We start from the raw sequence: 57671 nt of genomic DNA on the forward strand, positions 1-57671 counted from the left end.
GGCAAGATCAAGTCACGCAATATCAATGGAAATCTTTAAAAACACGCTGTAAATTCTAATGATTGTCTAACAAATTAAAATAGATAAAATATATTTATGATGATAAAAAACATTGGTTTAATTTAAATTTTAATAAAATATAGTGTTTTGTTAGACGAAAATTAATGAAAAAGAGCAAATATACAGATTGTCAGACAATTATCTGGATGTATTTTAGAACTTCATTGTAAATTAAAAAAACCAACAGCGAATGAGGGATTTCCAAATGGGTGAAATTCATACGTTTTGGTTTCTAATCATCGCAATTGTTCTTGCGATTAGTATAGGAAGATTAGGAACTGTGCTGAGGGAACAGATTGAGAAAGCGAATGAAAATAAGCTAACCAAACTCAAAACCAATAAACTCTCCTAAGAGTTTACCTTTTAACAAGTAGCATGTGCAGAACCGTCGCAGTGCTACTTTTTTTTGCCTAAAATTCGTATAAATATAAACTTAGGTCAATTGAATTGTTTTATCTTTGTGGCACATTGTTTCGATAAAATTAGAGCAATTACTCTTTTATTCGAAGAGTTCATCTGATATTGTTGGTTAAAAAGGACATAAACACAATTATATAGAGGACAGGAAAATGTCTAAGGTCCACAAATTTGGTCAATTGATGCTGACCGCTGTTGTCGCTTCATCTGTTCTATCTGGCTGTTCATATGTGGTGAAATCTGGTGCAAATATTGCCATCGGGTTTAGTGAGAAACATATTGTCCCACCGATTCTTACTGGTGGGGACACAGATATGGCATGTAATTCTGGAAATGCATTAACACCAGCCATTATGGCAACAAAGGATATGGGGGCAGATCCGACCCGTATGGCGGTGCTTCTATATTCTGCGGCGGGTATGTGTGCAGAAAACCGTGCCTTAGATGCTGAACTCAGGTATTTACGTGCTTCAAAAGACGGCAAAGTGACAGAAGCTCAAGATGCGCGTGTAGAGCAGAAGCGTTGGGCTGCACTTGCTGCAGAACGTCAATATACAGGTTATCAACTTTTTGCTGAACGTTGGCAGGCGAAATATAAATATACTTTGGGTGATTCGTGCCCAACTATGCGTAAAGACTTAGACCAAACTGTTTATTTAATTGGTATGCTGAGTGGCTTACAAGCGATGACCAATGATATTAACTCTGGAGGTGCTGTGAATGTACCGAAGGATATTGCTGCGATTGTAGAACGTGGTATGGCATGTTTGGATAATAATAAATTTTGGGGTGCTCCAAACGCAACACGTGCAGTTATTTGGACACTATTACCTGGCGCTGGGGATGGCAAGCCTGATCCAACACAGACTTTGCAACAATCGATGCAAATTGCTGAGCAAAAAGGTGTTCGTTTAGCATTTGCGATGAATGCTGTTGCTGCACAAGCGAGTGGTGACGATACTAAATTGCGTAATGCATTAAAAGCATATGCAGCGTCTCGTGCAGAAGATAAGCCTGTTAACCCTGAGTTTAGATTATTGGATAGTATGGCTGGTCATATGATTCAAGGTATCGCAGACCGTTATTGGACAGAAAACACAGGTGTTCGTGCTGCTGATGATGGAATGTCTACATTTTGGGATGAGCAAAATACTTCAGGTGATGACGAATTATTTAATGATTTTCCTGCACCAACAGAAAGTTCTGATGTAGCCGCACCAGCCGAAGAAGCAACTGGAAACAGTGAGTAATACGACTTAAATAAATTTTCACTAAAAGAAGAGCAAGGGCTCTTCTTTTTTTCTGGTGGGTAATGGAAAGACAACAACTCCGTCTAAGCTGCTTCATGATATTGGGATGTGCCATTTTTTTTGGCATTCTTCAATTTTTTCAACAGCAATTTATTTATCAATACGATGTTCTATTTTCACAACCATGGCGCATATGGACAGGGCATTGGGTACATGTGGGGTGGATTCACTTTTTATTAAATATTCTAGTCTTTGCCTGTTTGCCATTTTTATTTCCTCATATTAGGCAGAGGTATTTAATAGTATTACTTATAGTATTACCTGTATTATTAAGTATTACTTTGTATTTTATTTATCCAAATATTTTTGCTTATGCAGGTTTATCAGGGATTTTGCATGGGTTATTTATTTTTTGTGCTATTGTGAGTTTAACAGAGCGAAAAGAACGTAAATTTGCGACACTTATTCTGTTATTGATACTGATAAAAATAGTTTGGGAATACTTCTTTGGTTCATTTCAAACGGCACAATTGATTGGTAGTCCAGTACTCACTCAAGCGCATTTATGGGGAGTAATATGGGGTGCGCTGTTGGCAATATTGTGCATTATTTTTCATATAAAAGTGATTGAAAGAAATCAATCATTAGATTTTAAAGAATAATAGGGTTTTATTTTTATTGAATGTTAGATGTTTTATTAAAATAAAGACTTAGCGTGTTTGGTGGGTTGAAAATATTATATCATTTGATTAATTTTAAAGAATTAAGTTGATATCAGTTTTTATAAATTAATATTGATTTGGGTTGATTCTTTACCAATTAAAGGTATTTTAGTAACTGATACAAAGCTAAGTAATATATCAATTACGATTACAGTGATAGGTGTAGTATTTCATTTCATTTTAAATTTTGTAACATATCACGTGGGTGAAAAAGTTTAGTGAGTCAATATCAAATATCGAGATTAAGCAAAAAGATGATGTAAGTTTCTTATGTATGGCTTGAGTTGGCAAAAAGTCCCATAAATAATCGAAGCAATGTCATATTCTTTTTTGAAAAATTAAGGCAAATTTAAGTTGTAATAATAGGAATGGGTATTGGTAAAGGATTTTACCATTGACCAAAATAAAATATGCGTTATGCAAATCATTGTATGACGGCGATATATAAAAACTGGAATAACAATGCAAGAACCTGTAAATAAAAGATCAGGATTAGGTCTACTCAGTTATCTCTGGAATGAGTGGTTCTCAACCTTTTCCATACTTATCCTGCTTCTTCTGACCCTCATTATTGGGACAGGAGATATGATTCATGGGCAAATGCTCCGTTTTGGTGAAAAACTTTACGGAAATGAACAAATAGGAATGCAGTATTCTTATTTAAGAGCAGAGCCGCAAAAACCTTCTTGTGATCGCAATGTAAATATTGATGCGCTTGTTAAAGACAAAATGCAACAGGAAGCGAATGATCCTGATGTGGCATTTTTTGGAGTGACACCTGAAGCGGATATCAGACAATCATTTGTGGCTGCGCAACAAGAATGCGAAGGGAAATTTACTTTCTACGATAAATCGATGAAATATATGGAAGAACATACCACCATTCGTGCTTATCGTACGATGGAAACAGGGTTCTTCTGGATTTTAAAATGGGGCGTGGAAAACCGAGTTATTCTTCTTGTACTGATGGTGATGATTGCAGCAATTACAGCATCATTAAAAATGCATCATATTGGTCTGAGACCAGTAAGAACAAAGCTCGATCATAAAGTTTATTCGATTGCTATGATCATAGGTAACTCATTCCTGAGTTTCTCTGTATTTAGCCAATATCGTTCAGTATTGAATTCAGGGGTTATTTCTACCTTTGAAACATTAGCTGTATATTGGTTATGGATGTTCTTATTCGTCACCTTAACCCTTATTAGTTTATTCCAGCTGTTCCGCACGCCAGCAAATGCAGAAGAAGGTGGTAAATTTGGCTTAGCCTTATTGAGTATTCCTTTATATGCAAATATGGCGATTATTACAGGGATTGCATTTACCTTCTTTATGGATTATCCAATGGGGCAAGGGATTTACCTTGGCTTTTTGGTTGAATTCTCAGGAATTTTCTTAAACTTAGCACTGTTTATTTGGGCGGGTATGTTGCTCACCCAAACTCGTGTTATGGATTTGTTTTTGGCAATTCTTCGTCCATGGAATCTTGCACCTGAAACATTGACTTGGCTCATTTTGATTGGTGCTGCTATTCCAACAGCTTATACAGGTGCTTCGGGTATCTTCGTTGTTGCGGCTGGTGCGATTATTTATAAGGAAGTGTGGAACTCTGGTGCACGACGTCAGTATGCACTTGCTGTATCTGCAATGTCAGGTTCATTGGGTGTGGTGTTACGTCCATGTATTCTGGTGATTCTGATTTCGATGCTGGATAGTCGTCATGTAACATCTGATGAATTGTTTGATCATGGTATTTATGTTTTCTGGTTAACGGCATTTATTTTCTTAGGTGTTTCATTATTACTAGCTGAAAATAAATTCCGTATCAATTCACCAAAAGTTGCTGTACCGGGCATGCTTCGTGCCTTTGTACCAGTCATTCCATATATTGTGATTACGATCATTGTTATAGGATTCTATAAGTATGGTTTAGATACGCAAATGGATGAGTTTACAGCACCTGTAATTCTTCCAATCATGCTGTTAGCATTTATTTTATTCGATAAAGTTTTAGGTGATAAGCTACCTGCACCTGAAAACCCGAATAGAGCATTAGAGCTTGAGCATGAGCGTAAGTCTGAATACATGCGAGAGCATGGTGAAGATGCTGAGAAAAAACGCAGCTTTGGAAGTGCAATCCGTTTTGCGACTTCTGAGAGTGTTGGACATATTGGTGCCTTAATTATTCTTATGGCCTTGTCTGTTAGTATTGGTGGTCTGATTGAACGTAGTGAAATTGTGACTTTAATACCAACACATCTTGGTAGTATCTTGATCACACTTGGCTTCATGGCGCTATTACTTGCTTTAATTGGTATGACTACAGACCCATTTGGTGCAGTAATTTTGGTTGCTACAACTGTTGCTCCAGTGGCCTTTGCAAATGGCATACATCCTATTCATTTCTGGATGGTGGTATTGGTTGCTTTCGAGTTTGGTTATGTTACGCCACCAGTCGCATTGAACCACTTACTGACGCGAATGTCGGTTGGAGATGCTGAGGTTGCCGCGGCCGATGCAGAAGCAAAAGCCAAATATACAAGCTTCTACTATCGTTATGAACGTTGGATTTTACCGATGGTGGTATTGTTCTCAGCTTTAGTCATCGTGACTTATGTTCCTTATTTCTTCAACCTATTTAATTGGTATCCAGGCAAATAACGTTGTGACAAAAAGCACCTTCGGGTGCTTTTTTTTATGGCGATATTTTTAGGATTTTCAATTTAAACTTATTTTTGTTATTGATCCGTTATATCGGATACAAAGTAATCATTCCTTTTCATCAATGATAAAGTTGGTTATTATTTAAAATAACTAAAAAATGGGTAAGCATTTACTCATACATAAACGATTTTATTGAAAATAAAGTTTTACGGTAGCGTTTGCTTGAGACATTTTAAAAGGATAAATAATGGGAAAATATAAATATTATAAAATCAAGACAATAAAAGATTGGTCAGGTGAGGATTGGGATGTTTATGATGAAAAAGAGACACCGTCAGGTATTATCATTCATCAAGGGTGGCCATATTCTTTAACACCAAAAGATGGTATTGGGGGGAAATTCAGTTTCATTTTGACCTCTGAAATTGCAGAATTTGTTAAAACACATTCGATTACTGAAGTTGAACAGCAGCTTGAATTAAGTAACAGCATGGTTGCTAAATTTAGACGAACTTTGGGCATCCAAAACAGATTTATTTATCGTGATGATCAGTGGATATTGGAACATCAAGATGAGCTTTTATATGGCAGCTTGGAAGAGCTGAAAAATAAATATGGGTTCAAGAGAACACAGGTTTATCAACATAAAAAGTGGTTAGCTGAATTGATTGATGTTCCTGCGAAAAAAAGACTCAGAGCAGGTAAAACAGAGATTTTTCGTGAACAATGGTTTAATGATCATAAATCACAAATGCTAAATATGACTGTGCAAGAAATTGTAGAAGCATTTCAAGTGAGTTTATTTATCGCAAAAAATGCTTATAACCGTATTTGCTTAGAGCGAGGTGAAAACACTTTCTCTGAGCAATTTCAGCAAGATAAACAAAACAAAAAACGATGGCTTTTAGATCATCAACAAGAGCTTCTGCATTCTGGAAAGTCTATAGCTGAATTGGCCGAGCAGTTTAATAAAACCACTGGACAAATTCGTCGGGCAAAATCCAAACTTCGAGAAATTTTAAAAATCCCCAAACTGGTCGAACAAAATGAAACTTGGTTATTGGCGAACCAAGAGGTTTTACTCAATCCTAATTTCAGTAAGGAGGAGTTAGCAGATAAATTGGGTATTGAACCATCGCAAGTCGATCGTAAAAAAGGGAGACTGAAAAAGCTGTTAAATATTCCAAATCATGTTGATCAAGTTCAAGCTTGGCGGTTACGAAACCAAGATATTTTACTTTCATTATATTTAAGCATTCCTGAAATTGCCAAAATATTGGATCGCAAAGAAAAATATATTGTTAAAAATCGTATGATTTTAAGAGATTTTTTAAATATTTCGATAGAAGATCAGAAAAAAGCTTGGGTACTCGAACATCAACATGATTTAGAGCAGTTTAGTGTTGAGGAATTCCAAGAAAAATATCAGCTAGGACGTTACACGGTTCAGGGTTATCGCAAGCTTTTAACTAAACTGAAACAAAATGAAAAGCTTTAAATATTGAGTATTTCTTATATTGTTATTAAGATTTATTAATTAATAATAGGTCATAATAATGATAAATAATATTTTTGGTATTTTGGATAAATTAGGTTATGGCACACGCAAGCGTGCCATAACCGCCCAGTTTTCAAATGAGGAATTGAACGCTCAGGTCGTGTTACAACGCATTGAAGGACATCATGGTATTAACGATGGTTTGTCTGCTGAGTTAATTTGCCTTTCAACCAATCCTTATATCGCTTTAAAAGAATTTATCGGTTGCCAAGTGGCTGTTGATCAAATCACAGATATGGGGCAACTATTTAGAACCACAGGGATAATTACAGGTGCGAGTCAGGGACAATCTGATGGAGCATTTACGCTTTATCGCCTAACTATGCAAGATGCAAGCAGTTTATGGCATAAACGGCGCAATAGCCGTGTGTTTATGAATAAGAGTGTTGTTGAAATTATTGCTGTTATTTTCAAAGAGTGGCGGCAGCGGAGTGCCTTATTTGCGAGTAGTTTAAAGCTGGATTTGAGTGGTTTAACAAAAGATTACGATATACGCCCTTTTTCAATGCAATCGAATGAAAGCGATTTTGCATATTTGACCAGACTAATGCGTGAAGAATCCATTAATTACTTGATTGATGAATCTCAGCATATAGTATCTGCACAGAGTCAAAGCATAGAACCACAAAAACTCCGTTTAATTGACGACAATAACCAATTTAAAGCACTTGAACGCAGGGTCATTCGATACCATCGCTCAAATGCAACAGAACGATATGACACGATCACCAGCTTTATTGCACAACGACAATTGCAATCAACAGCGATTCATTTACAACGTTGGCAGGCAGACTATTTGAGTCAAGAGGATGGCTGTGGTTCAGTACTTAGTTCACACAAGCACAGTAACCAAAGGCACAATGAAAGTTTAAGTCTTGAACAGGCATGGAGTTTATCACCCGCATGGATCAGTGACTTAAAAAGACAAGACCAAGCAACTGTTTCGAATAATCATCAACTAGACAAGCTGAATAAACATCTCAGTCAATACCAATCGCTGCAAGCTAAATATTTTACAGCACATAGCAGCGTCCGAGATAGCCAAGTCGGTTATTGGTTTCAACTGAGCGGGCATCCTGAACTTGATCAAAATCATCGTGACAATGATAAGGAATTTTTGATCTTAAATAAAAATTTCTACAATCAGAATAACTTCCCCAAAGATATACAAGACAAAGTTGAGAGACTACTCAGGTTGAGCCATTGGCAAAAAAATAAGGACAGTAGCGAGGAACGCCAAGCAAATGAATTGATGTTGGTACGTAGAAATATCGCGATTGTTCCTGAATATGATCCGTTGGAACATCGTCCAGTTGCACATGTGCAACGCGCTAAGGTCGTAAGTGATGGAGAAGAAATATGTGTAGATGAATGGGGACGGATCAAAGTTCGGTTCTTATTCACACGGAAAGAAGATCATACGCATGATAGTGGAGCAGGAAGTAATGATACGACGATGGACTCTGCGTGGGTGGATGTACTGACGCCGTGGGCGGGTGATGGTTATGGCGCACGATTTTTACCACGCAAAGACGAAATAGTCGTGATCGACTTTTTTGACGGCAACATAGACCGACCATTCGTGACAGGGCGAATCCATGAAGGAAGACGTTCTCCAACCCAGTTTGATGTTAAAGGCAAATTACCTGCGACCAAAAAACTCAGTGGTATTCGTTCCAAAGAGGTTAATGGCGAGGGTTTCAACCAACTCCGTTTTGATGATACGACAGGGCAGATTAGCACTCAACTTCAAAGTAGCCACGGTGCTACGCAACTCAATTTGGGAAATTTAAGTCATCCTAAAGAACAGGCTGAAAGTGAAGGTCGTGGTGAAGGCTTTGAGTTGAGGACGGATGATTGGGGAGTTGTTCGAGCACCAAAGGGTATTTTAATTAGTACTGAAGCTGATAGTGATGCAGAGAATCATCAACTCTCGCGGTCAGAATTAGAAAGCTCATTATTGATGGCTCAAAATAATAATGAGAATATTCAAGAACTAGCAAAAAGAAACGAAGTTCAAGAACCAGATTTAGATATTCAGAAAAGGATAAATCAAGATATCCCAAAATGGGATGCAAATAATGAAACGCCTTATTTGGTTCTACATTCAAATGATCAATTCATTGTAAATAGTTTAAAAGGAACATTTATACATTCTGCGGATCATATTGAATTTTCAACAAATCGTAATGTTCAAACTTTTACTGGAAATAGTGTTTTAACGAATGCTTTGGGGAGCATTAGTTTATTTGCTCAACAAAAAAATATTGATGTTAAGGCAGGTCAAGGCAATGTAAATGTTCACTCTCACAATGGTGAAATGACTTTAGCATCCCAAAAGTTAATGCATGTTTACGCACTGGATGATTTGGTAAAGATTGAGAGTGGGAAAGGCATACTTATTGTTTCTGGTGATGGCTATATCAAGATTGCGGATGGAAATATAGATATTGTGTGCCCTGGTTTGTTGACCTTAAAAGCTGGACAAATTAAAACCCAAACAGGTAGTCGTTTACATACTGATTTAGGGCAAATGCCACAAGCTCAGGCTTCTTACGACGAACAATTTATTGTAAAAAATCGGGCAGGCGTTATACAGCCTAATGTGAAATACAAAATTGTTACCGATGATGGAAAAACGATTACTGGCGTAACAGACGCAGAAGGCAAAACAGAAAAAATCACTGCTCTTTCTATGCTTAAAGCGGAACTTACAATATTAGGAAAAGTAGAATGATAAAAAAAATGATCAGTACTTTAGTCCTAACGCCGATACTTGGTATTGCAGGGTGTGGACAAACAGTAAGTAGCAAAGAATCAGATGTGGGTAAAGTACTGATTAGCGTAAAGGATATGCAAAATTGGTGTGTTGGGCGTTATACATTTAAGTTGCCGAAAGAAGCCAAAATGATTGATGAAAGCATCAATTATGATACTTTTAAAATTGAATCAAAGATCAAAGCCACGAAAGCAGATTTTGAGCAAGAGATTAAAGCAATAGAAAAAAAATATAGTACAAAAGATGATTTTATAAAAGAACAGACTCCTTTAGAAACATATGGCAGTATTACTTCAAAAATTATTTGGGGACATTCTACTTTTGCAAATGGTAGATTACCAGTTGATGTATATGCATTTGTATACGATCAATCAACTAGGACACTCTTTCGAATTACAGGATCATATTCAAAGAAGAATGAAAATAAAAGCATTAGTGGAATTAAATACCTTGTTAAAAATTTAAAAGGTCGTAATAGTACTGAAATCCCAGTAGAGCAAGGGATTTGTTTAAAGAATGGTTTTATTAAAGATGATGGTAAGGACTATAAATTTACACGACAGCAAGTTGGTTTTAATTTTGCTAAAGCACCTTCAGTGGTGATTACTGCTGAAACAGAAGCCATTTATAAAGTAGAGGATGATTTAATTATCCGAACAGAAAAAAATCTTAAAAAAAGCTCGAACGATGTAAGCACTAAAAACCACACTCAAGATCTTAGAAAAGGTGCGAAAAGTGCCAATCCAAGTTCACCGATCAATGGATTGGAGTTGGTTACCCAAGTCCCAATGCAAGGTAGGACAGGCATTATTGCAACATGGGAGCATGCAGGGACTGTAAACGCAGCGTTAGATCCTTTACTTTCAATGACCGTAGATACAGCAAGAGAAACGGCTTATGTTCAAACGGCCAGTGTGCCTAATCAAAATGGGCTTGAAATCTATGAAGAAATACTTAATTCGATAAGAAAATTAGGAAGTAAAAATGATTAAAAAAATGACAAGCACTTTGGTCCTAACGTCGATACTTGGTATTGCAGGGTGTGGGCAAACAGTAAATAGCAAAGAATCAGATATAGGTAAAACAATGATTAATTTAAAAAATATGCAAGATTGGTGTGTTGGGCGTTATACATTTAAGTTGCCAAAAGAGGCCAAAATGATTGATGAAAGCATCAATTATGATTCATTTAAAATTGAATCAAAGATCAAAGCCACGAAAGCTGATTTTGATCAAGCCACATCTAGCGGAATTGCAGAATATAATGATGGTTTTAAGTTATTTTTAGAAGAAACTCCTGTAAGAAATATAAATAACAAGTTGGTCAAAATCTTTTGGGGGAAATTAAGCAAAAAAAGACCTAATTTAGGTACGACACAAGTTTTTGGTTATATTTTTGATCGTGGGACACTATTTCTTATTAAAGGTGATTACTCAGAAAAGTTTAAGCAAGAAAGTCGAGAAGGAATCGAATATTTGGTAGAAAACTTATATGCACGAAATAATAATACAATCCCAGTAGAACAAGGAATTTGCTTAAAAAATGGTTTTATTAAAGATGATGGTAAAGACTATAAATTTACACGACAGAAAGTTGGTTTTAATTTTGCTAAAGCACCTTCAGTGGTGATTACCGCTGAAACAGAAGCCATTTATAAAGTAGAAGATAATTTAATTACCCGAACAGAAAAAAATCTTAAAAAAAGCCCGAACGATGTAAGCACTAAAAACCACACTCAAGATCTTAGAAAAGGTGCAAAAAGTGCCAATCCAAGCACACCGATCGATGGATTGGAGTTGGTTACCCAAGTCCCAATGCAAGGTGGAACAGGCATTATTGCAACATGGGAGCATGCAGGGACTGTAAACGCAGCATTAGATCCTTTACTCTCTATGACAGTAGATACAGCACGAGAAACAACTTATGTTCAAACAGCCAGTGTACATAATTATACTGGTCTTGAATTATATGAAGCTGTATTAAATTCAATCAGAAAATTTTAGGATTATCATCATGAGCTATGAACATAATCCTTATAATACAGAAGATAATGCTAAGTTTGTTTCACTCACCACACCAAGCAAAACAGAAACCTTGTGTAGAGTAACCCTACCCGCTGACTATGTGATTCCAATTATTTTTATTCCGGGGATTATGGGGTCAAATATTAAAAATACAGAGAATGGTCAACATGTGTGGTATCCACCTAATGGTACCAAAGAAGGGTTAGCAGCAGCCTCAGCTGGTGAACAACGGGATGCGAGAACGCGACAGATAGAATTAAACCCTGAAACGACAAGTGTTGGGCAGGATGGTTATATTGATGAAGGTGATATCAAAGATATAGATCACTTTGATCGCGCAAAAGCAGTACGCCGTGGATGGGGTTCAGTTTGGTGGCAAGGTTATTCTAAGATTTTGATATATTTAGAAAAATATTTAAACCAAGATTTGGTTAAAAAAAATACCTCCCAACAAGATCTGAATGATCCAGATCATTTTTCTGGAACAAAAGAATGGAAAAAAATTGTCGCAACAGGTTCTAAATCGTTTTTGGGTGTAGGTTCAAGTGATCAATCAAAATTGGAAGATATTAAAAATGATTGGAACCCCATTAAAAAGGAGATCGAACTCTTAACCAAAGCGTTACATGGTCAGTTGGCAAATTATAGTTTTCCTGTTTTTGCTATCGGTTATAACTGGTTACAGTCAAATGATCGTTCTGCACAGTATGTTGCACATATGATGGAGAATTATGTAAAAGCACAAATTAAAAAGGAATTTCCAAAGCAGGAGTTTAAAAAATTTATCATCGTAACCCATTCAATGGGCGGCTTAGTGACACGGTCTTTGATACAGGAAGCGTCTGTTAAAAATGATATTTTAGGTGTCGTGCACGGAGTGATGCCTGCCAGTGGCGCACCAACCGTGTATCAGCGTATTTGTCGGGGTTGGGAAGGTGGTGAAGTGGTCAATGGCTGGATTGCCAGTATCGCAGCAAATAAGGGACGACATGTATTTGGATCAACATCTGAACGACTTATGCCTGTTTTAGCCAACTCCCCCGGTGCTTTGCAACTACTACCTTTTGCAAATTTTTTACAGCATAAAGATAGACAAGGTCATCAATCCAAAGCATGGTTAACCCTTAGTGCAAGAAATCGTCATGGTCAAGTCATCACGGCTCGGCTACCCAAAGTAGACCCTTATGGGGATATTTATACACGGACAGATACTTGGTGGAGTATGATTAATCAAGCATTCTTAGATCCTGCTGGTATTTTGAACGCAAAAATGGAAGCAGATGGAAAGAGTAGCATCATGGATTATTATTTCAATAATATTGTTCAGGTTGAGAGTTTCCATACAAAAATAGCAGATAGTTATCACCCCAATACCTATGCCCATTATGGACAGGATGAAAAACACCTTGCTTATAGTGAAATTTTATGGAGTACTGAACAAATTTTACCGATAGAGACGGAAGAAGATTTAATCGAATATCGAGGTTATAGAATAAATGATGAAGAAAATGAGCCTGAAACTGAAGAGATCAAAACTCAAGAACAAAATCAAAACAATACGAGCTCTAATACAGAAGAACCCGTAGCAGGTGTCATAGAATTAGAACCTATAGTGGTCACAGGACAAAGGCATGATGGTTTTGAACACCTTTTTGATCGGGATAGTTTTCGAACGATTGAAGATACAGAGGGCAATAGAGTCACGTTTAATATGCGGATCATGCCTACATCTGCAGGTGACGGGACAGTTTGTGGTGAGTCGGGTGCAGATGTCACAAGACGGGATTTAAAACAAGTTTTTGTGATGCAAGGTCTAGATCATGCTGCAAGTTATGATGACAAACATGTTCATAGAAGTACAATTTATTCAATTGCTAAGATCATGGAAGCGATTTGTTAAGTTGCTATTTAACACATTGAAAATATAGCTCAAATTGGGAGCTATATTTCAATGTGAAAAGGCGTTTAGTTTAGATAGGTTTTCAAAATAAACGCTTTAAACAACCATCTAAACCTTGGACTGAGGTGCTAATTGCTGTTCAAGTAATTTCACTTGTTCTTCTTTTAATTTAATCAACTGGTCTGCGTCGGCATGTTGTGACTTGAGGTTGTGTTGCTGTTCATCTAATTGTTTTTGAATATCTTCCAGTTTCGCAAACTCTTCTTTGGCCAAACTCGCATTTTGAGGAACCTGATCTTTCAAAATAGATGCGTTGACTAACTCCACATTCGTTGCTGTAGATGACGCATTTTCCTGAATAGGCTGTGCGAGTGGTGGCGTAGCGGCTTCAGGTTTTTTCTTTACAGCTACAGGTTGGTTAAATTGATCGTTGACTTGATTGCTTTTTTGATCGTTATTTAGCCAAAACAAGGCCGTAATTAATACAGTTAATGCAATTAAAGCCCCAGCAATGATCCATATTAACTTAGAGTTATCTCTTTCTATACGCATTTTATTCAGTCCAGTTATTTTGAAGAACGAGGCTTGAATTGAATAACCCCAATCTCATCTGGTGTGGCTGGTTCTTCAGGCGCATCTACATGCGTAGGGCGATTTTCAGAGTATCCACACTCGATGCATTCAATCCATTCAGCATCGCCTTGGGTGAGCATAACAATACGATCCATCGCTTCACATTTTGGACACTTTGCGCCAGCTATGAAACGACGTTTAATATTCATATACCCACCACACTTAAATCAATTTTGACCGTTAGTTTAAGCGTTGTTTAGTTATTCGTCCAACCCTGATGACGTAATAATGCATCAATTTTTGGTTCGCGCCCGCGGAAATTGATAAATGCGTCAAGTGCTGTATCTTTTCCGCCAACTGCTAGAATTGCTTTACGAAATTCTTGTCCAGTTTGCGTATTGAAAACACCCTCATTTTCGAAGCGATCAAAGGCATCACTGGCTAAAACTTCCGCCCATTTATAAGAGTAGTAACCCGCTGCATAACCCCCTGCAAAAATATGGCTGAAGCTATTTTGGAAGCGATTGTAGCTTGCTGCTGGCAAGACTGCATATTTATGGCGAATATCATCCAGTGTTGCTTGGATTTGTGCTGTATCTAAAGCTGGAGTGAGCTTATGAATCGTCAAATCAAACAATGCAAATTCAATCTGACGTAAACTTTGCATCCCTGATTGGAAGAAACGAGCATTCAATAAGGCAGAAAGTAAGTCATTCGGCAAAGTTTCTTGAGATTCGATATGCTCACTGATCAACGCTAAACTTTCAGTGTCCCAAGTCCAAAACTCCATAAATTGGCTTGGTAATTCAACAGCATCCCAAGCAACGCCGTGTGTACCTGCAACAGCAATATTATCCACTTCTGTAAGCATGTGATGTAAACCATGACCAAACTCATGGAATAAGGTATTAACTTCATCATGGGTCAGTAAAGCAGGTTGGTTGCCTACAGGTGGTGTGAAATTACCAACCATATAGCAAATCGGTTTTTGCAGCCCATGTTCTGTTTGCATACGTGAGCGGAAAGGGCTCATCCATGCACCACCACGTTTTCCATTGCGTGCATACAGATCAAAGTAGAATCCACCGATGACATTGCCATGATCTTCAAGTTCATAATAATGCGCATCAGCATGCCAAAGCGGCGCTTCACGCTCAACCACATTGATGCCATATAAACGCTGAACAACATTAAATAATCCCTGAATGACTTTTGGCGCAGGGAAGTACGGTTTTAAATCTTCTTGTGAAAGATTGAACTTTTGTACTTTCAGCTTTTCAGAATAATAGCCACTGTCCCATGGTTGCAAAGTATCAATACCATCCAATTGGGCAATCGCTTTGAGTTCCTCAATTTCTTTTAAAGCCGGAACACGAGCATGTTCTGCAAGATCAACTAAGAATTTATCTACAGTAGCAACATCAGGTGCCATTTTCGAAGCCAATGAATATTCTGCATAGTTGTCAAAGCCTAAAAGTTTCGCCATTTCCTGACGTAAACTGAGTATTTCAACCATCACGGATGCATTGTCATATTGCTGATCATCAGCCTGATCAGATGCACGTGTGGTATAAGCTTTGTATAATTCCTCACGTAATTCACGATCTTCGGCATAGGTCATAATGGCTAAGTAAGATGGAATATCGAGTGTGGCAACAGACTGGTCTAACTCACGTTGTTGACCATATTGTTTTAATAGCTCAACACTGCTTTGAGGTAAACCTTTCAGCTGATCTTCGCTTAATGGTTTGCTATAGGCCTGAGTTGAGTCTAATACATGATTTGAGAAATCAGAGGACAGTTGTGATAAGCGTGCTGAAATTTCTGCATAGCGTTTTTTAGCCTCACCTTCTAAAGCGACACCTGATAATTTGAAATCACGTAAGGCTAATTTAATTGCGCTTTGTTGTGCACTGGGTAAGTCGCTAAAAATCACATGGTCATGAATATGTTGATAGCTTTGATATAAAGGGACGTGTTGTCCGAGCTGTGTGTAATATTCACTTAAACTTGGTAATAGTGATTGGTACACTTCACGGGTTTCTGCATTGTTCATCACCGCATTTAAATGCGACAAAATACCCCATGATTCACTCATGTCATTTTCTAAAGTATCAATATTTTCCAAGACTTGTAGCTGTTGTTGAATGCTGTCAGGTACTTGGGGCAATTCATTTAGAAAGCGTTGACCATTTTGGATGGCTTGTTCAATATTTTGTTTAAGTTGTTCTAAGCTAATTTGATCAAACTGCGGTACGGGTAATGTTGCTTGTTCTAATGCCATGTGGTGTAAACCAAATCATTTACTAAGTTATAGATAGATGTAGGGCTTTTGGTAGAGGAAATCAAGGTGTGACAATAAAATTAACATAGAGATGATGTGTTAAACCTATAGGCTTGTTGCATTTTGATGTTGTATTTAAAAATAAGTACCTTTATCGGAGTTGCATACATCTATAATAATTCTAGAGGTTTGGTTTGATTTAAAAACTGCATAAGTCACTAGGCTTCTTGCATAAATCAATTTTTAAACAGTGAATTAATCGTAAAAACCCTCATCCTGACCTTCTCCCAAAGGGAGAAGGGATTCTTTTAGTATCGAACTTATTGACAATAAGTGATTATCTTAATTCTCAAATACTTTCTATTGTATTTGGTCTAATTAAAAAAGAGAGCCGAAGCTCTCTCATTTTGAAACTATTCCAATGACGTTATTTAAAAACTATTCAGTTTTAGACTTTGCATTGGACTTTTTCTTTTTAGCCTTGGCCTTTTTCTTCACTTTATCTTTAATCTTCGTTTCAGACTTTGTTGAAGCATTTGCGCTAGGTTTTTTATTGTAAGAACTAGGTTTTCCTTTGGCTTTTTTCTTACGAAAGGGACGTTCTCCATCTTCACTGACTTTTGCATCGCCAGATTCAGATTTTATTTTAGCAGGCCGTTCAGAAAAAACTTCTTCTTTTGCAGTGGGTTTAGCCACACGAGGTGCACGGCTACGGATGACACGACCTGCATGAGAAAGCTGTTGTAACAATTCAAAGTCAATCTTACGTTCTTCAAGATTCACACCTGCCACTTTGATTTTGACTTCATCGCCTAAACTAAAAGTTTGACCACGATTTTGTCCGACTAAACTTTGGCTGGCTTGATCAAAAACAAAATAGTCATCGCCCAATTGGCTGACATGCACCATACCATCGACATATAAATCTTTGAGTGTGATAAATAAACCAAATTCAGCTGTCGCACTCACTACACCAACAAATTCTTCGCCTAAGTGTTGTTGCATATAGTGACATTTTAGCCAAGATGTTACGGAACGAGAAGCTTCATCAGCACGGCGCTCAGTTGCAGAAAAATGTTCTCCTGCATCGTCTAAAGCAGCACCAGAAAGTGGCGATGGTTTTTGATGTAAATGAGCTTTAATTGCACGATGCAATAACAAATCAGGGTAACGGCGAATTGGTGAAGTGAAGTGTGTATACGCTTCATAAGCCAAGCCATAGTGTCCGACATTTTTTGCGCCGTAAAATGCTTGCATCATTGAACGAAGCAAAACAGCATGAATACTTGGTGCATCAATACGGTCTTTAGTTGCTTCAATAACGGCTTGATAATCCGCTTGAGTTGGCTGTTCTGGGAATTTTAAGCCCAATAATTTCACAAAATCTCGAACTTTTTGAATACGTGAGAACTCAGGCGCTTCATGCACGCGGTACAACATTGGAATATCATGTTTTAAGCAATATTCCGCTGCGGCAACGTTAGCAAGCAACATACATTCTTCAATGAGCTTATGTGCAACATTACGTGAACGAGGTAGGATTTCGTTAATTCCACCTAATTCATCAAACGTCATATAGGTTTCAACGGTTTCAAATTCCATTGCATGACGTTCAGCACGTAAGCCTTTTAAAGTTTCATACAGTTGATACAACGTATTTAATGACTTACGCACATCATGATCTTCAGGAACCGCAGTACTGTCGCCATCGAAATATTGTGCAACTTGGGTATAGGTTAAACGTGCTTTTGAATGCATTACCGATGGATAAAATTCAAATTTAGTCACTTTACCTGCACGACTTAAGTTCAAATCACAGACCATACATAAACGGTCAACATGTGGATTTAAAGAACATAAGCCATTAGAAAGTGCTTCTGGCAGCATGGGTAAAACATAATGTGGGAAATACACTGAGGTGCCACGTTCTTGTGCTTCATCGTCCAATGGTTTGCCCGAACGGACGTAGTGACTCACATCGGCGATCGCGACAACAACACGATAACCGCCACCTGGACGTTTTTCTGCATAAACGGCGTCATCGAAATCGCGTGCATCTTCACCATCAATCGTGACCAGTGGCAAGTCACGTAAATCGATACGGCCTGCATGATCTTTGGCTGTGGGTTCTTTAAAACTTTCTGCTTCTTTTACAACTTCTTCTGGAAACTCATAAGGCAAGCCATATTCTAAAATGGTTTGTGGAATAATGATTTCAGTATCCGCTTTGTCTGCCATCGATTGAATAATATGCCCTGTCGCAAAATTGTCGCGAGTCGGATAGTCGTCAATTTCTACACGTAACGCATCTCCAATTTTAGCTTTGGCATGTTCAATAAGTTCTTTTTCTAAAGTAATCGGTTGATGTGCATTCGGATTAGCAGGCTGAATAAAATATTCACCTTCAAATTCTGCAACTTTACCAATCAGCTGTTTAATACGGCGTTGAGTCACTTCAGTCACATAACCCCAAGCTTTGCCTTTACGATCTACTGAGGTTTGTTGGACTTTGACACGATCACCATGAAAGACTTGGCGTAACTCACGTTCAGGCAATAAAAACTCATCTTTTTTACCATCTAAACTGGCAACACCTAAACCTTTTGAGTTGATATAAACGGTTGCGTCTAATGTAGGTTGATCTGCCATGAGCTGATATTTAAAACCATCTTTCATGAGCTGACCATCACGTACCATCGCACTTAAACGATGGCTGAGCGCATCAATACTTTTTTGATCGGCAATTTCAAACAGACCCACAAGATCTGCATGTGATAATGCTTCTTGTTTTTGCTCAATAATTTCTAAAATGAGCGTACGACTGGGAATAGGGTTGTCGTAACGTTCGGCTTCAGCTTTAGCTTCAGGATCGACCCAATTTTTCATCATGTATTTGGTTTCTAGTCAGAAGATAGGATTAGCATAAGTCATACAGTGCCAGACTGCACGTAATTGATTGCAATAATGCAGTTTAAATTTGAGTTTATGAGGATTTCTCTAAATTTTCATTTAATTAGCAGCGTTTTGAGCATAAAAAAGCAACAAAATGATGAAAATTGTTTAAAAAGTATTTAATTGAGCAAAAATCTATAACTTTTTTAGGTTGATGGCTTGCTGAAACGAGTTTTACTTTGTATTATGGCGGCTCGTTACGGTGAGATGGGTGAGTGGCTGAAACCACATCCCTGCTAAGGATGCATACGGGTAACTGTATCGAGGGTTCGAATCCCTCTCTCACCGCCAACGAATACTTATGATGCGCTCATAGCTCAGCTGGATAGAGCACTTGGCTACGAACTAAGGGGTCGGGAGTTCGAATCTCTCTGAGCGCACCAACTAATTAAGTATTTGAAAAGTAACGAAGTCGTTTACGACATTACAAGTATTGCGCTCATAGCTCAGCTGGATAGAGCACTTGGCTACGAACTAAGGGGTCGGGAGTTCGAATCTCTCTGAGCGCACCAACTTGAATAGATCGAAAGATGAAAATAACCGCTTAATTGCGGTTTTTTTGTGTCTAGAGTTTATGTACCGACTATTTAATCTAAATAATAGGTTTTGATGGCTCAATAACGTATATAAAGATTGGCTTAGATATTTTTCATAATCATTTTAGTAAACTCAATTAAGCGTCGATACTTGTCGTGATCTTCATTTTCCATGCAATATTATTCATTTAAAACCATTAAAATAGATCTAAGAATAGAGACATGTGAAATAACAACATGACGAAATATACAGATGGATATTATATTTATGAACATATTGATTTCATTTGTCATCTTGAATTAAAACAATGTGATGGCTGTGATCGAACTTTAACAGGTTTTGTTTATGAGCTTAAAATTCAAAGTCTTGAAAATGAATACGTGATTTTCTGTGCTGAATGTATGGAAATTCTTAATATTGTAACGGCAGAGTAGTTGGGAGAATCTTTTTCTAATGTGCAATACAAAACAAGGATCGTCCAAATACTAGACACTCAGTATATAAACCTTAAAATAACCCTTAACAAAAACGTGAAAAGGCGTATAATGCGTCCCATCAAGATGTCGCGCTCATAGCTCAGCTGGATAGAGCACTTGGCTACGAACTAAGGGGTCGGGAGTTCGAATCTCTCTGAGCGCACCACTTGATAAAAAGTTAAAAAACCGCTGATGAGCGGTTTTTTTGTGTCTGAAAATTCATATAGATTTAAATTAGAATAAAAATAAATCAGATCATCAATTCAAGTGACTCAAATTATTTAATTTTCTGTACAAAAATTGCATTTGCACCTACAGCAGGTAGCATTTCATGGTAGGGCAAGCTACGTGCTGCTCTAAGTAAAAATGGCGCTTTTTCATCTACTTTCATGGTTGTGGTCATTTTCAATAAAGTGTCATTGCCTTGTGGGAAAAACTGAATCTGTCCTTTTAGAAAACGCAAATCTCCACCATTGGAATAGAAATTATTTTCAGTGGGTTTGGGGTAAGTAAAATGCATTTTAAAATCAAAAGGAATATTAATCACACCGAGGCCGACACTGACTTTAAATTCGGCATCCTGTCCTTGCTGATTGAGTGCAGTGGTGGTGATGCTTTTAATTTGTTTAGGAAATACCTCTTTATAGGACATAGGTTGTGTCCATTTCTGCATATTTTGTGGGGGCGTTTTAAAATATTGATAAGTGGTGGTAAAGCGTAAAATTTCACGACCATGAGTATAAGGCACGGTGCTTGGATTCAAAATAATACTAATCGGTTGCTGTGAATTTGCACTGACTTGAGCGATTTTATTCACTTGAGTGCTGTTGAGCTGAGGATTTGGGAATTGTCCTGCATTAAGCGCCGTGACTTTCTTTGGACTCAAACGGTTTTTTAAAGCTTCTAAAATAAAAGCATTGGTACTTTGCGGAGCGCCTAATTTAAGCTCAGGGAACGCCGATACGATCTGTTTAAACAAGAAGCCTTGAGGTTGGTTTAAATCTCCCCATTGAGTAAGGGTAATCAAGGTCTTTTTATCCCCCAAACTAAACCATTCAAATTTGCCTAGGCCATAGGGAATAGGTGCATCAATCACCAAACTAGAAATGCTGTTTTGCCCGATTTGATGTTGAAAGACCACATCTTCATTAAAGTTTAAAACTGGGATTGGTGTTGGGATCGAAATTCTGTATTTGACTTGGCTGATATTTCCAGCTTGTTCTATGATTTTTGCTGATTTTAAGGTTGGAAATAATCCAACATATTGGGTGTAATTGCCCAATATTTTAGCCACATCTTGACTATTTACAGGAACAACAATGGCTGCGGTAGAAAATTTAGCAATGGGTTGAGTGTTACTTTTTAATGTAGGTAGGGCGGTTTTTACCGCAGGATGCGAGTAGATTAAAATATTATCTTGCGCAATGGCAGCCACTTGTTGGGCATTGTGATCAAAAGGTTTTATTCCGCTAGGAATATTGTCAGTCCAAGAAATTAATTTTGCAAAACTGATCGAGCTCATGCTACTCAGAAGAATAAGGCAAATCATTGCGTGAAAAGTGTTCATCATTTTTCCTTTATTGTTATTCGGGCCCATACAGGAACTGGGAGCGCTATTTTTAAAATGATTTACCAGATAACAATAGAGGTGTTCTGTAATTCAGGACGAAAAGCATCATGCCGATTCAAATCTAGTGTAATATCTTGGCATCGTAATTGATTTGTATTGAAACAACTATGTCAGACAGTAAGCCTGCATTATCAGCACGTTATTATCTTAATTTAGAAGAATCTCAAGACGGTTTTAAGCTTGCCACTTTTGGTAAAAAACAAATCAGTCAATTGCTTACGCCTTTGATCAGTATCGGGATTATCGCGTGGGGTATTTACCTCGGTTTTGATGGTGTGGGTCAGTACTACGTTTACTTAGGTGGTTTTTTCCTTATTTTACAAATACTCATGCGTTATTGGTTTTTACCGATGATGTTTAAAAGACAATTTGTAAAATATCAGTTTGGTAAAAGCGAACAAGGGATTGAGCTATTTCAAGATTATGCTGAAATCTTTAGTAGTGGTCGTCCGAAACAAGTTTTTCATTATGCAGATGTACAAAAATTTGCAGAAGGTAAGCTGACGTATATGATTGAATTGAAAAACCGAACGGTGATCATCGTACCAAAGCGTGCCTTTGAAGCTTCAGCGGAGCAATCCATTTTTGTAAATACATTTAAAAAATAAGATCAAAGCAATGTGATTTGATGGATTTAAGTCAGTTATTTAATGGTGATGAGATAATAGGGAAGTCATATGAGTATACGTCCATCTAAAATTGTGTGTGTCGGTCGTAGTTATGCAGCGCATGCCGCAGAATTAGGCAATGCGATTCCAGATCGTCCAGTCTTATTTATCAAACCGCCCAGTACCTTGATTTCTTTGGAAGAAGGCATTTCTTGGAATGAAAATTGGGGCAATTGCCACCATGAATGTGAATTAACTTTACGTATAGATCAGCCTTTAAAAGGCGAAACCAATCCTGAAAAGGCACTTGAAGCGATTGGTGCAGTGACTTTAGGTTTGGATTTAACCCTACGTGATTTACAAGATGACTTGAAGAAAAAAGGTCAACCTTGGGAGCGTGCAAAGGCTTTTGATGGTGCATGTGTTCTTGCTGATTGGGTAAGCTTAGATGAAGTAAACGATTGGTCTGCGATCACGTTTGAATTTGCGGTAAATGATCAAGTTCGTCAAAAAGGGGATACTTCATTATTAATTTTTGATATTGGTTATTTATTGGCAGATATTAGCCAAGTTTTCTCTTTGGAACCCGGTGATGTGGTGATGACGGGTACGCCATCAGGTGTCGCGGCATTGGCTTCAGGGGATCAATTAACCATGACGCTCAATGGTCAAAGCCAAGATTTTGTTTGGAAAACATTTGTGAAGTAAGGTTTGCTATTTCAAATTTATAGTGAACACAAACGGATTAAAGCGAAGGTTTTAATCCGTTTTTTATCATCCATGATTTAATAAATTTGATTGGTCATGTCTAAATCAATAGATAAATGACGTCAGTTCGAGATAAAATCTGATGTAAGTTATTGAAAAGATAGATTAGGCACAACGGAGTCTTACCGTCTAAAGTCCGACGTAAGGATTAACCCACTTCGTCTTGCACTTCGCTTGAAATATATTTCAACCTTGTTCAGGTTCGACCTGAGAGGTACTACCTCGCAAGGCTTTCGGGATGAGTGGTACTGCCACGCAAGGGCAAAACCATTTGTCAGTCGCGAACTCGGCAGATACTATCAAGTATCTAATATATCGCAAAAACAGTATATTACAGATCTTGCGGAATATATTCCTCATGCCTCGAACAATGCGACTGACATTTCCGCGTATCATATAGTTGGGAACATATCTTATCTCGAACTCAGGTTAAATAAGTTAAATCAACGATGTAGTAATTTTCTAAACTGATCAGGCGTGATTTTCATCCAACGCTTAAACATATTGATAAAGGCTGATGAATTGGCATAGCCCAAATCCAAAGCAATATTTTCAACTGTTCTTCCGTCATCTAACATCGACATGGCTTTCATCACTTTTAAACGTTGTCGCCACTCATTCAAAGACATGGAAAGTTCTTTCAAACTTAAACGTGCCAATGTACGTTCAGTCATATTTATCTGTTTGGCTAAATCTTCTAAAGTGCTGTTATCCGCAGGACAGGTATGCAAAAAATCTAATAATTGTTTAAGTGCAGGATGTTCTGTATGCGGCAAATAACTTCCTATGCGTTCTGCATGATGCAGTTGATCAAGTAGTACTTGTAATAAACGTAAATACTTAGGTTCTGCCTCATCCATTGGGTGGCGTTTCAGATGTTGTAAAATTGCAGAGACCAATGGTGAGGATAAAAGAATACCTGCTTGTTGTGGCAAATGTTCACATAAAGATTCATGGATATACAAGGTTGCATGCGAGACCGAAGTTCGGTTTAAACCACTGTGGTTTACATTGGGAGGTAGCCAAATTCCATAAGGAGGTGGGGTTATATAATTGATTTGCTCAATATTAACTTCCATCACACCATTAAATGCATAGACAAATTCGCCCCATGCATGACCATGCTCAGGGTAAACAGATAAAGCAGGATCATCTCGGAAATGCAGCCATAACGGCGCCTCAATCACATCATTGGTTTTGAGCTGTGTTGTATATTCAGTTTGAGCGTTTATTTTTTTTATCATTTGAAAATGCCTGAATAAAAAGATTTGTTGTCTGTTTTGAAGTATATCCTACAAAATTGACAGGATTATAGTGTATTCAAGATATTTCTATTTGAGTTAGATCTGTGGATATGCGCAAAGCAATTGATGTTCAGGCATCAAGTTTAATGATCGTGTTATGTATGATTTGGGGCATTCAGCAAGTGGTGTTGAAAATCGCTGCACCTGATATTTCACCCATTATGCAAATCGCAATCCGTTCAGGCTTATCTGCGCTTATGGTTTTGCCCTTGATTCAATTGCAACAAGGGGTAAGCTTATTTTCTAAAGAATATTCTATACCAGGCATTTGGATTGCTTTTTTATTTTCAGCCGAATTCTTTTTTGTAGCAGAAGCATTACGATTTACCTCAGCTTCTCATACGGTGGTTTTGTTATATACCGCGCCGATTTTTGTGGCTTTAGGATTGCATTGGAAATTACCCACTGAACGTTTGGCGATGATCCAATGGGGAGGGATTTTTATCGCTTTCCTCGGAATTGTTGTGACATTTATGGGGCGGGATGATCAGGCTGTCGGTTCCGACATGCTGTTGGGCGATATTTTAGCGCTGATTGCAGGGATCATGTGGGCACTCACTACGATTTCTTTAAGATTGACCAAATTGTCTGATGCACATCCAACTCAAACTTTGTTTTATCAATTACTTGGTGGTTTTGTGTTTTTATTCCCTTTGGCTTTTATTCTAGGACAAGCTGAAATTCATTGGACTATGCTCGCTATAGGGAGTTTGGCTTTTCATACCTTGATCATGTCGTTTATGAGTTTAATGCTGTGGTTTTGGCTGTTGCGTCATTATCTCGCCAATCATTTAGGTGTTTTTTCCTTCCTCACACCAATTTTCGGTATGATTTTTGGAGTGATTTTTTTAGATGAACATATAGAAATGAATTTTATTTTCGGTACAGGATTGGTCTTGTTTGGGGTGATGATCGTCAGTTTACATCAGTGGATTGAAAAGAAATTACATTTTACTGAATCAACGCAATAAAGATGAGCGATGTGTATTGGCTATGCCGTATTTGAATAAACTGAATAAATATACATGGATGGGTTTATCCTCAATTCTGATCTGGGCAAGTTTGGTTGCTGTAGTGAAGTTAATTGCTGAGTCTTTAAGCCCGATTTTAGCCATTGCATTGATTTATAGTTTTAGTGCGCTGAGCATTTTATTGTTGAATGGTTTTCCTCAAATGAGTCGCATGCCAAAAAGCTATTTATGGGGATGTGGAAGCCTTTTCGTCCTCTATGAAATTTTATTTCTTAGCTCAGTTGCTTTTTCACATGACCATGAACAAGTGTTAATTATTGGCATGATTAATTATTTATGGCCGCCGTTAACCGTTGTCTTGGCAATTTTTGCAAAGCAACTCAATTATAAGCTGCCCGTCATTTTAGGTTTTATTCTCGCCATTTTGGGGTTGATGATGGTGGTTAACCCTGATGTTCTCAATCTTTCAAAGTTCTTCTCGGTATTACAGAAAAATCCTGTGGCTTATAGTTTTGCATTGATTGGAGCAATTTTGTGGTCTTGCTTTAGCGTACTGACTAAAAAATACGCGCAGGGGCATAACGCCGTTCCCTTGTTTTTTGCTGTGACGGCACTGTCTTTATGGATTGTACATTTTGTCTCTGCTGAACCTTTTACTTTCCCTAGTTTTGAAATGTGGGGTGCGATTGCGCTTACAGGAAGTTTGATTGGTGTTGCATATAGCAATTGGAATCAGAGTTTACAATTTGGAGATATGAAATTATTGATTTTAGCGACCTATTTTATGCCGATACTTTCCTCTGTGATGTCGATGCTGATTTTAGATGCAATACCACAATTGGCCTTTTGGATTGGCACAATTTTAGTGACAATAGGCGCAATCATTTGTTGGAAAAGTACAGCTGAAAAGTAGTAAGACAATACCTACTAAACAGCTGTTCATTAGCCAAAACTACTCGCTATTTATCATCTAAAATTGCTGAAAGCGGTATAGATAATTTAGCGGCTAGATATTCATCAGACTCTATGAGTGATGGGCCAAGTTTTTGCATCCAAATATCATCATCATGAATATTTTTAACATCATCTCGATCTGGCAAAGTATAAGGCAACGCCTTATAAAATGACCAAAAATCAATGGTATCTAAATTTCGAATCAGTACATATTCATCGTTATCTGTACGTTTGATCAAGTTTTGTTTTTCCAATAACAAGACGTATGCTGGCCAACGACCAATTTCACCACGACCTAAAATTTCAAGTGCCTCGGCATCTGTAACCGTCTGTCCAGTTTGTTGTTTTTTATAAAATAATTCTAAAATATCCAAAAGCATTAGAACAGGATGGCGAGTCTGTACTTTACCTGTATGGAAGGCAGTGAGAGCGTAGCTGATTTCAACGCCTAAAAGGACAATATTCCATGACATGAAAATCCATAATAGAAATATTGGAATTGCTGCAAATGCACCGTAAACAATGGTGTAACTGGTGAAGTTGGTCATCACAAAACCAAACAGATTTTTGAGCAATTCAAAAACAATAGCACTAAATAATCCTGCAATCGCAGCAGCTTGGACTGGAACACGACGATTAGGAATAGTCCAATACAAGATAAAAAAGCCAAGTACAGTCAGTAAAAAAGAAATGATCCAAAACACCGCAGCACCATCAACTTCATAGCCTGCAAAGTTATTGCTCAGGATATTCATAGACGCCAATGTTGAAGAAATGACAAAAGCACTGCCGAGTAAAATCGGGCCGAGTGAAATAATCGTCCAATAGCGCATAAAACCAATGATGCCATTGCGTGTTTCTTGAACTCGCCAAATCCGATTAAATACAGTTTCAATACTGGTCAGCATCATTACTGTGGTAATAAACAGAAACAGCACACCAATAATGGTTAAGTTGCTGGAATTATCTGTAAAAACATTAAAGGCTTTATCAAAGGCAATACTGGTTTTAGGCAGAAAATTACTATAAATCATTTGTTGTAATTGCTGCCGAGCAGGTTCCAATGCTTTGATTGACGAAATAATCACTAAAAAAACAGTCAGCATAGGAACAACAGCAAACAAAGTGGTATACGTCAAAGATCCTGCTTGTTCACGACAACGATCAGTTTCAAAACGACGAAGTACAAAAAGTATAAATTGAAACCACATCTGATCATAAAAAGGGAGTCTTTTAAGTAATTTAAGCATATATCTTTTATCTCAATTTTTTTCAGCATATATTCCACTTTCATGGTCTAGCTTACCCAAAAATGAAGCAAAATACCGTATAGTTTATTTTTCAAATTTGAATATCTACAAATATGCAAGCTTATGTTTTAGTTTTATATTACAGCAAATATGGTTCTACTAAAGATATGGCACACTTAATTGCCAATGGAATCGAGTCCGCAGGTGTTGCGACAAAAATCAGAACCGTACCGAATCTTTCAACAGTAGTCAAAGAGGCGGAAGCCAGTATTCCTGAACAAGGGGATATTTATTGCACCTTAGATGATTTGCAAAACTGTGCAGGTTTGGCATTGGGCTCTCCAACCCGATTTGGTAATATGGCATCTGAGATGAAATACTTTTGGGATCAAACCACAAGTCTTTGGCTAAATGGCGCATTGCATAATAAACCTGCTTGCGTATTTACCAGTTCAGGTTCGATGCATGGCGGACAAGAAAGTACTTTGCTGACCATGCTTCCGCCTTTATTCCATCATGGCATGATGATCATGGGTTTGACCAATGCCAATCCTGCATTATCCAATACCAAATCGGGCGGTACACCGTATGGTGCCAGTCATGTGAGTGGGCCTAGACATGATCAGGGCTTGAGTCAGGATGAAAAAGCATTATGTGAAGAGCAGGGTAAACGTTTAGGTGAAGTGGTTAAAAAGTTGATGGCTGGAGCAGTTTAATTTTTTAGCTCAAATACGCTGGATATTTGTATTTAAAAGATTAAAAATAAAGGCTTTATCGTATTATACAGCGATAAAACCTTTATTTTTTCTATTGATTTTATTCAGGTTTTTCGATGCTTTCTACATTGAAACGGTGTTTGCATTTTTTACATCGATAATCAAAGAAAATATTTTGATCAACAATTTCGCCTGCTTTTTTACCAAAACGTCTGCCGAGGAAACCGCCTGTAATTCCAACACTGATCGCACCAACAAATGTGCCCACTGTACCGCCAACAATGACACCTAAAGGGCCTGCAACTGTTCCAATCGCCGCACCAACTGAAGCACCCGTAGCAGCTCCACCGACTGTTCCCGCCGCCGCTCCCGCAGAGGTGAGTAATACGCTACCTGCTTTTCCAAGTAGCTGTTCGTGGTCACTTCGTTCGAGGTCTGTTGAACCACATTTTGGACAGCTTACTGTATTTTCTTTATCCATGAGGGATTTGCCTTTAGGGTATATTCCGTTAAAAGTTCACAACCTGTCTGATGATGTAACGAATGATTGAATCATCATAATGCGATCACTTGGTTTTACTTTAGATGTGAGTGAATAAACTAAGTGTTTAGATATTCTTGTATTTTAGCTGAACTAAAAATGAAAATATTTATCTGACTTGTAACCTTGTTTGCTTTTGATTGAGCTGATGATGTCAAAACAATTTAAAAATAAACAAAAATCTAATTTTAATTTAAAGCAATGCTTTTATTCAGCCAAAAAGATTTGGTTTCTTCCTGATTTCTTTGCACGATATAACGCTTTATCAGCACGTTTAAAGACACCTTCTATATCCGCATCATGTTTTTTGACTTCAGCAACACCTATACTGACAGTAAGACAAATAATATTGTCATCATAATGAATTTGCATCATTTCAACGGTTGCAAGAATTCGTTTAAAAACTTGAACTGCTTCTGTGCTTAAACATGCAGGCAAAATAATTGCAAATTCTTCGCCACCAATACGTGCCAAGAAATCATTGGCACGTAGAACTTTTTGAATATGTTCAGACATGAGTTTGAGCACATAATCGCCTGCTTTGTGACCATAACAGTCATTCAGCGTTTTAAAATGATCAATGTCTAAGATACCAATACTAAAGGGAATATTGGATTTGAAGAATTGCAACATGGTTTGGTTGCTTTCTTGAATAAATACACGTCGATTAAATGCACCAGTTAATTCATCTGTAGAAGCCAGCACTTCCATTTCCTGAAATTGCAGATGCAACTTAATATTCATGGCTAACCAATTGGCAAGGCATTGTAAAAGGATCGCTTGTTGCTCGCTGTAATAATGCTTTCTTTTATCTGCAACATTTAGTGTTCCAATGCAAATATCGTTGTGAATCATGGGGGCATCCATGCAAGTGCCCATTCCATGCTGAGCCAGCATTTGGCAGTCAAGTTCGTCTGATTGAGTTACATCATCACAAATGATTAATTTGGCTGTAGCAAAGGTTCGACCAACAAAGGTTTGATTGATTGGAATTTTAAAATCAATAGGAATTGCTTGATTTCCAGAAATAGAATAGAGCTTGAGATATTCTTCATCTTCTTGAAGTGTAATACTGGCCCGATCTGCATCAAAAACATGTGATATCCAAAAAGCAATTTTATCCAGCAGATCTTGTAAAGATGCTGCTTTGCTTAAATCATGGATAAAGTCTACGGGAAGTTGAATATAGTGTTCTTCATCCAAACCCGATAGTTGATTTGGATCAAACATTCGCTCAGTAAACTTTTTTTTATTTATCATCTAATTAAATTTCTCAATAAAAAGTTCTTGGCTGAAACGCTATTTGTTTTAGAAAGTATAAAATCGATGGGATGTATTTTGAATTTAATCATTTCCCATAAATTGTCGATTTCTAGCTAGAATATAATGAAATTAAATAATATTCTATTCTCGTGATTATTAATGATAAAAATAAATACTGATTAGAGCAAATTTAGTATTTTAGTTATACTTTTTGACTATAAATTATAAAAAAGAGCACTAAAAGTGCTCTTTTTTGTCACACATCTTTGTACGGGTTTATTCCTGCACAAAAGTCACTGTACCATTTGCCAATGATTCAACGCGATAGCCTTTTTCAAGTAGCAAATCACGACCCGGTTGGAATGATTTTTCAATCACAATGCCGATACCTACAACTTCAGCTTCAGCTTGATGAATTAAATCTGCTAAACCTAAAGCCGCTTGACCATTTGCCAAGAAATCATCAATTACTAAAACTTTATCGCTTTGGTTGATATGTTTTTTAGAAATCGCAATCGTACTTTCAACTTGTTTCGTGAAAGAGAATACTTTTGAACGGTATAGATCATCTTTTAAAGTTAAAGATTGATATTTACGAGCAAAAATAACAGGGACACCAAGCTCTAAACCCGCCATTACTGCAGGTGCAATACCCGACGCTTCAATCGTAATGATTTTGGTAATGCCTGCGTCTTTAAAAAGACGTGCAAATTCTTGACCAATCAGTTGCATCATGACAGGGTCAATTTGGTGGTTTAGAAAAGAATCGACTTTCAGAACTTGATCAGATAGAACGATACCTTCAGCTAAGATTTTCTGTTCTAGTGCGTGCACAGGGAGAATCCTCTAGGAGCAAGGTGCTTTTTCAAGCAAAAGCGTATTTTAAAAAGCACCCAAAAAAATGCAAGCTGAAATTGACTAAATGGTGAAAAATCTCTTATTTTTTGTAACTTGTTAAGGTCAAGTTATAAGATGTTTTACCATCAACATGTGACATTTTCACAGGTAAATAGTCCAATTGTGGTGCTAACCAAAATATTGAGCTTTTAGAACCATTGTCATGGGTTAATACAACTTTAACTGTATTGTAAGTGCCTGCTGATGTTTTAATCGTTTCAGTCCCTTGTTTTACAAAACGACGTGAATCTAAGCCTTTGGCATCTGCAATCAAGTAATTTGATTTCAGTCCTGAACCTTTTAAATCTTCACGAACTTGTAATTCAGCATTTAACTCATCCAACGCACCTGCTTTCCAAGCAAAAGAACGTGGTTGATCTTTTTTCTTGGTATTGATGGTTTTGGTACTTGGATTAAAATTAATCGTCATCGTATCGTTATGTACCAAAACTTTACTGGTACGACTGAAACTGCTTGAATTAATTTGACCATTGCTAAAGCTAAAACGGCTGGTTTCACTTGCAGATGCGATCGCTGCGGCTTTCGCTGCAAAAACATAAGTCCAGTTGTTGCCATTTTTACTTAAAGTACGTGTTGCTGAACCTAGGTTTTTCCCATTATAAGCAAAGTCATAGCTGGCTTGGAAAGGGCTCATGGCAAGTGCATTGCTTGAAAATGCAGTGAGTAGCATGGCACTCGAAATCGTTGTTGCGATACTGAATGTTTTAAATAATGTTTTTGCCATAATTAAATGTCCTATGCATTTAAAAGTATCATTTATATGTTGTGTTCATTATGCAACTCAATTGCGAACAAAATAGCAAATTTTCCATACAAACTGTGAGTTTATGTATCAATTTTGAATGCTAGACCTTGAAATATAACGCTACTTCTTTTGTTCAATTGGGGTGACTTCACCTTCAATATAATCATCGGCATCATCCCAGTCTTCTACACGGCTTTCTCTAAACTTACTGAGTAAAGCTGCTAAATTGACATTGCCCAAAACAACCAGTTCAGTTTCACGCAGTTCAGCATGATTGACATGAACTTTAGCTAAAGTATCGATAATAGAACGACTTTTACCTAACCAACGATTCAAATCCAGATGTAATAGATCATCTTTGACTTTGATGACATTAAATTTTTCTAAGATCATCCCCAAAGGATCTTTTTTGAGAATTTTTTGGTAGAAAAACAAACCACATGTCACACCCATTTTATAGCCAATATTGGGGTAACTTGCCTCTATGACTTGAGTATCACTAATTTGTTCAAAAACAATAAGCTGCATATCCTTATTGAGTTCCATCTGTACCAATTTTAGGTCGACAGAAAGTACCAAATGCATGCCTTTGACATTGATTGTTGCATAAAGTCTGAGCCAATCATCATGTAAATCTGCATGTAAATCTTCTAGTATTTTGACATTGTCTGTGACATAACGCTTAAATGTGGCGTTTAGGAAGACTTGAGACACGGGAAATTCACGCTCTTCTTCTATAAAACCTTCAGCTTTTTGGTATACTTGTCGAATTCGTTTGGCGATGTTAGAAAGCAGCGTCGGCATAAGTATTGTCCCAAATCATCATCATATTAAGGCGATAAACTTGTCGATTATTAAAAGAAAGCAAGTCTAACGATTGCAGTTTAACAAAAAACATTGCACCATTTTGAATGGTTTGAAATTAGGTTGAGTCTTTCATTAAGTCTGTCACATTATTTGTGCTAAATGTAAGAATAGCCTAATTAAATTAATTTTAAATTTGGCGGTTGGGGAATTTTGTCGGATTAATGTCATGATAAAAAAATTATATGCCAATACAAAGCATTTTGAATCTTGGTGGCAAGATCCATTATTCATCGGAGCTGTGTCTACAGCTGCTATTGCACATGCGTTGTTTTTATCAATGCAATTTGGTATGCCTCAAGAAAATGATGCAGCAACGAAAGAAATTGCGGTTACATTACGCCCAAGTGTAGATAAAGTGAAAGAAGCGGATTTTTTAGCGCAAGCAGACCAGCAAGGCTCTGGAACGTTTAGAAAAGAACATCGTATGTCGAGTGACATGCCTGCACAATCTGTGGATCAAAGTGCAGGAGATCAGCAACTTGAAACTTTGGAACAAATTCAGCAAAAACGTGAATTAAATTTTGAAGAAAAGGTGTTGATGACTGTTTTGAGTTGGCAAAAACAAGCTGAACAAAATGATCGTAAAAAAGCTATGGATGAAATGCAGAGTCAATTCCAAGCCAAAGCTGCAATGGTGGCAAGCTTAGAGGCTCAATATTTACAAAAACAGCAAAATTTTAGTAAACAACAAAAAATTAAAACGTTAGATGGTATTCAAGCGAAACAAGATGCATCGGCAGGGTACTTGGATAAGTTCCGTGAAAAAGTAGAAATGTATGGCAATCGTTATTATCCCGATCTTGCCAAACAGCAACGTCTTTCAGGTGAAGTGCGTTTGATGGTGATTTTAAATAATGAAGGTGGTATTCGTGCGATTCGATTGATTGAAAGTTCAGGTCATAGCATCTTGGATGAAGCTGCGAAAAATTCGGTTCGTAAAGGTGCGCCGTTTGGACGCTTTGATTCTAAAATGAAGGACATTTCAGAATTACGTATTATCCGAACGTGGCGTTTTGATCCTGCTGAAGCTGAGTTTGAAGTGCGTTAAAATTTGGTCAATCTAGTTAAGAATATTTATTCCTATTTTGAATACGATTTTAAAATCTCACAAATCTCAACACTAAAACGCTCATACCAACGCTGTTTACCTAGACGCTGAGCAACCTGATGTTCAGCATCTTTATGCCAAGCTTGAATATCTTCAAGTGAGTTCCAATAAGATAAGGCAATTTCAAAACTATTTTCAGAAATTGCTTCAAATTTTTGACAGTTAAACTCAGTTAAGGCTTTTTCACGTAATTGATTGGCTGTGTTAAAATATTCTTGATCAAGAGATTTAATTTTTGCTTTGAAAATAACGACGTATTTCATGAGTTTTCTTTATCAGTGAATTGTATTTGATCTTAGATTGAATAGTCCCATCTCATGAAGAAGGGACTATTCTTCATTAAATAAATCAGCTTTCTTTGATTGTATAAGGATTTTCAAATCCTAATTTTTTCAAAATCTGTATTTCTAAAGCTTCCATTTCTTCAGCATCTTGCTCAGATGTTTCATGATCATAACCCATCAAATGCAAAGTACCATGGACTAGCATATGCGTGAAATGTTCAATCGGTGTCTTTTGCTGTTCAATGGCTTCTTGTAATACTACGGGGATGCAAATCACCAAATCACCAATCGGCAAAGCATCCAACATCGGTAAAATTTCTTCTGGAATATCACTGGGAAAAGATAGCACATTGGTCGATTTATCTTTTTCACGGTATTCGAGATTAAGCTTATGACTTTCATCATGATCGACACAAGCAATTCCGATTTCACAGTCTTGATCGACATCGATATAACGTAAAGTTGTTTCAATTACTTTTTTCAAATAAGCACGTTTGAGCACCAATTCAGGTGCTTCAAACGATTGTTGTAACGAGAGGTTAAGTTTCAAAACCAGTCCTTAAACATTTTCCTGACTGTGAGTTGCTTGCTCAGTATGTTGAGCGTCAGCTGCCGAGTCATTTTCAGAAATTAAGGCTTCTTGACGTGCTTTACGTTCTGCACGTGCTTCAGCACTTAAACGGTATTGTTCACTGTCCCATCCTTCATACGCTTCGACGATTTTCTGTACCAGCTGATGACGAACGACGTCACGAGAATGGAAGCGAGTGATGTGAATTTCTTTAATTTTGTCGATGACACGTAAAGCATGTGCCAGACCAGATTGTTGACCACGAGGTAAATCAACCTGTGTGATATCACCTGTGATAACCGCACGAGAGCCAAAACCTAAACGTGTAAGGAACATCTTCATTTGTTCAGGTGTGGTGTTCTGTGCTTCATCAAGAATTACAAAAGAATGATTGAGGGTGCGTCCACGCATATAAGCAAGCGGTGCAACTTCAATCACTTGGCGTTCAATTAGTTTTGCAACTTTTTCAAAACCCAGCATTTCATACAAGGCATCATAAAGTGGGCGCAAGTAAGGATCGATTTTTTGGCTTAAATCCCCCGGTAAAAAACCAAGTTTTTCACCTGCTTCAACAGCAGGACGCACCAAAAGAATCCTTTGAATTTCATTGCGTTCTAACATATCTACCGCAGCTGCAACAGCAAGATAGGTTTTACCCGTACCTGCTGGTCCAATGCCGAAAGAGATATCACTTTGCAGAATACGTTGTACATAACGCTTTTGGTTTGCACCACGTGGGTTAATGCGGCCTTTACGGGTTTGTAGCCAAACTTCGTCTAAGCCGGTGTGTTCATTATCAGAAAGGTCTTGTTGTAATTCACGGTCAGTCTGGCTGCCTTGAATCATCAAATGAATGGTATCTGCACTGATTTGCTGAGAGAGTTCAGCTTCAGCATGTAATCGCTGTAATAAACTCTCTGCTCGCTCAACAGCCTCTAATTCACCATCGAGATAGAAACTATCTCCACGGTGAGAAATGCTGACATCTAAACGTTGTTCGATTTGTTTCAGATGACCATTATAAGCACCTAACATGCTTTTTAAACGCTCAACTGAAATACCTGGGAAAGCTACTGTACGTCGAATCGCTGCAGTCAAGAGATATCCTTCTTTGAAGTTTAGTCTATACCCTTACATTACGCCACGTCAGGCTCAAGATTCAAGAGTTCTCCGTAAACTAAATTTAGGGTCTTAATCTCTGTAACCTCAATCTCTGCAAAGCGTCCGACCCAAGAGGCGTCACCTACAAATGTTACTAAACGTGTATTATCAGCGGTACCGACCAATAAATTCGGATCTTTGTTGGAAACATTTTCAACCAAGACACGTTGAATTGTACCCAACATTGCATCTGTTTTACGGATACTTGATTGTTTAATCCAATGTTGAACTTTGGCCAAACGTTCTTTTTTCACTTCATCAGTTGTGTCATCTGGCAGGTCTGATGCAGGTGTGCCTGGACGCTTTGAATAAACAAAACTATAAGAATGGTCAAAGTCTAAATCTTGGATAAATTGATAGGTTTCTTCAAAATGCGCATCTGTTTCACCCGGGAACCCAATGATGAAGTCTGAAGATAAATGCATATCTGGACGAACTTTGCGTAGTTTGGCAATTTTTTCGATATAAACGTCAATTGTATGATTACGTTTCATGGCTTGTAACACATCATTTGAACCGCTTTGAACAGGCAAATGAAGGTGTGAAACCATTTGAGGTAAGTCGCGGTAGCATTGAATCAAATCATCGTTAAATTCAAGCGGATGTGATGTTGTATAACGTAGGCGACCAATTCCTGGGATTTCTGCAACAAGACGTAATAAATCTGCAAAGGTACAAATTTCACCTTCAAAAGTTTCACCACGGTAGCCATTTACATTCTGACCTAAAAGCGAAATTTCACGAACGCCTTTTTCTGCCAAACCTGCAATTTCAGCCAATACATCATCTAGTGGGCGAGAAACTTCTTCACCACGGGTATAAGGGACAACGCAGAAAGAGCAATATTTTGAACAGCCTTCCATGATTGAAACAAAAGCTTTATAACCTTCAACACGTGGTTCAGGTAAAAAGTCGAATTTTTCAATATCAGGGAAAGAGATATCCACCAGTTTAATTTTATCTTTTTTCGGTTTTTCAATTTGATCAACATGCTGATCAAGCATTTGTGGCAAACGGTGTAAAGTTTGTGGTCCAAATACCATGTCGACATAAGGCGCACGTTTTTGAATGTTGTCACCTTCTTGCGAAGCAACACAACCGCCTACACCGATCACCAGATCAGGATTTTTTTCTTTCAGTTTGCGCCAACGACCCAATTCAGAAAACACCTTTTCTTGTGCTTTTTCACGAATCGAACAGGTATTCATTAGCAAAATATCTGCATCACTTGGGTCAGTTGTGAGTACATAACCGTGTGAGTCGCCTAAAAGATCTGCCATACGATGACTGTCGTACTCATTCATCTGACACCCTTGCGTTTCGATATACAGTTTTTTAACTGCACCGTCGGCTGGGGTGTGCTGTGGCTGGGTAACAGTGTTTTCTGAGGCAGCTTTGGCACCATTGGGAATGAAGGTTTGAACCGTCATGGAGGCGTCTATCCTATAATTTAAACAAGGGAATTCTATATTTTAGAACCTGTTATTTTATCAGGTTCATAAATGGCGCACCATTTTACAGTATTTCACACAAGCTCAGGAAAAATATTTATTTTGGGGTGATTTGCCTTTGAAAATGATCAATAAAAAATATAAAAGATGAATCATAAGGTTACATAACACAACAGTAGAAATGGATTAGAATACTTAAACTAAGCACAATAAGTGCATCAACTAGTGAAAGACAAGTCATGCAGGGCGAGAGAAAAACGGTGTTAAAGCAACAATTTAAGCAAAATAAATTCAAGATTTACCTTGCAGGGATCATGGCATGTACAGGTTTGCAAATCGCTAACGCAGCAGAAGAGCAATTTAACGATGCTTTACGCAGTGCAAATGATTCAAGCACTTTAGAACAATATCGTATTGCTATGCAAAACGATGCTTTGGGGTATTACCCTGAATATTGGTCACTTAACGCCAATCTCGCTTTTCAGCCCGCTGCCAATATTGTTGGTTTTGCACGACGTTACCCACAATCTGCTATGGCTGAAAAACTTGCTGCAGATTATGTTGAAGAAAAAGTAAAACAAGCAGACTATGCGAGCGCACAACCCGTATTGCAATATGTCACTAATGCTGATCAAGCTGAAAATTGTGCAGTTGCACAAGTGCGTGCGAAAACAGGTGATGTTTTGGTTTTTGCAGAATTTAAAGACGTATGGCTGGCAACCAATGCACAACCAGAGTCTTGTAATGGTTTAGGTCGGATGATGTTGTCGAGCCCATTGATGACCACCCAAGACCGCCAACAGCGTTTATATGCACAATTGAGAGCAGGCCAGTCGGGGCAAGCCATTGCCACTGCACAATCTATAGGGATCAATTTATCACTGGCTCAGCTCAACCAAATTCAAGCCAATCCTTTGAATTACTTATGGTCAGCACCTAAAGCCAACGTGTCAGATTATGCTTATTTGGTCTATGCATTGGGGCGCGCGGCTGATACAGATTTAACCAGTGCTTTACAATCTGTACCTAAGTTGGTTCAGGATGTTCCTGCCGATGTACAAAAATATATTTATCGTACAGTGGGTTATATTGGTGGAACCACGGTAATGAAGAATAATTTTAACCGTGAAGTTTTACAAAATTTTGATGCGAGTTATGGTGTGCCGTTTAGCGCAGAAGAAGCTGAAATTTATGCACGACAAGCGATTCGTTTTGGTGCTTGGGAAAGTGTAATTCGCTCAATCGATAGTATGAGTGTGACGCAAAAGCAAGAAGATCGTTGGCAATATTGGTTAGCACGAGCTTCGGAGCAACGCACTGATCCGCAATCGAAAAAGGTGGCTCGAGATATTTTTCAGCGTTTAGCGATGGCGGGGGATGATTATCACAACTTATTGGCTAAAGACCATATCGGGCAAAAATATAATGCACGCCTTGATAATGAACAACCTTCAAGTAGTGATCAGCAACGTTTAAATCAAGACATCCATTTCCGTCGTGCTTTTGCTTTACGCAATATTGATGCACCTGCGGCCTATACCAATCGTGAGTGGAATTGGGCAGTACGACAAGCGTATTTAAAGCATGATGATGGTTTGTTACTTGCTGCGGCAAAACGTGCCACAGATATGGGTTGGTATGATCGTGCTATTTATGCGGCAGATCGCACTGAGAAAAAACACAATTATAGTTATCGTTATGCAACACCACATCAGGCAATGGTGGTGAGCCATAGTCGCAATGCAGGTATAGATCCTGCTTGGGCCTATGGTTTAATGCGTCAGGAAAGCCGTTTTGTGACAGCTGCTCGTTCGCATGTCGGCGCAGGCGGTTTAATGCAAATTATGCCTGGAACGGCAAAATTAGTCGCACGTCAAATGGGCGAAACCTATAATCCAGCTGCTTTAAGTGATGCCAATACCAATATTCGTTATGGTACTTTTTACTTGTCTATGATTCATGGGCAGTTGAGTAATAATCCTGTATTGGCAACAGCAGGTTATAATGCAGGGCCTAATCGTGCAAAACGCTGGCAGCCTGATTATCAAAATTTATCAGCAGATCAATATACCGAATCCATACCACTGAATGAAACACGTGACTATGTTAAAAACGTCATGACCAATGCTGCGCATTATGGAATTTTATTAGGACAAGGCCCTCAAGCAATTGAAAGTCGTATGCCTATAATTCCAACACGTGCAGCACAGTAGTGAATGAATTTGAACTTAATATAGAATGCTATTGGTAGGCCAATGATTTTCAAACTTTTGCGTAAATTGAAAAAGCGGGCAACAGCATGGATTTTATGCTGTGCAGGTTTCTTTCTGTTTAATTCTCAGTTGATTGCTGCTCCGCAATTGCAAGGTTATGTGATGCAGGTGCAATTAACACCTGCGGTATGTGCTTTGGATTCAAGTAAGCAAAAACAACGCAAATGTTTGGAAGGTTATTCTCTAACGATTACAGGGCTATTGCCTGAAACAACCGAGCGAGGCTGTGCGACCAATAGCTCTGCAAGCTTGTCACCTTTACAAGCCAAAGTGGTTGCAAGGGTGATGCCAGAAGAAAATGCACGGATTCAGTTGTGGCGTAGCATTGGTGATTGTGTACCAATGAGTGCAAGCCAATATTTTAGAACAGTCATTAATTTGGCAGATAAATTAAAAGTTCCTGCTGATTTAACCAGTTCTGAAAATAAAAACGTTCAATATAATGTATTGAAAAATCAATTTGTCAGATTAAATCCTGGTATGAATAACAACAGCATTCGTTTTACTTGCCAGAATCCATTGACTAATCCCGTTTTGACAGAGATTCAGGTGTGCTATCGAGTGAATGGTCAGTATAAACAATGTTCGAATCATATTGTTTCAAATTGCCCAAATACATTCTCGATTAAAGGAACTTATTAAGCTTTTTTATATATTTTATTTATATTTCCTATCATACTTTTGTTGAAAAGCATTCTCTTTTACATGCAACGGTCAATAGATTGGAGTACAATCTTTGCCGTTTATGATAATTCGATTAAAACGGATTTAGCCGTTTAATCACATTAACGATCCTCAATTGGAGATAATTACATGAAGCAACCTGTTCGCGTTGCCGTTACTGGTGCAGCTGGTCAAATCGGTTACAGCTTATTATTCCGTATTGCTAGCGGTGAGATGCTTGGTAAAGACCAACCTGTTATTTTGCAATTGTTAGAAGTTCCATTTGAGAAAGCTCAAGCTGCGCTTAAAGGCGTAATGATGGAATTAGATGACTGTGCTTTCCCATTATTGGCTGGCATGATCGGTACTGATGATCCTAAAGTTGCATTTAAAGATGCTGACTACGCGTTATTGGTTGGTTCACGTCCACGTGGTCCTGGTATGGAACGTGCTGACTTGTTAAAAGTGAACGGTGAAATCTTCATTGGTCAAGGTCAAGCACTGAATGAAGTTGCTAGCCGTGATGTTAAAGTACTTGTTGTAGGTAACCCTGCAAATACAAATGCTTACATCGCAATGAAATCTGCTCCAGATCTTCCAGCGAAAAACTTTACAGCAATGTTACGTCTTGACCACAACCGTGCGTTAACACAAATTGCTCAAAAAGCTGGTGTTGCTGTAGCAGACATCAAAAACATGACTGTTTGGGGTAACCACTCTCCAACAATGTATGCAGACTACCGTTTTGCAACAGTAAATGGCGAAAGCTTAAAAGACAAAATCAACGATGCTGACTGGAACGCAAACGTATTCCTTCCAACTGTTGGTAAACGTGGTGCTGCAATCATCGAAGCACGTGGTCTTTCTTCTGCTGCTTCTGCTGCTAATGCTGCAATCGATCATATGCGTGATTGGGCACTTGGTACAAATGGCGAGTGGGTAACAATGGGTATCCCTTCTGACGGTTCTTATGGTATTCCAGAAGGCGTGATGTACGGTGTTCCTGTAACTTGCGAAAATGGCGAGTACAAGCGTGTTGAAGGCTTAGAAATCGACGCATTCAGCCGTGAACGTATGGACAAAACACTTCAAGAACTTGAAGAAGAGCGCGCAGCTATTGCTGACATGCTTAAGTAAGTAAAAATTTAGTCTTCTAAAGATTAATTTTGAAAGGAACTCCATTTGGGGTGATGTTGATTGGTTAAGCGTAATTTAGAGATTACTTATTTAAGAATCTCCCCTAACCCCTCTTTAAAAAAGAGGGGAACTATTGAGAATCTAAAATAATATTAGATTATTGATACCCCCTCCTTTTCAAAGGTGAGGAGCATGCTCCGCAAGGGGGAGGATTTAAAAATGCTTAACTGACTGGACATTACTCCACTTGGGGTGCTTTTTTATTTAAATCAAAGCAAATCAACAAAAAAATAACAAGAATTAGCCAAGATAGCGTTGGAAAATAAAAGAAATATCGATAATTTAAGACTTATTTATATGTATTGAAAACAAATAACTTGAGGGAAATAAAATGTTTGATGAGCAACCAACACTAGAACTTTTATTTGAACAATTGGGTTTAGATGCAGACCAAACCGCGATTGATCATTTTGTGGCAACACACCAATTACCCAAAGACGTGATGATGCATCAAGCTGATTTTTGGAGTCCTTCTCAACGTGAATTTTTAAGTAGTCATTGGCAAAAAGACGATGAATGGGCGATTGTCGTAGACACATTAAATGAATTGTTAAGTCAAGATTTACAGCGGAAATAAAAGCTCAAAGCATATTTTTATGCGGCGAAAAATTCATCACAAATTGAAACAAGAAAAAATAGCTCAGGGGCTATTTTTTTTTCTGATTTTCTTATAAGTTATTTGCATAATCAATGACAATTATATTTATATGAGGAGTGCGCCATGCTCAGGACGAACAAACCATCCTTAGAATTATTGTTTGCGCAGTTAGGATTAGCCAATAGCCCTGCAGCAATTGAACTTTATGTGCGTACACATCAGCTTGCAGCCAATCAAAATTTACATGACGCACCATTTTGGAGTCGGTCTCAACGTGATTTTCTCATCAGTCATTTAGTTCAAGATGATGATTGGGCGATTTGGATAGACGAATTAAACCAACAACTTCATATGGATGCATACAAATTACAAATTGCTTAACGTTTTATCATTTTCCCAAGTGCAACAAAAAAGATGGCTGTGATAGCCATCTTTTCTTTTGTGTTGAACATTGTTCATTCACATTATTTTGTCGAATATTCACATTACATTCGACCATTGGAATCAATGCAATTTATTGTGAATCAACTGTGTAAACCAAGCTTCATTACGAACAGTATTAAAAGCAGGGTGTTGTTGATATAACTCTAAATCAAATTCATCCGATTTCACATATTTACTTAACCAGTGGCGAGTCAATGCAAAATCTTTTTTACTGACTGAAGCATAAGCCAACATGAAATAAATATCGCCATTTTCATGTTGTGTCATTGGTTTTAAAATTTGCTGAGTAATCAAAGCATAACGAGCTTCTTTGGTCAGTTCGAAATAAATCATATAGGCTTTGGCTAAGTGTAACGACAGCTTTATATACAATGACATAGGCATTTCATTATATTCAATGCGTGCTGTTTCAAGTAAAACAATCGCTTCTTGAAGAAAATGAACTTGTTCTTGCTTAGAGTTGCTTAGGGTGACCAGTTGTAAGCGCAAATCGCCACGCTCAAGTGCGAGTTCAGGCGTATTGTTTGACAAATACAATTGATCTGTTTCTCCAATACGCGAGATGATTTGTTTTGTATTTTCAAACATGTGCTGAATCCTCTTAATTTATAATCATATTATGCAGGCTATTTTCATAATTTAAAGGTTGAATTATTGATATTCAGCGTTGCAAAAATAAAGCTAAATACAGCCTATTAAATTATTGCTTGATCGCTTCTAAGCCAAGCAGTAATTGAGAGGCGTTGGTGTTTTGCCTGAATGACTTCGTGCAATAAATCACTTTGAAACATTGCAATCCGATTAGGTTTAGGTTGTATGGTGTGCCATACATCATTTTTATCTTGTAAATGAAGCTCACCACCCCAGTCATCTTGCCATTCTTGGTGCAAATAATAGACCGTAGAAATCATTCGACCATTCTTGTTTTGTGGATTATCACGATGTAATGCGTAAAATTCCCCTGCGTTATAACACGCGAAATGCGCTTCTACATCGTTAATACCAAGATAGAAATGACGATTTAACAGCTGAGAAAGTTGTTTTAAGGTATCGATATGATGTTGTGCGATGTCTAAATCTTCATTGATCCATAAAATATGGTCACTACGAATATTACTCACGACACCATTTTGAATCGCAGCTTCACGGAAGCAATTTAAATTGGACGTGCATTCATTAACCAGTTGATGTACATAGTCATGTGAATAAACATGATCAATCACAGCAAAGCCATGTTGATCCAAATCATCTAAAATTTGATCAATATTCCATGATTTTGGGAGTGTTGCTGCTTCCATAAATGTCCAAAAAGATCAGGTAAAAAATTATCGATCTATCTTAGAACAAACGATGGGCAGTGAAGAAATATTTTTTCGTGCTAAAATGTCAGTTGAACTCAGGAATGATTTGAAACATGAATTACCGTCACCATTACCATGCAGGCAACTTTGCCGATGTCATGAAGCATGTGTTATTGCTCCAACTTTTGACACGTTTAAATGCCAAAGACAAACCTTATCGCTATATAGATACACATGGTGGTGCGGGTAAATACGATTTATCAACCTCAGAAGCACAAAAATCTGGTGAATTTTTAACGGGTATTCATCGTTTGGTTAAACTCGATGATTCGATTAAGCGTAATGCGCCTGAAGGTGTTAAGCAGTACCTGAAAGTTGTTGAAGATATGCGTGCAACTTCTGGTAAAGGTGCTTATCCAGGGTCACCTTGGTTTGCATTGGAAGGTATGCGAGATATTGATAAAGCAACAATTTTTGAAATGCAACGTGATGTATTTCAACAGCTTTATTATAATATTCGTGACAAGCGTGCGGGTTTGCATGAGCGTGATGCATACGAAGGCTTACTTGGCGTGATTCCACCAAAAGAAAAACGTGGTTTGGTGATGATCGATCCACCTTACGAATTAGAGCGTAAAGATTTTCCACAATTGGTTGAACTCATCGCAGCTGCACATAAGAAATGGTCAACAGGTGTTTTTGCAATTTGGTATCCAATTAAAGATCGTGCCATGATTGAACGTTTTGAAAAGAAAATGATCAAAACAGGAATCCGCCGTCAATTGGTGTGTGAAGTTTGTGTATGGCCAGATGACACACCTGTCGGTTTAAATGGTTGTGGTTTATTGGTGATTAACCCACCTTGGAAGTTTTCTGAGGATGCAGATCAAGCACTACAATGGTTATTCCCTCATTTACGTATGAGTGAAAATGGTGGACATGCTGCAGTTCGTTGGTTAGTGGGTGAATAAACTAAGCTAAAATTGGTAGTCGAATTGGGCACTATCACATATGTGAATTACAAAATTTAGATAAATAAATGATGTAATTCACATGATTTTACTTAGAAATAAACGCTATAAATAATGAGTTAGAATATCAACAGCTCTAGCGAGTCATAGATAGGATTCAAAAATGACAAATATAAATAAACCAGAAAGCCCTAATACTTCAGATCAAAATCATGCTTTTGATGGTATTACTTTTGAAGTGGAAGAGGAAGAACATACACATGAAGGGCAGAAGGTGAAACGTCGAGGAATCTATTTATGGCCGAACTTGATCACAACCTCTGCGTTGTTATCAGGTTTTTACTCGATTATTGCCAGTATGAATGGTGATTATATTCAAGCCATTTATGCAATTTTTCTTGCTGCTTTATTTGATGGTTTAGATGGTCGTGTCGCACGAGCGATTGGCGCTCAAAGTGCTTTTGGTGAACAATTTGACTCATTATCAGACCTATTGGCATTTGGTGTTGCGCCTGCAATATTGATGTATAGCTGGAGTTTGCATGATCTAGGTCGTATAGGTTTAGCAGCTTGTTTTGTTTATACCGCATGTGCAGCATTCCGTTTGGCACGTTTTAATGTTCAAATTGGTGTCGTTGATAAACGCTACTTTATCGGTGTTGCAAGTCCATTGGCGGCAATTATCATTATTGCTTGGGTCTGGGTTGGACAAGATTTCCCTTATATCTTCGATTTAAAAGATAAGGCAATCCAAGCTTTGAATGCTGCAACAATAGTTGCTGTTGGTTTGTTGATGATTTCTAATATTAAATATTATTCATTTAAAACAGTTGACCGTAAACGTGTTCCATTTTTTGTATTGCCAATTGCAGTATTTATTTTGGCAGCAATGACTTATAACATTCCAGTAGGGATATTGGTGATCTCGATTATTTATGCAATTTCAGGTTTTATCACCACCTTTTTGGCGAGAAAAAATACTATTAATGAATAATAAGAGATGACTTCATAAGAAGTTCGAAGTAGGTGAGGAGCTTGATATGCGATTGTTTCAAGATTTCTTAGATCAGTCTAAACAACTGAATCAAGCTCGCAAGCCTGTCGAACTTTTTTATCATCCACCGAAAGATAAATATAAAATTATCCATCAGAAATTGGTGATTGCAAATTTACCTGCACCATTACATTACATAAACTTTTTTAGCCTTATTGGGCAGCCGAATAATCCTGTTTTTTGCAATCAAAGTGAAATTTCGACTTTTGCCTTGGATACAGTCACGACTTTGAGTAGTTCGAGTCCACATATGGTTGGGCAACTCAATGCGTGCTCAATCAAAAAACAGTGTAAATTCCAAATCGACCAAAATAACAATACGGATTTTAAATTTGGAGATAGAGAACGCGTCTTTGGGCAATTTCCAGATTTTAAAATACAACGTCAAGATAATGAATTCAGTCTAGATTTAAATATAACCACCACACCATTGTTATCACACTTTGTACATCTTAAATTTGGTTTTGCTGAACACTGGTCTGTACTTGCGCATTGCGAAGGGCAGATTACATATAAAGATCAGAAATTTGAAATAAAGCAGAAAGGTGCATTTGAATACGCTCGATTGGTGAATTTCCCGTATTTGCCTTATGCCTTATATGTTTATCAATTGATTCAACTGACGGATGATCGGCAAATAATTTTGATGCACAGTCGTGATCAGCTCAATAACATTCTACATTCACGAATTTACATTCGAGATCTACAAAATAATGAATTGAGCATGTTAGATCAGCGTGTATATTTTAAAATTCATCGCGTGTTTCCAAAAGTTAAAACCGTAAACCAGCAAGAAATGTATTTACCTAGAGAATTTGAATGGCAATATCAAGATGAAAATATTCAAATTGATATTCAAGCACAGAGTCGAGGTGATTATAAATTTGGATTAGCTGCAGGCTATGTAGGAAGCTTTAGCTATCAAGCAAAAATTAATGAAGAATTTTATGAAGGCGAAAGTGGCTATTGTGAATATATCGATTGCCGTCCTTTGAAATGGCAAGAAATAGATAAAGATAATAAATTGTTCAATAAAGCAGCCAATCCAGCACTTATTATGCTAAAAAAATAGTAAAAGCGATAATTTTGCTGAATAAATAATCAAACAATACAATAATTAAAAAATAAATTAAAAAAGGGGGTTGTGTTGGTTTAGGAATGGTGTAGAATGCACATCCATCGGCGGTGATGTTAAATAAAACTTCTGATAAATCAATAGCTTGAAAGGTTTAGATAGATTTCTAAAGGAAATTTGTTGAATTGATTAAAGAATGATTTGTTAGAAAAAAGATTAACATTAACGATTGACTTTTAAGAGATTGAGAGTAATATAGCCGACCTAGCTTGATGCTGACGAAGCATTGAGAAGATCATTAAGAGAATATGAAGAACAACTTGTGTGGATTTTTACTGATTGATTGATCGAAAATATTTCATTGATTGAAAGGTTTAAATTACTCGAAGTTTATTTGAGAGAATTTGTCAGGAAATTGATGAGCCAGAATTGTGACCTTAAGTCACTAATGATTTTAACTGAAGAGTTTGATCATGGCTCAGATTGAACGCTGGCGGCAGGCTTAACACATGCAAGTCGAGCGGGGGATGTAGCTTCGGTTATATCTCTAGCGGCGGACGGGTGAGTAATGCTTAGGAATCTGCCATTTAGTGGGGGACAACATTCCGAAAGGAATGCTAATACCGCATACGTCCTACGGGAGAAAGCAGGGGATCTTCGGACCTTGCGCTAAATGATGAGCCTAAGTCGGATTAGCTAGTTGGTGGGGTAAAGGCCTACCAAGGCGACGATCTGTAGCGGGTCTGAGAGGATGATCCGCCACACTGGGACTGAGACACGGCCCAGACTCCTACGGGAGGCAGCAGTGGGGAATATTGGACAATGGGGGGAACCCTGATCCAGCCATGCCGCGTGTGTGAAGAAGGCCTTATGGTTGTAAAGCACTTTAAGCGAGGAGGAGGAGCTCTAGGCTAATATCCTAGATGCTTGGACGTTACTCGCAGAATAAGCACCGGCTAACTCTGTGCCAGCAGCCGCGGTAATACAGAGGGTGCGAGCGTTAATCGGATTTACTGGGCGTAAAGCGTACGTAGGCGGCTTTTTAAGTCGGATGTGAAATCCCTGAGCTTAACTTAGGAATTGCATTCGATACTGGGAAGCTAGAGTATGGGAGAGGATGGTAGAATTCCAGGTGTAGCGGTGAAATGCGTAGAGATCTGGAGGAATACCGATGGCGAAGGCAGCCATCTGGCCTAATACTGACGCTGAGGTACGAAAGCATGGGGAGCAAACAGGATTAGATACCCTGGTAGTCCATGCCGTAAACGATGTCTACTAGCCGTTGGGGCCTTTGAGGCTTTAGTGGCGCAGCTAACGCGATAAGTAGACCGCCTGGGGAGTACGGTCGCAAGACTAAAACTCAAATGAATTGACGGGGGCCCGCACAAGCGGTGGAGCATGTGGTTTAATTCGATGCAACGCGAAGAACCTTACCTGGTCTTGACATAGTAAGAACTTTCCAGAGATGGATTGGTGCCTTCGGGAACTTACATACAGGTGCTGCATGGCTGTCGTCAGCTCGTGTCGTGAGATGTTGGGTTAAGTCCCGCAACGAGCGCAACCCTTTTCCTTATTTGCCAGCACTTCGGGTGGGAACTTTAAGGATACTGCCAGTGACAAACTGGAGGAAGGCGGGGACGACGTCAAGTCATCATGGCCCTTACGACCAGGGCTACACACGTGCTACAATGGTCGGTACAAAGGGTTGCTACCTAGCGATAGGATGCTAATCTCAAAAAGCCGATCGTAGTCCGGATTGGAGTCTGCAACTCGACTCCATGAAGTCGGAATCGCTAGTAATCGCGGATCAGAATGCCGCGGTGAATACGTTCCCGGGCCTTGTACACACCGCCCGTCACACCATGGGAGTTTGTTGCACCAGAAGTAGGTAGTCTAACCTTAGGGAGGACGCTTACCACGGTGTGGCCGACGACTGGGGTGAAGTCGTAACAAGGTAGCCGTAGGGGAACCTGCGGCTGGATCACCTCCTTAACGAAAGATTGGTTATTGGTAAGAATCCACAACAAGTTGTTCTTCATTGATGTATCTGAGGGTCTGTAGCTCAGTTGGTTAGAGCACACGCTTGATAAGCGTGGGGTCACAAGTTCAAGTCTTGTCAGACCCACCAAGTCTACTGATTGAAATTGAAGAAATTCAAGATTACAGAGAAACAGATATATTAAGATCTTAAGCTGGGGACTTAGCTTAGTTGGTAGAGCGCCTGCTTTGCACGCAGGAGGTCAGGAGTTCGACTCTCCTAGTCTCCACCATACATTACGAAGTAATGTGAAAACGAAAGTTAAATCCTAAAGATAGTTTATAGAAATTAATGAATAAGAAGATCACATGGTCTTGATTTATTAACTTCTGTGATTTATCACAGTGAACTACTTGCTGACGAGGCGGTAGTGAATCATTAACAGAATAAATTTGAGTTGAAATAATTGTTTAACTCGTTTCAAGCAAATTAACAAGCAATTGTTAATGTTGAATGAAATGAGCACTAGCGATAAAACTGAATCAAGCGTTTTGGTATATGAATTAAATTGAAGCTGTACAGTGCTTAAGTGCACGAACAACAGATAGTAGCAATTAAGTTTGCAACGATAACACTCACTTGTATGTGTTAGCGACTGTTTGGGGTTGTATAGTCAAGTAATTAAGTGCATGTGGTGGATGCCTTGGCAGTCAGAGGCGAAGAAAGACGTAATAGCCTGCGATAAGCTTCGGGGAGGCGGCAAATATCCTGTGATCCGGAGATTTCTGAATGGGGAAACCCACTTACCATAAGGTAGGTATCGCATGATGAATACATAGTCATGCGAGGCGAACGAGGGGAAGTGAAACATCTCAGTACCCTTAGGAAAAGAAATCAATTGAGATTCCGTCAGTAGCGGCGAGCGAACGCGGATCAGCCCATTAAGTTATATGTGTATTAGCGGAACGCTCTGGGAAGTGCGACCGTAGAGGGTGATAGTCCCGTACACGAAAGTGCACATATAATGATGACGAGTAGGGCGAGGCACGTGAAACCTTGTCTGAATATGGGGGGACCATCCTCCAAGGCTAAATACTCCTGACTGACCGATAGTGAACCAGTACCGTGAGGGAAAGGCGAAAAGAACCCCTGTGAGGGGAGTGAAATAGATCCTGAAACCGCATGCATACAAGCAGTGGGAGCCGACTTGTTCGGTGACTGCGTACCTTTTGTATAATGGGTCAGCGACTTATATTCAGTAGCAAGGTTAACCGTATAGGGGAGCCGTAGAGAAATCGAGTCTTAATAGGGCGTTTAGTTGCTGGGTATAGACCCGAAACCGGGTGATCTATCCATGAGCAGGTTGAAGGTTGGGTAACACTAACTGGAGGACCGAACCCACTGTCGTTGAAAAGCCAGGGGATGACTTGTGGATAGGGGTGAAAGGCTAATCAAACTCGGTGATAGCTGGTTCTCCCCGAAAGCTATTTAGGTAGCGCCTCGGACGAATACCATAGGGGGTAGAGCACTGTTTCGGCTAGGGGGTCATCCCGACTTACCAAACCGATGCAAACTCCGAATACCTATGAGTACTATCCGGGAGACAGACTGCGGGTGCTAACGTCCGTAGTCAAGAGGAAAACAATCCAGACCGCCAGCTAAGGCCCCAAAATTATAGTTAAGTGGGAAACGATGTGGGAAGGCATAGACAGCTAGGAGGTTGGCTTAGAAGCAGCCACCCTTTAAAGAAAGCGTAATAGCTCACTAGTCGAGTCGGCCTGCGCGGAAGATGTAACGGGGCTAAAACTATATGCCGAAGCTGCGGATGTGCACTAAGTGCACGTGGTAGGGGAGCGTTCTGTAAGCCGATGAAGGTGTGTTGAGAAGCATGCTGGAGGTATCAGAAGTGCGAATGCTGACGTGAGTAACGACAAAACGGGTGAAAAACCCGTTCGCTGAAAGACCAAGGGTTCCAGTCCAACGTTAATCGGGGCTGGGTGAGTCGACCCCTAAGGCGAGGCCGAGAGGCGTAGTCGATGGGAAATTGGTTAATATTCCAATACTTCTGTGTAATGCGATGAGAGGACGGAGAAGGTTAAGTCAGCCTGGCGTTGGTTGTCCAGGTGAAAGGTTGTAGGCATGTATCTTAGGCAAATCCGGGGTACTCTATGCTGAGAACTGATAACAAGCTAGTTTACTAGCGAAGTGGCTGATACCAAGCTTCCAGGAAAAGTCTCTAAGCTTCAGTTACACAGGAATCGTACCCGAAACCGACACAGGTGGTCAGGTCGAGTAGACCAAAGCGCTTGAGAGAACTCTGCTGAAGGAACTAGGCAAAATGGTACCGTAACTTCGGGAGAAGGTACGCTGCTGACGGTGATAGGACTTGCTCCTTGAGCTATTGGCAGCCACAGAAACCAGGCCCCTGCAACTGTTTATTAAAAACATAGCACTCTGCAAACACGAAAGTGGACGTATAGGGTGTGATGCCTGCCCGGTGCTGGAAGGTTAATTGATGGGGTTAGCGTAAGCGAAGCTCTTGATCGAAGCCCCAGTAAACGGCGGCCGTAACTATAACGGTCCTAAGGTAGCGAAATTCCTTGTCGGGTAAGTTCCGACCTGCACGAATGGCATAATGATGGGGGCGCTGTCTCCAGCAGAGGCTCAGTGAAATCGAAATCGCCGTGAAGATGCGGTGTACCCGCGGCTAGACGGAAAGACCCCGTGAACCTTTACTGCAGCTTGACATTGAACTTTGATCTTACTTGTGTAGGATAGGTGGGAGGCTATGAAATTGGGACGCCAGTTCCAATGGAGCCATCCTTGAAATACCACCCTGGTAATATTGAGGTTCTAACTCTGTCCCGTTATCCGGGACGAGGACCATGTCTGGTGGGTAGTTTGACTGGGGCGGTCTCCTCCTAAAGAGTAACGGAGGAGTACGAAGGTGCGCTCAGCGTGGTCGGAAATCACGCGTAGAGTATAAAGGCAAAAGCGCGCTTAACTGCGAGACCCACAAGTCGAGCAGGTACGAAAGTAGGTCTTAGTGATCCGGTGGTTCTGTATGGAAGGGCCATCGCTCAACGGATAAAAGGTACTCTGGGGATAACAGGCTGATACCGCCCAAGAGTTCATATCGACGGCGGTGTTTGGCACCTCGATGTCGGCTCATCTCATCCTGGGGCTGAAGCAGGTCCCAAGGGTATGGCTGTTCGCCATTTAAAGAGGTACGCGAGCTGGGTTTAGAACGTCGTGAGACAGTTCGGTCCCTATCTACCGTGGGCGTTGGAAATTTGAGAGGATCTGCTCCTAGTACGAGAGGACCAGAGTGGACGAACCTCTGGTGTACCGGTTGTGACGCCAGTCGCATCGCCGGGTAGCTATGTTCGGAAGGGATAACCGCTGAAAGCATCTAAGCGGGAAGCCTACCTCAAGATAAGATTTCCCCGAGGCTTTATGCCTCCTAAAGAGCCGTTGAAGACTACGACGTTGATAGGTTGGATGTGGAAGTACGGTGACGTATGAAGCTGACCAATACTAATTGCTCGTGAGGCTTGACTATACAACACCCAAACAGTTGTATATAGAGCATCATTTGATTCATAAAAGATCAATCATACTTGATTTAGTTGTAAAGCTAGTTACAATACCCAACTCAAATGTTCTGTTAAACTCATTTGGTACCAAGTAAGGCATTTAAATAAGACCCGAACAAGTCCATAACAGTTTGCTGGCGACAATAGCAAGAGTGAACCACCTGATCCCTTCCCGAACTCAGAAGTGAAACCTCTTAGCGCTGATGGTAGTGTGGGGTTACCCATGTGAGAGTAAGTCATCGCCAGCTTTTAAATTCAAAACACCCCCAACTCGATAGTTGGGGGTGTTTTTTTTTGCTTGGGGGTTGTCGACAAAAGAATTATTTCGATGCAATATCTACACATCAGTCTTATTATATCTGGGTGAAAGGGGGATCAATGATGTTGAGTAATCTGTATCAACGCTCTTCTTGTTATTATTGTCATAGCATGCATAAATAGGCTTTTAGTGCTAGGGTTGAGTCAAGATCAAAATAAGCTGCTAACCATTTAAGTTGATTAGCATTTTATAAAAATGATTTGATAAAACTTTTACTATATTAAAGTTGTCTACGTGCATGTTTAAAAGCTGTTCTTAAACCTTCTTCTAAAGTTGGGTGGTAGAACGGTTTTTGTAAAATATCATCGAGTGTGACTTCTTCTGAAATCATCCAAGCCAATAAGTGTGCCATATGTTCGGCTGATTCCACAAAAAGTTCAGCACCGAGTAGTTTTCTAGAGCTTTTATCAATATAGATCTCGATAGCCCCTTTATTTTTTCCTAAAACTATCGCACGACCTTGTTTTTCATAAGATGCATAACCCGTGATGAACTCAATTCCTAATTTAGATAAGTTTGAATAACTAGACCCAACAATTGCCATTTCAGGATAAGAAAATACAATGCCCAAAGGCGTTAGCTGTTTTAGGTTTACTAGTTTAGGAAAATTTAGACAACTGGAAATAACCCATTTCCCTTCACTTGCTGCCTCATGCTGTAAAGGTGTTTGTGTAAACGCATCTCCAATAATGAATATCGGTAGGTTCGAAAGTTGTTTAGTTTCATTATTTAAGGGTAATTTTTTTAGATCTGAGAAGGATGAATCTATATTCTCTAAACTCAATGTTTTTAAATTACTTTGGCGGCCAGTCGCGGCTAAAACGTAATCAACATAAATATGTTTGGATTCGGCATTTTCAATAAAATTAAGTTTTACACCATGCTGAGTAGATTCAGCAGAATTGGGTAATATTTCAAACTTGATGTTTAAGTCTTTGCTGAGTTCAACTTGTGCAATTTGTTGTAATTTGGGACTGCTGAGAATACCGACCTTTTTACTTCTTGCAAATACGGTTGTTTCTACACCTAATCGCTGCATAGCTTGGGCTAATTCAATGGCAATCACACCACTTCCAATCACTGCGATTGATTTTGGTAAAGTTTCTAATTCAAAGATTTCATCAGAAGTTATTAATTTATTTCCAAGTTCTTCTTTCCATGCTGCTTCGTAATTTGGAGTAGAACCTACTGCAATAACAAATGATTTGGCGGTATAGGACTGTCCATTAACTTCAATCGTGTGTTTATTGATAAACTTTGCTTGGCCATTAATTTTATGTTTTGAATTCCAGCTATCGACATCTTTTAGCGTTGCTCTTGTAAAACGATCCCGTAATTTTCTAACATGTTGCATTACATTTGAGGTATCTATTTCAGATTTTACGATTAAGCCGACCTCATTGGCATGTTGAATATCATACATTCTATTGGCTGTAGAAATAAGAACTTTGCTTGGCATGCATCCAACGCGCGCGCAAGTTGTATCCCATGGGCCATCATTGATGATTAAAATATTTGATGTATATTTGATTGCCTCTTTGTAGGCACTGATTCCTGCAGTTCCTGCACCGATAATGATAATGTCGTACATTGTATTAACCTGATTTTAAATAATTAAACATTACATTAAAAAACATTTCGAAATAGTATATTTACACATATAGATATCTATGTTTACATAGCATGCAAAATAATCTACAACAATTTTGGGGTTTCTTAAGTTGGAAAAAATTATGGATACTAGAAAATTTACTGGAAAGTTAAGTGCGATAGCTATTTCAATTTTGTTAGCAAGTTGTGGTGGTGGCGGTGGTGGCTATTATGATAATAGCGATAATGGAACAGGGACTGGTAATGGTGGGGCTACAATTTCTGCTGTGAATATTAGTTCAATCAGCCTTTTGGATACAAACAATACTTTGACTAACACAATAACAGCTTCAGGTGTAACAGCTAAAGTGAAAGTTACGGATGCTAGCGGGAAAGGCGTTAGTGGTGCATTAGTTACTTTTGCAGGAAGTGGTGTCGTATTTGGGACATCGAATGGTGCTGTGTTAACTAATGCTGATGGTGAAGCTACAATCTCGATTAAACCTGAGAATGTTACCGATACAGGTAGTTATTTACTATCTGCTACAGCTACTTATAATAGTCTAACAGCAACATCTCCATCGTATAATTATTCTCTTCAAGCCGCGAATATTACATTTACTGATTTGATTGCTTCAACAACATCATTGGAATCAGGTGGTTCAACAAATATCACGTTTAAAACACAAGATGCAAGTTCAGGCGAAAGTCAGAATAATGTTACTGTTAATTTTTCTGCAACTTGTGGCTCATTTGAACCTCCAACGGTAGTTTCGTCTAATCAAGGTGATGTTACTTCAACATATAAAGCAATTGATGCAAATGGTAATTTATGTGCTGGTGAGCAAACGATCATAGCAACAGGGACGACATCGTCTGTTACAAAATCAGTAAAAGTAAATATTGCTTCAGTTGAGGCTAATTCAATTGTCTACACATCTGGTGCCATAAATTTAGGTATTCAAAGTAGTGGCTCTGCTTCTACAGGTCAAATTGATTTTACTGTCTATGCAAATGGCAAACCAGCAACTAATCAAGAAGTAAATATTGAGTTATTGCGTGGGCCTGAAGACTTAAGTTTTGTTTCGTTAGGAAATCGTATTACTAAAACTGTAAAAAGTGATTCAACGGGTAAAGTGATTATTACGGTTTATCCTGGAAATAAACCTGGCCCAGTAGAAATTAAAGCCACTCTAAAATCCAATACCAATGTTGTTGCACTTTCTAAAGATGTAAAAGTTTCTACTGGTCGCGTTACTCAAAATGGTTTAAGTCTTTCTATTTCAAAAAACTCCTTACAAAATGATAAAGATGGCGACACTGCAACGATAACGGCTATGATGGTTGATCGAGTAGGAAACCCTGTTCCTGATGGCACAGTCGTTAGTTTTGTTAGTGAGGGAGGGAGTATTACACCAAGTTGTACATCAATGAATGGGGCTTGTAGTGTAACATTAACAACACAGAATCCACGACCAGTTGATAATCGAGTCACTGTCTTAGCGTATGCTGAAGGAGATAAAACGTTTATTGATAAGGATGGCGATAATTTATATAGTGCGGCTCTTGATAGTTTGCCAAGTAATATTGGTGATTTCTTTCGAGATGATAATGAAGATAATCAGTATAATAGTAATTTAGGAGAATTTATTTATAGACGTGGTGCTGCGGGCTATGTATGTACAGCTTCTACATTTAGTCAGCCTAATATTCCATTGATATCGGATCAATCCACATGTGACAATAATTTGGATGCAGTAATTCGAAAACAAATTGTTGTTTCTTTTGCTAGTGATACACCAACATTTTATGGAATATCAGGTATTAATCAACCTATGACTATGATCACGAACTTTACAAATTTTAGTTTTAAAGTTTTTGGTAATAGTGCTCGTACCGTCCCAATGCCATCTGGTACAGATGTTAGTGTTATTGCTAAAGATAATACAGATTTTGAACCAATCGTACAGTTGATAGATTCAAAAAATACTAACGGTTTCGCTACAAAAACTATTTCTGTTAGTGGTGCTGAACCATATTCTTTAGCACAAATTAAATTAAATGATTCTTATTATTCTGTTGGAATTAATTCAAATGGAGTGGGAACTCTAGCAGACTTGCCAAGTACTTTAGTTGGCGCACCTGAAGTCGTGTATTCTAATAAATCATGTGAAGCTGAAATTTTATCTGGAAGTTTAACCGTACCTTCAACAATGAATCTTTTCTTGCCAGACTCTTTTAAAGATTTAAGTGAAGATGTTTTTTATAGTGTAAGAATGAAAAATTGTGCTGTAGGCGATGATATTAAAATCAGTATAGCTGCGCCTAATAAACTAACTACACGAACTATTACATTGAAATAAAAAAACAGCGCTTCGGCGCTGTTTTTTTATTTTCTAAGTCTTCTATTTAACAGACGTTCCCATACTTACCCCGACCGTAGGTCTTACATTCATCGAACTACAAGCGGAAAGCAATATGCAAAACAAAACCACAATACCGATAATTTTCATAATTAAACTCAACAATTAAGATCAAGAATATTCTAGACCAGAAAAATGGATCTAAATGGTAATCAATGAAGGTTTTAAGTAATTAAATAAAAAAGCACCCAAAAGTATGAGTGCTTTGAATATTTCTAAGTAGGCTTAATCGTCAAGTAAATCCATTTGTTTTGCGATTTGATATAAATTATTTGAGCGATTACCTGTGCGACAGAACATCAGCACAGGTTTTGGTAGTTCATTGAAATGATTTGCAAAAGTTCTTACATCAACTTCAGTAATTTGGCCAGCTACAACAGGTTGGTAGACATAATCTAAACCTGCTTCACGCGCGGCTTCTTCAATCTGAGCGCTTGTAGGTTGTTCAGGGCCACCCTCCATATCTGGGCGGTTATTGATCACAGATTTAAAACCCTTTTCAACTACTTGAGGAATATGTTCAGGATTAATTTGACCTGCAAAGCCTACAATTTCACTCATTTCGTCACTCCAATATGATTTAAAATCGAATATGCTATACATGATAGCATTAAGCTCATAACTGAGTTTAAATGGCATAAGATTTATAAAAGAAAATATCAATAAGATAACGCAATGGAGCGTATATGTTCGAATATACAGTTGAACCACTGTATGTCCCAATTGGACAAGAGGTCATTGCCGCAGATTTTTATCGACCTAAAAATATAAAAAAACCACCTGTTATCATTATGGCGCATGGCTTTGCAGCTTTAAGGCAATTTCGATTGATTGCTTATGCTCAAAAGTTTGCACAAGCGGGTTATGCTGTTGTTTTATTTG

At 38.5% G+C, this 57671-nt stretch carries 47 protein-coding genes, 6 tRNA genes and 3 rRNA genes (2 of these 56 only partly in view); 36 read left to right on the top strand and 20 right to left on the bottom strand.

All coding sequences use genetic code 11. The features are described 5' to 3' along the window. From ACY45D_RS02405 to ACY45D_RS02450, 10 genes are all read left to right on the top strand, one after another. Positions 1 to 59, top strand: partial view of a hypothetical protein gene (locus tag ACY45D_RS02405; protein ID WP_463108287.1) — the 3' portion only. The gene continues 253 nt to the left of window position 1, outside the view; the window shows 59 of its 312 coding nt (coding positions 254–312); its start codon lies off the left edge, out of view; it ends in the stop codon at positions 57 to 59. 206 nt (positions 60 to 265) lie between these two features. Then, the gene (locus ACY45D_RS02410) at positions 266 to 412 is read left to right on the top strand and encodes a hypothetical protein (RefSeq protein WP_463108288.1); all 147 of its coding nucleotides are present in this window, start codon (positions 266 to 268) and stop codon (positions 410 to 412) included. 217 nt (positions 413 to 629) lie between these two features. Beyond that, positions 630 to 1727, top strand: coding sequence for a hypothetical protein (locus ACY45D_RS02415; RefSeq protein WP_463108289.1), 1098 nt, complete (start codon positions 630 to 632; stop codon positions 1725 to 1727). A 62-nt stretch (positions 1728 to 1789) separates the two neighbouring features. Beyond that, the gene (gene rrtA, locus ACY45D_RS02420; protein WP_463108290.1) at positions 1790 to 2389 is read left to right on the top strand and encodes a rhombosortase; all 600 of its coding nucleotides are present in this window, start codon (positions 1790 to 1792) and stop codon (positions 2387 to 2389) included. 522 nt (positions 2390 to 2911) lie between these two features. Continuing rightward, a complete protein-coding gene (locus ACY45D_RS02425; RefSeq protein WP_463108291.1) occupies positions 2912 to 5110 on the top strand; it encodes a TRAP transporter large permease subunit in 2199 nt (732 codons plus the stop codon). A 250-nt stretch (positions 5111 to 5360) separates the two neighbouring features. Beyond that, positions 5361 to 6611, top strand: a complete 1251-nt coding sequence (locus ACY45D_RS02430; protein WP_463108292.1) for a hypothetical protein — start codon at positions 5361 to 5363, stop codon at positions 6609 to 6611. Between the two features lie 58 nt (positions 6612 to 6669). Continuing rightward, positions 6670 to 9408, top strand: coding sequence for a type VI secretion system Vgr family protein (locus ACY45D_RS02435; RefSeq protein ID WP_463108293.1), 2739 nt, complete (start codon positions 6670 to 6672; stop codon positions 9406 to 9408). Continuing rightward, entirely contained in the window at positions 9405 to 10442 is a 1038-nt protein-coding gene (locus tag ACY45D_RS02440) for a T6SS immunity protein Tli4 family protein (RefSeq protein WP_463108294.1), read from the top strand. Before ACY45D_RS02435 ends, ACY45D_RS02440 begins: the two co-directional genes overlap by 4 nt. Beyond that, complete coding sequence (locus ACY45D_RS02445; RefSeq protein WP_463108295.1) at positions 10435 to 11454, top strand: T6SS immunity protein Tli4 family protein; 1020 nt, start codon at positions 10435 to 10437, stop codon at positions 11452 to 11454. Before ACY45D_RS02440 ends, ACY45D_RS02445 begins: the two co-directional genes overlap by 8 nt. 10 nt (positions 11455 to 11464) lie before the next feature. Next, positions 11465 to 13375: an esterase/lipase family protein gene (locus ACY45D_RS02450; protein WP_463108296.1), complete on the top strand. Its 1911-nt coding sequence runs from the start codon at positions 11465 to 11467 to the stop codon at positions 13373 to 13375. Between the two features lie 108 nt (positions 13376 to 13483). On the opposite strand, the gene ACY45D_RS02455 is transcribed toward ACY45D_RS02450, so the two are convergent. The 4 genes from ACY45D_RS02455 to rnr form a co-directional block, all read right to left on the bottom strand. Beyond that, the gene (locus ACY45D_RS02455) at positions 13484 to 13927 is read right to left on the bottom strand and encodes a hypothetical protein (protein WP_463108297.1); all 444 of its coding nucleotides are present in this window, start codon (positions 13925 to 13927) and stop codon (positions 13484 to 13486) included. 14 nt (positions 13928 to 13941) lie between these two features. Next, complete coding sequence (locus ACY45D_RS02460) at positions 13942 to 14151, bottom strand: YheV family putative zinc ribbon protein (protein WP_171057646.1); 210 nt, start codon at positions 14149 to 14151, stop codon at positions 13942 to 13944. A gap of 53 nt (positions 14152 to 14204) precedes the next feature. Continuing rightward, positions 14205 to 16232 (bottom strand): M3 family metallopeptidase, encoded by a 2028-nt coding sequence (locus ACY45D_RS02465; protein ID WP_463108298.1) that lies wholly within the window; start codon positions 16230 to 16232, stop codon positions 14205 to 14207. 438 nt (positions 16233 to 16670) lie between these two features. Beyond that, positions 16671 to 19118, bottom strand: a complete 2448-nt coding sequence (gene rnr / locus ACY45D_RS02470) for a ribonuclease R (protein WP_463109404.1) — start codon at positions 19116 to 19118, stop codon at positions 16671 to 16673. Positions 19119 to 19385: 267 nt separating this feature from the next. Between rnr and ACY45D_RS02475 the strand changes: the two genes are divergently transcribed. From ACY45D_RS02475 to ACY45D_RS02495, 5 genes are all read left to right on the top strand, one after another. Next, positions 19386 to 19475: transfer RNA gene (locus ACY45D_RS02475), tRNA-Ser, on the top strand. 15 nt (positions 19476 to 19490) lie between these two features. After that, positions 19491 to 19567: transfer RNA gene (locus ACY45D_RS02480), tRNA-Arg, on the top strand. Positions 19568 to 19619: 52 nt separating this feature from the next. Further along, a tRNA-Arg gene (locus tag ACY45D_RS02485) sits at positions 19620 to 19696 on the top strand. A 261-nt stretch (positions 19697 to 19957) separates the two neighbouring features. After that, on the top strand, positions 19958 to 20155 hold the full coding sequence (locus ACY45D_RS02490) for a hypothetical protein (protein WP_089606648.1): 198 nt from the start codon (positions 19958 to 19960) through the stop codon (positions 20153 to 20155). 131 nt (positions 20156 to 20286) lie between these two features. After that, a tRNA-Arg gene (locus ACY45D_RS02495) sits at positions 20287 to 20363 on the top strand. Between the two features lie 111 nt (positions 20364 to 20474). On the opposite strand, the gene ACY45D_RS02500 is transcribed toward ACY45D_RS02495, so the two are convergent. Further along, on the bottom strand, positions 20475 to 21764 hold the full coding sequence (locus ACY45D_RS02500; protein ID WP_463108299.1) for an SRPBCC family protein: 1290 nt from the start codon (positions 21762 to 21764) through the stop codon (positions 20475 to 20477). 170 nt (positions 21765 to 21934) lie between these two features. Here ACY45D_RS02500 and ACY45D_RS02505 point away from each other — a divergent pair, with 170 nt between their 5' ends. Both ACY45D_RS02505 and ACY45D_RS02510 read left to right on the top strand, forming a co-directional pair. Continuing rightward, positions 21935 to 22435, top strand: a complete 501-nt coding sequence (locus tag ACY45D_RS02505; protein WP_010112150.1) for a YcxB family protein — start codon at positions 21935 to 21937, stop codon at positions 22433 to 22435. A 69-nt stretch (positions 22436 to 22504) separates the two neighbouring features. Further along, positions 22505 to 23143 (top strand): fumarylacetoacetate hydrolase family protein, encoded by a 639-nt coding sequence (locus ACY45D_RS02510; RefSeq protein WP_463108300.1) that lies wholly within the window; start codon positions 22505 to 22507, stop codon positions 23141 to 23143. Positions 23144 to 23646: 503 nt separating this feature from the next. On the opposite strand, the gene ACY45D_RS02515 is transcribed toward ACY45D_RS02510, so the two are convergent. Continuing rightward, positions 23647 to 24444 carry an AraC family transcriptional regulator gene (locus tag ACY45D_RS02515; RefSeq protein ID WP_463109405.1) on the bottom strand — a complete coding sequence of 266 codons (798 nt, stop codon included), beginning with the start codon at positions 24442 to 24444 and terminating at the stop codon, positions 23647 to 23649. Positions 24445 to 24551: 107 nt separating this feature from the next. Between ACY45D_RS02515 and ACY45D_RS02520 the strand changes: the two genes are divergently transcribed. Both ACY45D_RS02520 and yddG read left to right on the top strand, forming a co-directional pair. Further along, positions 24552 to 25478, top strand: a complete 927-nt coding sequence (locus ACY45D_RS02520; RefSeq protein ID WP_463108301.1) for a DMT family transporter — start codon at positions 24552 to 24554, stop codon at positions 25476 to 25478. Between the two features lie 22 nt (positions 25479 to 25500). Then, complete coding sequence (gene yddG / locus ACY45D_RS02525; RefSeq protein ID WP_463108302.1) at positions 25501 to 26391, top strand: aromatic amino acid DMT transporter YddG; 891 nt, start codon at positions 25501 to 25503, stop codon at positions 26389 to 26391. A 46-nt stretch (positions 26392 to 26437) separates the two neighbouring features. On the opposite strand, the gene ACY45D_RS02530 is transcribed toward yddG, so the two are convergent. Next, the gene (locus tag ACY45D_RS02530; RefSeq protein ID WP_463108303.1) at positions 26438 to 27682 is read right to left on the bottom strand and encodes a YihY family inner membrane protein; all 1245 of its coding nucleotides are present in this window, start codon (positions 27680 to 27682) and stop codon (positions 26438 to 26440) included. Between the two features lie 113 nt (positions 27683 to 27795). On the opposite strand from ACY45D_RS02530, the gene wrbA reads away from it, so the two are divergent. Further along, positions 27796 to 28398, top strand: a complete 603-nt coding sequence (gene wrbA, locus ACY45D_RS02535; protein ID WP_463108304.1) for an NAD(P)H:quinone oxidoreductase — start codon at positions 27796 to 27798, stop codon at positions 28396 to 28398. Positions 28399 to 28498: 100 nt separating this feature from the next. On the opposite strand, the gene ACY45D_RS02540 is transcribed toward wrbA, so the two are convergent. The 5 genes from ACY45D_RS02540 to ACY45D_RS02560 form a co-directional block, all read right to left on the bottom strand. Beyond that, the gene (locus ACY45D_RS02540; protein ID WP_463108305.1) at positions 28499 to 28879 is read right to left on the bottom strand and encodes a hypothetical protein; all 381 of its coding nucleotides are present in this window, start codon (positions 28877 to 28879) and stop codon (positions 28499 to 28501) included. 267 nt (positions 28880 to 29146) lie between these two features. Further along, a complete protein-coding gene (locus tag ACY45D_RS02545; RefSeq protein ID WP_463108306.1) occupies positions 29147 to 30199 on the bottom strand; it encodes a sensor domain-containing diguanylate cyclase in 1053 nt (350 codons plus the stop codon). Between the two features lie 279 nt (positions 30200 to 30478). Continuing rightward, positions 30479 to 31036: a xanthine phosphoribosyltransferase gene (locus ACY45D_RS02550; RefSeq protein WP_463108307.1), complete on the bottom strand. Its 558-nt coding sequence runs from the start codon at positions 31034 to 31036 to the stop codon at positions 30479 to 30481. 103 nt (positions 31037 to 31139) lie between these two features. Continuing rightward, positions 31140 to 31844 carry a DUF3108 domain-containing protein gene (locus ACY45D_RS02555; RefSeq protein WP_463108308.1) on the bottom strand — a complete coding sequence of 235 codons (705 nt, stop codon included), beginning with the start codon at positions 31842 to 31844 and terminating at the stop codon, positions 31140 to 31142. A 141-nt stretch (positions 31845 to 31985) separates the two neighbouring features. Beyond that, on the bottom strand, positions 31986 to 32669 hold the full coding sequence (locus ACY45D_RS02560; protein ID WP_463108309.1) for a hypothetical protein: 684 nt from the start codon (positions 32667 to 32669) through the stop codon (positions 31986 to 31988). 229 nt (positions 32670 to 32898) lie between these two features. Between ACY45D_RS02560 and ACY45D_RS02565 the strand changes: the two genes are divergently transcribed. Beyond that, on the top strand, positions 32899 to 33780 hold the full coding sequence (locus ACY45D_RS02565; RefSeq protein WP_463108310.1) for an energy transducer TonB: 882 nt from the start codon (positions 32899 to 32901) through the stop codon (positions 33778 to 33780). A 32-nt stretch (positions 33781 to 33812) separates the two neighbouring features. Here the strand turns inward: ACY45D_RS02565 and ACY45D_RS02570 are convergent, their stop codons facing one another. The 4 genes from ACY45D_RS02570 to miaB form a co-directional block, all read right to left on the bottom strand. Continuing rightward, entirely contained in the window at positions 33813 to 34103 is a 291-nt protein-coding gene (locus ACY45D_RS02570; protein ID WP_463108311.1) for an antibiotic biosynthesis monooxygenase family protein, read from the bottom strand. 85 nt (positions 34104 to 34188) lie between these two features. Continuing rightward, positions 34189 to 34674, bottom strand: coding sequence for an rRNA maturation RNase YbeY (gene ybeY / locus ACY45D_RS02575; RefSeq protein WP_463108312.1), 486 nt, complete (start codon positions 34672 to 34674; stop codon positions 34189 to 34191). 9 nt (positions 34675 to 34683) lie between these two features. After that, positions 34684 to 35793, bottom strand: coding sequence for a PhoH family protein (locus ACY45D_RS02580; protein WP_463108313.1), 1110 nt, complete (start codon positions 35791 to 35793; stop codon positions 34684 to 34686). Positions 35794 to 35831: 38 nt separating this feature from the next. Beyond that, positions 35832 to 37286: a tRNA (N6-isopentenyl adenosine(37)-C2)-methylthiotransferase MiaB gene (gene miaB, locus ACY45D_RS02585; protein WP_463108314.1), complete on the bottom strand. Its 1455-nt coding sequence runs from the start codon at positions 37284 to 37286 to the stop codon at positions 35832 to 35834. A gap of 335 nt (positions 37287 to 37621) precedes the next feature. Between miaB and ACY45D_RS02590 the strand changes: the two genes are divergently transcribed. The 5 genes from ACY45D_RS02590 to ACY45D_RS02610 all read left to right on the top strand — a co-directional run bounded on the left by ACY45D_RS02590 (position 37622) and on the right by ACY45D_RS02610 (position 42419). Continuing rightward, positions 37622 to 39520: a lytic transglycosylase domain-containing protein gene (locus ACY45D_RS02590; protein WP_463109406.1), complete on the top strand. Its 1899-nt coding sequence runs from the start codon at positions 37622 to 37624 to the stop codon at positions 39518 to 39520. Positions 39521 to 39562: 42 nt separating this feature from the next. Further along, the gene (locus ACY45D_RS02595) at positions 39563 to 40222 is read left to right on the top strand and encodes a ribonuclease T2 family protein (RefSeq protein ID WP_463108315.1); all 660 of its coding nucleotides are present in this window, start codon (positions 39563 to 39565) and stop codon (positions 40220 to 40222) included. Positions 40223 to 40393: 171 nt separating this feature from the next. Next, positions 40394 to 41380, top strand: coding sequence for a malate dehydrogenase (locus tag ACY45D_RS02600; RefSeq protein WP_463108316.1), 987 nt, complete (start codon positions 40394 to 40396; stop codon positions 41378 to 41380). Positions 41381 to 41771: 391 nt separating this feature from the next. Next, positions 41772 to 42017, top strand: coding sequence for a DUF2789 family protein (locus ACY45D_RS02605; protein WP_463108317.1), 246 nt, complete (start codon positions 41772 to 41774; stop codon positions 42015 to 42017). Positions 42018 to 42161: 144 nt separating this feature from the next. Continuing rightward, the gene (locus ACY45D_RS02610) at positions 42162 to 42419 is read left to right on the top strand and encodes a DUF2789 family protein (RefSeq protein WP_120384661.1); all 258 of its coding nucleotides are present in this window, start codon (positions 42162 to 42164) and stop codon (positions 42417 to 42419) included. A gap of 123 nt (positions 42420 to 42542) precedes the next feature. Here ACY45D_RS02610 and ACY45D_RS02615 read toward each other — a convergent pair whose 3' ends face one another. Together ACY45D_RS02615 and ACY45D_RS02620 are read right to left on the bottom strand one after the other, a co-directional pair. Continuing rightward, the gene (locus ACY45D_RS02615) at positions 42543 to 43070 is read right to left on the bottom strand and encodes a hypothetical protein (RefSeq protein WP_463108318.1); all 528 of its coding nucleotides are present in this window, start codon (positions 43068 to 43070) and stop codon (positions 42543 to 42545) included. A gap of 107 nt (positions 43071 to 43177) precedes the next feature. Then, the gene (locus tag ACY45D_RS02620) at positions 43178 to 43780 is read right to left on the bottom strand and encodes a 2OG-Fe(II) oxygenase (RefSeq protein ID WP_463108319.1); all 603 of its coding nucleotides are present in this window, start codon (positions 43778 to 43780) and stop codon (positions 43178 to 43180) included. 116 nt (positions 43781 to 43896) lie between these two features. On the opposite strand from ACY45D_RS02620, the gene ACY45D_RS02625 reads away from it, so the two are divergent. The 8 genes from ACY45D_RS02625 (at position 43897) to rrf (ending at position 52705) form a co-directional block, all read left to right on the top strand. Continuing rightward, the gene (locus ACY45D_RS02625; RefSeq protein WP_463108320.1) at positions 43897 to 44754 is read left to right on the top strand and encodes a 23S rRNA (adenine(2030)-N(6))-methyltransferase RlmJ; all 858 of its coding nucleotides are present in this window, start codon (positions 43897 to 43899) and stop codon (positions 44752 to 44754) included. A gap of 163 nt (positions 44755 to 44917) precedes the next feature. Then, complete coding sequence (gene pssA, locus ACY45D_RS02630; RefSeq protein ID WP_463108321.1) at positions 44918 to 45748, top strand: CDP-diacylglycerol--serine O-phosphatidyltransferase; 831 nt, start codon at positions 44918 to 44920, stop codon at positions 45746 to 45748. A gap of 46 nt (positions 45749 to 45794) precedes the next feature. Next, on the top strand, positions 45795 to 46880 hold the full coding sequence (locus ACY45D_RS02635; protein ID WP_463108322.1) for a DUF6670 family protein: 1086 nt from the start codon (positions 45795 to 45797) through the stop codon (positions 46878 to 46880). A 458-nt stretch (positions 46881 to 47338) separates the two neighbouring features. Next, a 16S ribosomal RNA gene (locus ACY45D_RS02640) occupies positions 47339 to 48875 on the top strand. 59 nt (positions 48876 to 48934) lie between these two features. After that, positions 48935 to 49011: transfer RNA gene (locus tag ACY45D_RS02645), tRNA-Ile, on the top strand. A gap of 66 nt (positions 49012 to 49077) precedes the next feature. Further along, positions 49078 to 49153, top strand: a tRNA-Ala gene (locus ACY45D_RS02650). A gap of 379 nt (positions 49154 to 49532) precedes the next feature. Beyond that, positions 49533 to 52423 (top strand): 23S ribosomal RNA (locus tag ACY45D_RS02655). Positions 52424 to 52590: 167 nt separating this feature from the next. After that, a 5S ribosomal RNA gene (gene rrf / locus ACY45D_RS02660) occupies positions 52591 to 52705 on the top strand. The 16S, 23S and 5S rRNA genes sit together here with 2 tRNA genes alongside, the layout of an rRNA operon. A 291-nt stretch (positions 52706 to 52996) precedes the next feature. Here rrf and ACY45D_RS02665 read toward each other — a convergent pair. Then, entirely contained in the window at positions 52997 to 54367 is a 1371-nt protein-coding gene (locus ACY45D_RS02665) for a dihydrolipoyl dehydrogenase (protein ID WP_463108323.1), read from the bottom strand. A gap of 142 nt (positions 54368 to 54509) precedes the next feature. Here ACY45D_RS02665 and ACY45D_RS02670 point away from each other — a divergent pair, with 142 nt between their 5' ends. Next, entirely contained in the window at positions 54510 to 56729 is a 2220-nt protein-coding gene (locus ACY45D_RS02670) for an Ig-like domain-containing protein (protein WP_463108324.1), read from the top strand. Positions 56730 to 57014: 285 nt separating this feature from the next. Here the strand turns inward: ACY45D_RS02670 and ACY45D_RS02675 are convergent, their stop codons facing one another. Then, positions 57015 to 57350, bottom strand: a complete 336-nt coding sequence (locus ACY45D_RS02675) for a protein tyrosine phosphatase family protein (protein WP_120384976.1) — start codon at positions 57348 to 57350, stop codon at positions 57015 to 57017. Positions 57351 to 57475: 125 nt separating this feature from the next. Here ACY45D_RS02675 and ACY45D_RS02680 point away from each other — a divergent pair, with 125 nt between their 5' ends. Next, on the top strand, positions 57476 to 57671 hold the start of the coding sequence (locus ACY45D_RS02680) for an alpha/beta hydrolase (protein ID WP_463108325.1). The gene runs 701 nt beyond the window's last position; only the first 196 of its 897 coding nucleotides appear in the window; it begins with the start codon at positions 57476 to 57478; the stop codon falls past the right edge of the window.

This window comes from Acinetobacter sp. BZX-2 (assembly GCF_055179795.1).

Bases quoted from the DNA above. Each gene is read 5' to 3' on its own strand.
- ACY45D_RS02410 (WP_463108288.1), top strand. From the start codon at position 266: ATGGGTGAAATTCATACGTTTTGGTTTCTAATCATCGCAATTGTTCTT.
- ACY45D_RS02415 (WP_463108289.1), top strand. From the start codon at position 630: ATGTCTAAGGTCCACAAATTTGGTCAATTGATGCTGACCGCTGTTGTC.
- rrtA (WP_463108290.1), top strand. From the start codon at position 1,790: ATGGAAAGACAACAACTCCGTCTAAGCTGCTTCATGATATTGGGATGT.
- ACY45D_RS02425 (WP_463108291.1), top strand. From the start codon at position 2,912: ATGCAAGAACCTGTAAATAAAAGATCAGGATTAGGTCTACTCAGTTAT.
- ACY45D_RS02430 (WP_463108292.1), top strand. From the start codon at position 5,361: ATGGGAAAATATAAATATTATAAAATCAAGACAATAAAAGATTGGTCA.
- ACY45D_RS02435 (WP_463108293.1), top strand. From the start codon at position 6,670: ATGATAAATAATATTTTTGGTATTTTGGATAAATTAGGTTATGGCACA.
- ACY45D_RS02440 (WP_463108294.1), top strand. From the start codon at position 9,405: ATGATAAAAAAAATGATCAGTACTTTAGTCCTAACGCCGATACTTGGT.
- ACY45D_RS02445 (WP_463108295.1), top strand. From the start codon at position 10,435: ATGATTAAAAAAATGACAAGCACTTTGGTCCTAACGTCGATACTTGGT.
- ACY45D_RS02450 (WP_463108296.1), top strand. From the start codon at position 11,465: ATGAGCTATGAACATAATCCTTATAATACAGAAGATAATGCTAAGTTT.
- ACY45D_RS02455 (WP_463108297.1), bottom strand. From the start codon at position 13,927: ATGCGTATAGAAAGAGATAACTCTAAGTTAATATGGATCATTGCTGGG.
- ACY45D_RS02465 (WP_463108298.1), bottom strand. From the start codon at position 16,232: ATGGCATTAGAACAAGCAACATTACCCGTACCGCAGTTTGATCAAATT.
- rnr (WP_463109404.1), bottom strand. From the start codon at position 19,118: ATGAAAAATTGGGTCGATCCTGAAGCTAAAGCTGAAGCCGAACGTTAC.
- ACY45D_RS02490 (WP_089606648.1), top strand. From the start codon at position 19,958: ATGACGAAATATACAGATGGATATTATATTTATGAACATATTGATTTC.
- ACY45D_RS02500 (WP_463108299.1), bottom strand. From the start codon at position 21,764: ATGAACACTTTTCACGCAATGATTTGCCTTATTCTTCTGAGTAGCATG.
- ACY45D_RS02505 (WP_010112150.1), top strand. From the start codon at position 21,935: ATGTCAGACAGTAAGCCTGCATTATCAGCACGTTATTATCTTAATTTA.
- ACY45D_RS02510 (WP_463108300.1), top strand. From the start codon at position 22,505: ATGAGTATACGTCCATCTAAAATTGTGTGTGTCGGTCGTAGTTATGCA.
- yddG (WP_463108302.1), top strand. From the start codon at position 25,501: ATGCCGTATTTGAATAAACTGAATAAATATACATGGATGGGTTTATCC.
- ACY45D_RS02530 (WP_463108303.1), bottom strand. From the start codon at position 27,682: ATGCTTAAATTACTTAAAAGACTCCCTTTTTATGATCAGATGTGGTTT.
- wrbA (WP_463108304.1), top strand. From the start codon at position 27,796: ATGCAAGCTTATGTTTTAGTTTTATATTACAGCAAATATGGTTCTACT.
- ACY45D_RS02540 (WP_463108305.1), bottom strand. From the start codon at position 28,879: ATGGATAAAGAAAATACAGTAAGCTGTCCAAAATGTGGTTCAACAGAC.
- ACY45D_RS02545 (WP_463108306.1), bottom strand. From the start codon at position 30,199: ATGATAAATAAAAAAAAGTTTACTGAGCGAATGTTTGATCCAAATCAA.
- ACY45D_RS02555 (WP_463108308.1), bottom strand. From the start codon at position 31,844: ATGGCAAAAACATTATTTAAAACATTCAGTATCGCAACAACGATTTCG.
- ACY45D_RS02560 (WP_463108309.1), bottom strand. From the start codon at position 32,669: ATGCCGACGCTGCTTTCTAACATCGCCAAACGAATTCGACAAGTATAC.
- ACY45D_RS02565 (WP_463108310.1), top strand. From the start codon at position 32,899: ATGATAAAAAAATTATATGCCAATACAAAGCATTTTGAATCTTGGTGG.
- ACY45D_RS02570 (WP_463108311.1), bottom strand. From the start codon at position 34,103: ATGAAATACGTCGTTATTTTCAAAGCAAAAATTAAATCTCTTGATCAA.
- miaB (WP_463108314.1), bottom strand. From the start codon at position 37,286: ATGACGGTTCAAACCTTCATTCCCAATGGTGCCAAAGCTGCCTCAGAA.
- ACY45D_RS02590 (WP_463109406.1), top strand. From the start codon at position 37,622: ATGGCATGTACAGGTTTGCAAATCGCTAACGCAGCAGAAGAGCAATTT.
- ACY45D_RS02595 (WP_463108315.1), top strand. From the start codon at position 39,563: ATGATTTTCAAACTTTTGCGTAAATTGAAAAAGCGGGCAACAGCATGG.
- ACY45D_RS02600 (WP_463108316.1), top strand. From the start codon at position 40,394: ATGAAGCAACCTGTTCGCGTTGCCGTTACTGGTGCAGCTGGTCAAATC.
- ACY45D_RS02605 (WP_463108317.1), top strand. From the start codon at position 41,772: ATGTTTGATGAGCAACCAACACTAGAACTTTTATTTGAACAATTGGGT.
- ACY45D_RS02610 (WP_120384661.1), top strand. From the start codon at position 42,162: ATGCTCAGGACGAACAAACCATCCTTAGAATTATTGTTTGCGCAGTTA.
- ACY45D_RS02615 (WP_463108318.1), bottom strand. From the start codon at position 43,070: ATGTTTGAAAATACAAAACAAATCATCTCGCGTATTGGAGAAACAGAT.
- ACY45D_RS02620 (WP_463108319.1), bottom strand. From the start codon at position 43,780: ATGGAAGCAGCAACACTCCCAAAATCATGGAATATTGATCAAATTTTA.
- ACY45D_RS02625 (WP_463108320.1), top strand. From the start codon at position 43,897: ATGAATTACCGTCACCATTACCATGCAGGCAACTTTGCCGATGTCATG.
- pssA (WP_463108321.1), top strand. From the start codon at position 44,918: ATGACAAATATAAATAAACCAGAAAGCCCTAATACTTCAGATCAAAAT.
- ACY45D_RS02635 (WP_463108322.1), top strand. From the start codon at position 45,795: ATGCGATTGTTTCAAGATTTCTTAGATCAGTCTAAACAACTGAATCAA.
- ACY45D_RS02665 (WP_463108323.1), bottom strand. From the start codon at position 54,367: ATGTACGACATTATCATTATCGGTGCAGGAACTGCAGGAATCAGTGCC.
- ACY45D_RS02670 (WP_463108324.1), top strand. From the start codon at position 54,510: ATGGATACTAGAAAATTTACTGGAAAGTTAAGTGCGATAGCTATTTCA.
- ACY45D_RS02675 (WP_120384976.1), bottom strand. From the start codon at position 57,350: ATGAGTGAAATTGTAGGCTTTGCAGGTCAAATTAATCCTGAACATATT.